The organism is Candidatus Enterococcus ikei, assembly GCF_017316105.1.
Lineage (GTDB): Bacteria > Bacillota > Bacilli > Lactobacillales > Enterococcaceae > Enterococcus_L > Enterococcus_L ikei.
In genome coordinates this window covers 1-57,671 of sequence record NZ_JAFLWD010000009.1, presented here as the reverse complement: position 1 = coordinate 57,671, position 57,671 = coordinate 1, and the positions used below count along the sequence as shown (strand labels likewise).

The 57,671-nt window shown below is 37.0% G+C and carries 49 protein-coding genes; 7 read left to right on the top strand and 42 right to left on the bottom strand.

Features of this window, described 5'->3' with window-relative positions; all coding sequences use genetic code 11:
• Positions 1-19: 19 nt before the first annotated feature.
• The 5 genes from JZO69_RS04325 to JZO69_RS04305 all read right to left on the bottom strand — a co-directional run bounded on the left by JZO69_RS04325 (position 20) and on the right by JZO69_RS04305 (position 5,318).
• Complete coding sequence (locus tag JZO69_RS04325; protein WP_207111670.1) at positions 20-1,057, bottom strand: L-threonylcarbamoyladenylate synthase; 1,038 nt, start codon at positions 1,055-1,057, stop codon at positions 20-22.
• A gap of 19 nt (positions 1,058-1,076) precedes the next feature.
• The gene (gene prmC / locus JZO69_RS04320) at positions 1,077-1,910 is read right to left on the bottom strand and encodes a peptide chain release factor N(5)-glutamine methyltransferase (protein ID WP_207111669.1); all 834 of its coding nucleotides are present in this window, start codon (positions 1,908-1,910) and stop codon (positions 1,077-1,079) included.
• Entirely contained in the window at positions 1,903-2,976 is a 1,074-nt protein-coding gene (gene prfA / locus JZO69_RS04315) for a peptide chain release factor 1 (RefSeq protein ID WP_010772903.1), read from the bottom strand. Before prfA ends, prmC begins: the two co-directional genes overlap by 8 nt.
• Positions 2,977-3,033: 57 nt before the next feature.
• Positions 3,034-3,627: a thymidine kinase gene (locus JZO69_RS04310; protein WP_207111668.1), complete on the bottom strand. Its 594-nt coding sequence runs from the start codon at positions 3,625-3,627 to the stop codon at positions 3,034-3,036.
• Positions 3,628-3,800: 173 nt separating this feature from the next.
• Positions 3,801-5,318: a flavocytochrome c gene (locus JZO69_RS04305; protein WP_207111667.1), complete on the bottom strand. Its 1,518-nt coding sequence runs from the start codon at positions 5,316-5,318 to the stop codon at positions 3,801-3,803.
• A gap of 283 nt (positions 5,319-5,601) precedes the next feature.
• On the opposite strand from JZO69_RS04305, the gene JZO69_RS04300 reads away from it, so the two are divergent.
• Positions 5,602-7,002: a TrkH family potassium uptake protein gene (locus JZO69_RS04300; RefSeq protein WP_207111666.1), complete on the top strand. Its 1,401-nt coding sequence runs from the start codon at positions 5,602-5,604 to the stop codon at positions 7,000-7,002.
• A gap of 108 nt (positions 7,003-7,110) precedes the next feature.
• Here JZO69_RS04300 and JZO69_RS04295 read toward each other — a convergent pair whose 3' ends face one another.
• From JZO69_RS04295 to ssnA, 26 genes are all read right to left on the bottom strand, one after another.
• The gene (locus JZO69_RS04295; protein WP_207111665.1) at positions 7,111-8,385 is read right to left on the bottom strand and encodes an NCS2 family permease; all 1,275 of its coding nucleotides are present in this window, start codon (positions 8,383-8,385) and stop codon (positions 7,111-7,113) included.
• Positions 8,386-8,679: 294 nt separating this feature from the next.
• A complete protein-coding gene (nifJ, locus tag JZO69_RS04290) occupies positions 8,680-12,219 on the bottom strand; it encodes a pyruvate:ferredoxin (flavodoxin) oxidoreductase (RefSeq protein WP_207111664.1) in 3,540 nt (1,179 codons plus the stop codon).
• Between the two features lie 23 nt (positions 12,220-12,242).
• Positions 12,243-13,670 (bottom strand): NADPH-dependent glutamate synthase, encoded by a 1,428-nt coding sequence (gltA, locus tag JZO69_RS04285; protein ID WP_207111663.1) that lies wholly within the window; start codon positions 13,668-13,670, stop codon positions 12,243-12,245.
• The gene (locus JZO69_RS04280; RefSeq protein WP_207111662.1) at positions 13,663-14,502 is read right to left on the bottom strand and encodes a sulfide/dihydroorotate dehydrogenase-like FAD/NAD-binding protein; all 840 of its coding nucleotides are present in this window, start codon (positions 14,500-14,502) and stop codon (positions 13,663-13,665) included. The genes gltA and JZO69_RS04280 overlap by 8 nt, the downstream gene beginning before the upstream one ends.
• A 64-nt stretch (positions 14,503-14,566) precedes the next feature.
• Positions 14,567-15,010 (bottom strand): flavodoxin, encoded by a 444-nt coding sequence (locus JZO69_RS04275; RefSeq protein WP_207111661.1) that lies wholly within the window; start codon positions 15,008-15,010, stop codon positions 14,567-14,569.
• 308 nt (positions 15,011-15,318) lie between these two features.
• On the bottom strand, positions 15,319-16,149 hold the full coding sequence (gene yqeB, locus JZO69_RS04270; protein ID WP_207111660.1) for a selenium-dependent molybdenum cofactor biosynthesis protein YqeB: 831 nt from the start codon (positions 16,147-16,149) through the stop codon (positions 15,319-15,321).
• Positions 16,137-16,865 (bottom strand): selenium cofactor biosynthesis protein YqeC, encoded by a 729-nt coding sequence (gene yqeC, locus JZO69_RS04265; RefSeq protein ID WP_207111659.1) that lies wholly within the window; start codon positions 16,863-16,865, stop codon positions 16,137-16,139. The genes yqeB and yqeC overlap by 13 nt, the downstream gene beginning before the upstream one ends.
• On the bottom strand, positions 16,853-17,110 hold the full coding sequence (locus JZO69_RS04260; RefSeq protein WP_207111658.1) for a putative Se/S carrier protein: 258 nt from the start codon (positions 17,108-17,110) through the stop codon (positions 16,853-16,855). Before JZO69_RS04260 ends, yqeC begins: the two co-directional genes overlap by 13 nt.
• 13 nt (positions 17,111-17,123) lie before the next feature.
• Positions 17,124-17,714 (bottom strand): sulfurtransferase-like selenium metabolism protein YedF, encoded by a 591-nt coding sequence (gene yedF, locus JZO69_RS04255; RefSeq protein ID WP_207111657.1) that lies wholly within the window; start codon positions 17,712-17,714, stop codon positions 17,124-17,126.
• Between the two features lie 16 nt (positions 17,715-17,730).
• Entirely contained in the window at positions 17,731-18,753 is a 1,023-nt protein-coding gene (gene selD, locus JZO69_RS04250; protein ID WP_207111656.1) for a selenide, water dikinase SelD, read from the bottom strand.
• Between the two features lie 12 nt (positions 18,754-18,765).
• Positions 18,766-19,923, bottom strand: coding sequence for a selenocysteine lyase SclA (gene sclA / locus JZO69_RS04245; protein WP_207111655.1), 1,158 nt, complete (start codon positions 19,921-19,923; stop codon positions 18,766-18,768).
• Positions 19,871-20,515 (bottom strand): NTP transferase domain-containing protein, encoded by a 645-nt coding sequence (locus JZO69_RS04240; protein WP_207111654.1) that lies wholly within the window; start codon positions 20,513-20,515, stop codon positions 19,871-19,873. The genes sclA and JZO69_RS04240 overlap by 53 nt, the downstream gene beginning before the upstream one ends.
• A gap of 120 nt (positions 20,516-20,635) precedes the next feature.
• On the bottom strand, positions 20,636-23,212 hold the full coding sequence (gene xdh / locus JZO69_RS04235) for a selenium-dependent xanthine dehydrogenase (protein WP_207111653.1): 2,577 nt from the start codon (positions 23,210-23,212) through the stop codon (positions 20,636-20,638).
• A gap of 85 nt (positions 23,213-23,297) precedes the next feature.
• Positions 23,298-24,062 carry an acyl-CoA dehydratase activase gene (locus JZO69_RS04230; RefSeq protein WP_207111652.1) on the bottom strand — a complete coding sequence of 255 codons (765 nt, stop codon included), beginning with the start codon at positions 24,060-24,062 and terminating at the stop codon, positions 23,298-23,300.
• Positions 24,059-25,228, bottom strand: coding sequence for a double-cubane-cluster-containing anaerobic reductase (locus JZO69_RS04225; protein ID WP_207111651.1), 1,170 nt, complete (start codon positions 25,226-25,228; stop codon positions 24,059-24,061). Before JZO69_RS04225 ends, JZO69_RS04230 begins: the two co-directional genes overlap by 4 nt.
• A 63-nt stretch (positions 25,229-25,291) precedes the next feature.
• Positions 25,292-26,323, bottom strand: a complete 1,032-nt coding sequence (locus tag JZO69_RS04220) for an XdhC family protein (RefSeq protein WP_207111650.1) — start codon at positions 26,321-26,323, stop codon at positions 25,292-25,294.
• Positions 26,320-26,706, bottom strand: a complete 387-nt coding sequence (locus tag JZO69_RS04215) for a winged helix-turn-helix domain-containing protein (RefSeq protein ID WP_207111649.1) — start codon at positions 26,704-26,706, stop codon at positions 26,320-26,322. The genes JZO69_RS04220 and JZO69_RS04215 overlap by 4 nt, the downstream gene beginning before the upstream one ends.
• A 120-nt stretch (positions 26,707-26,826) precedes the next feature.
• Positions 26,827-28,146 carry a nucleobase:cation symporter-2 family protein gene (locus JZO69_RS04210; RefSeq protein ID WP_207111648.1) on the bottom strand — a complete coding sequence of 440 codons (1,320 nt, stop codon included), beginning with the start codon at positions 28,144-28,146 and terminating at the stop codon, positions 26,827-26,829.
• A 99-nt stretch (positions 28,147-28,245) separates the two neighbouring features.
• Positions 28,246-28,626 (bottom strand): RidA family protein, encoded by a 381-nt coding sequence (locus JZO69_RS04205; RefSeq protein WP_207111647.1) that lies wholly within the window; start codon positions 28,624-28,626, stop codon positions 28,246-28,248.
• A 30-nt stretch (positions 28,627-28,656) separates the two neighbouring features.
• Entirely contained in the window at positions 28,657-29,595 is a 939-nt protein-coding gene (gene arcC, locus JZO69_RS04200; protein ID WP_207111646.1) for a carbamate kinase, read from the bottom strand.
• A gap of 322 nt (positions 29,596-29,917) precedes the next feature.
• The gene (gene ygeW / locus JZO69_RS04195; protein WP_207111645.1) at positions 29,918-31,111 is read right to left on the bottom strand and encodes a knotted carbamoyltransferase YgeW; all 1,194 of its coding nucleotides are present in this window, start codon (positions 31,109-31,111) and stop codon (positions 29,918-29,920) included.
• 108 nt (positions 31,112-31,219) lie between these two features.
• Positions 31,220-32,536, bottom strand: a complete 1,317-nt coding sequence (locus tag JZO69_RS04190; RefSeq protein WP_207111644.1) for a YgeY family selenium metabolism-linked hydrolase — start codon at positions 32,534-32,536, stop codon at positions 31,220-31,222.
• A gap of 5 nt (positions 32,537-32,541) precedes the next feature.
• Entirely contained in the window at positions 32,542-33,735 is a 1,194-nt protein-coding gene (gene dpaL / locus JZO69_RS04185) for a diaminopropionate ammonia-lyase (protein ID WP_207111643.1), read from the bottom strand.
• 57 nt (positions 33,736-33,792) lie between these two features.
• The gene (gene hydA, locus JZO69_RS04180) at positions 33,793-35,172 is read right to left on the bottom strand and encodes a dihydropyrimidinase (protein WP_207111642.1); all 1,380 of its coding nucleotides are present in this window, start codon (positions 35,170-35,172) and stop codon (positions 33,793-33,795) included.
• A 49-nt stretch (positions 35,173-35,221) separates the two neighbouring features.
• The gene (gene ygfK / locus JZO69_RS04175; protein WP_207111641.1) at positions 35,222-38,227 is read right to left on the bottom strand and encodes a putative selenate reductase subunit YgfK; all 3,006 of its coding nucleotides are present in this window, start codon (positions 38,225-38,227) and stop codon (positions 35,222-35,224) included.
• A gap of 42 nt (positions 38,228-38,269) precedes the next feature.
• Positions 38,270-39,604, bottom strand: a complete 1,335-nt coding sequence (gene ssnA / locus JZO69_RS04170; RefSeq protein WP_207111640.1) for a putative aminohydrolase SsnA — start codon at positions 39,602-39,604, stop codon at positions 38,270-38,272.
• Between the two features lie 395 nt (positions 39,605-39,999).
• On the opposite strand from ssnA, the gene JZO69_RS04165 reads away from it, so the two are divergent.
• The 3 genes from JZO69_RS04165 to JZO69_RS04155 all read left to right on the top strand — a co-directional run bounded on the left by JZO69_RS04165 (position 40,000) and on the right by JZO69_RS04155 (position 42,893).
• Entirely contained in the window at positions 40,000-40,638 is a 639-nt protein-coding gene (locus JZO69_RS04165; protein WP_207111639.1) for a helix-turn-helix transcriptional regulator, read from the top strand.
• A 193-nt stretch (positions 40,639-40,831) separates the two neighbouring features.
• Positions 40,832-42,169, top strand: coding sequence for a Mur ligase family protein (locus JZO69_RS04160; protein ID WP_207111638.1), 1,338 nt, complete (start codon positions 40,832-40,834; stop codon positions 42,167-42,169).
• Between the two features lie 28 nt (positions 42,170-42,197).
• Positions 42,198-42,893, top strand: a complete 696-nt coding sequence (locus JZO69_RS04155; RefSeq protein WP_207111637.1) for an adenosylcobyric acid synthase — start codon at positions 42,198-42,200, stop codon at positions 42,891-42,893.
• Positions 42,894-42,946: 53 nt separating this feature from the next.
• Here the strand turns inward: JZO69_RS04155 and manA are convergent, their stop codons facing one another.
• The 5 genes from manA to JZO69_RS04130 form a co-directional block, all read right to left on the bottom strand.
• Positions 42,947-43,921 carry a mannose-6-phosphate isomerase, class I gene (gene manA / locus JZO69_RS04150; RefSeq protein ID WP_207111636.1) on the bottom strand — a complete coding sequence of 325 codons (975 nt, stop codon included), beginning with the start codon at positions 43,919-43,921 and terminating at the stop codon, positions 42,947-42,949.
• Positions 43,922-43,963: 42 nt separating this feature from the next.
• Complete coding sequence (locus JZO69_RS04145) at positions 43,964-45,001, bottom strand: serine hydrolase (RefSeq protein ID WP_207111852.1); 1,038 nt, start codon at positions 44,999-45,001, stop codon at positions 43,964-43,966.
• Between the two features lie 59 nt (positions 45,002-45,060).
• Positions 45,061-45,900: a VOC family protein gene (locus tag JZO69_RS04140; RefSeq protein ID WP_207111635.1), complete on the bottom strand. Its 840-nt coding sequence runs from the start codon at positions 45,898-45,900 to the stop codon at positions 45,061-45,063.
• A gap of 325 nt (positions 45,901-46,225) precedes the next feature.
• Positions 46,226-46,873: a TetR/AcrR family transcriptional regulator gene (locus JZO69_RS04135; protein WP_207111634.1), complete on the bottom strand. Its 648-nt coding sequence runs from the start codon at positions 46,871-46,873 to the stop codon at positions 46,226-46,228.
• 106 nt (positions 46,874-46,979) lie between these two features.
• The gene (locus JZO69_RS04130) at positions 46,980-47,570 is read right to left on the bottom strand and encodes a guanylate kinase (protein ID WP_207111633.1); all 591 of its coding nucleotides are present in this window, start codon (positions 47,568-47,570) and stop codon (positions 46,980-46,982) included.
• Between the two features lie 650 nt (positions 47,571-48,220).
• Here JZO69_RS04130 and JZO69_RS04125 point away from each other — a divergent pair.
• Entirely contained in the window at positions 48,221-49,129 is a 909-nt protein-coding gene (locus tag JZO69_RS04125; RefSeq protein ID WP_207111632.1) for a helix-turn-helix domain-containing protein, read from the top strand.
• A gap of 73 nt (positions 49,130-49,202) precedes the next feature.
• Here JZO69_RS04125 and JZO69_RS04120 read toward each other — a convergent pair whose 3' ends face one another.
• The 3 genes from JZO69_RS04120 to licT form a co-directional block, all read right to left on the bottom strand.
• Positions 49,203-50,651 (bottom strand): glycoside hydrolase family 1 protein, encoded by a 1,449-nt coding sequence (locus tag JZO69_RS04120; protein WP_207111631.1) that lies wholly within the window; start codon positions 50,649-50,651, stop codon positions 49,203-49,205.
• Positions 50,652-50,694: 43 nt separating this feature from the next.
• On the bottom strand, positions 50,695-52,572 hold the full coding sequence (locus tag JZO69_RS04115) for a beta-glucoside-specific PTS transporter subunit IIABC (RefSeq protein WP_207111630.1): 1,878 nt from the start codon (positions 52,570-52,572) through the stop codon (positions 50,695-50,697).
• A gap of 185 nt (positions 52,573-52,757) precedes the next feature.
• Positions 52,758-53,600 (bottom strand): BglG family transcription antiterminator LicT, encoded by an 843-nt coding sequence (gene licT, locus JZO69_RS04110; protein ID WP_207111629.1) that lies wholly within the window; start codon positions 53,598-53,600, stop codon positions 52,758-52,760.
• 282 nt (positions 53,601-53,882) lie between these two features.
• Here licT and JZO69_RS04105 point away from each other — a divergent pair, with 282 nt between their 5' ends.
• Positions 53,883-54,176 (top strand): rhodanese-like domain-containing protein, encoded by a 294-nt coding sequence (locus JZO69_RS04105; RefSeq protein WP_207111628.1) that lies wholly within the window; start codon positions 53,883-53,885, stop codon positions 54,174-54,176.
• 211 nt (positions 54,177-54,387) lie between these two features.
• Positions 54,388-55,008 (top strand): FMN-dependent NADH-azoreductase, encoded by a 621-nt coding sequence (locus JZO69_RS04100; protein WP_207111627.1) that lies wholly within the window; start codon positions 54,388-54,390, stop codon positions 55,006-55,008.
• 114 nt (positions 55,009-55,122) lie between these two features.
• Here the strand turns inward: JZO69_RS04100 and JZO69_RS04095 are convergent, their stop codons facing one another.
• The 3 genes from JZO69_RS04095 to JZO69_RS04085 form a co-directional block, all read right to left on the bottom strand.
• Positions 55,123-56,289 carry an AI-2E family transporter gene (locus JZO69_RS04095; protein WP_207111626.1) on the bottom strand — a complete coding sequence of 389 codons (1,167 nt, stop codon included), beginning with the start codon at positions 56,287-56,289 and terminating at the stop codon, positions 55,123-55,125.
• A gap of 4 nt (positions 56,290-56,293) precedes the next feature.
• Positions 56,294-56,656: a PTS glucitol/sorbitol transporter subunit IIA gene (locus JZO69_RS04090; protein WP_207111625.1), complete on the bottom strand. Its 363-nt coding sequence runs from the start codon at positions 56,654-56,656 to the stop codon at positions 56,294-56,296.
• Between the two features lie 168 nt (positions 56,657-56,824).
• Complete coding sequence (locus JZO69_RS04085; protein ID WP_207111624.1) at positions 56,825-57,478, bottom strand: 3D domain-containing protein; 654 nt, start codon at positions 57,476-57,478, stop codon at positions 56,825-56,827.
• Positions 57,479-57,671: the final 193 nt, after the last annotated feature.

Genomic DNA, 57,671 nt, shown 5'->3' with positions numbered 1-57,671 from the left:
TATCATACTTAAAAGCTCTCTACTCGAAAATCGAATCAATTTTTAAAATATTTTGGTTTGCAGCTTTCTTCAGTCGATTCATGTAAGCGATACCTAATCCAGTTTCCGGAAACGCTTGGGCAAAAATTATGTCGATATTTTTTTCATCTAACGATCGAAGACCAGCAAATAATAGCTTAGTTGCCTGTTCAACTGAATCTTCTCCAAAAGAAAAGCCTTCATCTATTTCATCAGAAAATGCTGATATGAGTTGATTATCCGCAAATAAACCAATTCGTTGGTTATTGTTTTTAGCCCATGTTATCGCTTTTTTAAATACATCCTGATTGCCATCAACAATCCACACAGGAGTATCTGGGGAATAATGTTTATACTTCATTCCTGGTGCTTTAGGGGCTTCTTTTTCACTGATTAAATGCTGATCTACACGCACCTTACCGACAACTTCTTCCAAGCTTTCTTTGGTTATTGCTCCTGGTCTTAAAATAACTGGAACTCCATCTGCTGCGGTTAAGTCCAATACCGTTGATTCCACGCCAATCTGAGTTGCTCCGTCATCTAAGATACCTGCAATTTTCCCGTGTAAATCATGAAATACGTGTTGAGCTGTTGTTGGACTCGGCTTGCCAGAAGTATTGGCGCTTGGGCCTACCAAGGGCACACCAGCTTTATTTATCAGCGCTAATGTTTTATCATTTTTGGGCATCCGAAAAGCAACGGTTTTTAGACCGCCAGTGACAGTAGATGAAAATGTATTTGGTTTTACAGTGAAGATCAATGTTAAAGGGCCGGGCCAAAAGGAATCCACTAACGCTTTGGTGTTTGAGGGAAAATCAGTTACATATTGTTTAACCATCTCAAAATCGCTGACATGAACAATCAGCGGATTATCGCTGGGACGTCCTTTGACTGCGTAAACTTGTTTCACGGCAGGCTCATCTAATGCATTTGCACCAAGTCCATAAACTGTTTCAGTTGGAAAAGCGATCAATTCTCCTTTACAAATCAACGCTGAGGCTTGGTCGATCTCGTCACCTGTAAATTGTTTTGTTTCCAATTTTTATCCCTCCTCTTTTTTATGAAACGATGACCATTCGATCATTTCCCGATAAGTCTTGAGCAACGTGTACTTGTTTTTGCGGGAATGTTTGCTGGAAAATCTTCTTTACAGATTCTCCTTGCTGAAAACCAATTTCTAAATAAATTTTACCATCTGGATTCAGTATATCTTTTGCTTCTTCGGCTAGTTGCTGATAAATCGCTAAGCCATCATTTTCTGCAAAAAGTGCCGTTTTAGGTTCAAACGTTCGAACACTTTCATCCATTAAATCCCATTCAGTATTACTGATGTAAGGAGGATTTGAAATCAAGATATCGATTCTTTGATCACTCATTGGTTTTAGTCCATCTCCATGAATAAATTGAATCGGTGCTTCTATGAGCTGAGCATTTTTTTCTGCAACCTTCAATGCTTCTTCTGAAATATCGATTGCTGTTATTTGCCAATCAGGTCGAGCGAATTTCAAACTGATTGCGATTGCCCCTGTTCCAGTTCCCACATCAACAACATTCAGTTGTCCGTTAGGATTTTCTTCTAAGCAGCGGTCAACTAATTCTTCCGTTTCTGGTCTAGGAATCAATGTATGCTCATTGACCAGAAAACGATGGTCATAAAAATCGCTATAGCCTAATAAATATTGCGGTGGATAATTTTCTGCAAGCCGTTTTAGGTCATTATTAAGTTGTTGCTCATCTTCTAGTGAAATTTCTTCTTTTAGATGAAGCAGCCAATCCGTTTTCGTCCAGCCTTTTCTTTCTAGGAAAACGAAAAGAATACTATAGCCTTCTTTCCCTTGTTTTTCTAAAAAAGAAGAAGCCCGTTCAAGGACTTCAAAATAACGGTTACCCATTTTGCATCTCTTCTAATTTTGATGTTTGATCGTATAAGACTAATGCATCGACGATTTCATCTAATTTCCCAGCTAGAATTTGGTCTAGTTTTTGGATCGTTAAACCAATACGGTGATCCGTTACACGATTTTGTGGGAAGTTGTAGGTGCGGATTCGTTCAGAACGATCGCCTGTACCTACAGCTGATTTACGATTTGCATCGTATTCGCTTTGTGCTTCTTGTTGCATTTGATCGTACACTCTGGCACGTAAAATTTTCATAGCTTTTTCACGGTTTTTGATTTGTGAACGTTCATCTTGCATCGCAACAGCAATTCCAGTTGGGATGTGAGTCAAACGAACAGCAGAAGCGGTTTTATTGACGTGCTGACCACCAGCGCCACTTGCATGATAGATATCTGTACGGATATCTTTATCCGCAAGATCTAGCTCTACTTCTTCAGCCTCTGGTAAAACAACCACAGTAGCTGTTGATGTATGGATCCGGCCTTGTGACTCAGTTGATGGAACACGTTGAACGCGGTGTGCACCACTTTCATATTTTAGTTTAGAGAAGACATTGTCTCCTGAAATCATCATGATTACTTCTTTGTAGCCGCCGATTCCAGTGATGCTAGCTTCCATCACGTCTGTTTTCCAGCCTTGGGATTCTGCATATTTTTGGTACATCCCAAATAAATCACCAGCAAATAAAGCAGCTTCATCGCCGCCTGCTGCTCCACGAATTTCCATGATGATATTTTTGTCATCATTTGGATCTGTTGGCAATAGTAAAATTTTGATTCGTTCTTCTAACACTTCTTTTTCTTTCTTTAATTCTGAAAGTTCTTCTTTGGCCATTTCAGCCATTTCGGCATCTAGTTTTTCACCTAGTAATTCTTCAGTGTCACTGATTCCATCGACTACTTGCTTGTAGCGACGATAAACGTCGACTGTTTCACGAGTATTCGCTTCTTCTTTGGATAATTGCATAAAACGTTTTGTATCACTAATAACTTCTGGATCGCTTAATAACTCGCCCAATTCTTCATAGCGATCTTCGATTGATTGTAACTGATCGTACATAGTTAGTTGCTCCTCTTTTTATTTAATAGGTATCGTTTATTTTTCATTTTTTCTTAGCTAATTATTTTTTTCCTGTTCACCGTCAATTGGTGGATGGAAATAGTGATTGCGACAGACTGGATAATAGGCTTCATTGCCGCCTATTTGGACTTGTGTTCCTTCATAAACGGGTTGACCATTAATATAATGTAGATTCATCGTAGCTTTTTTGTGGCAGAACCAGCAAATCGTTTTTAGTTCTTCTAGTTTATCTGCATAAAGCATCAAATATTTTGAGCCTTCAAATAGTTCGTTACGGAAATCATTCTTCAAGCCAAATGCCATGACTGGAATATTCAATTCATCCACAACCTTGGCAAATTCGATCACATGTTTTTTTTCTAGAAATTGTGATTCATCTACTAGAATACAATAAGGCTGATAGTCTAAATTTTGGATCAGTTCATAAACATTTGTCTCTTTAAAGATCGGTGTAGCTTCTCTTCTAAGGCCGATACGGCTGGAAACGACACCAATACCATCTCTAGTATCAAGTCCGCTTGTCATAATCACAACAGGTTTGTCTTGTTCTTCATAATTGTGCGCTACTTTTAATATTTCAATCGTTTTACCACTGTTCATTGCGCCATACTTAAAAAATAATTGTGCCATTTGTCCGTCGTCACCTCTCGTTTAGTTCCTCTCGTATTTTACTATATTTTCAACAAAAAAGCAGTATTTTTGAAAAATTGCTTTCTTAGTTTTTGATTATAGGTCTATTTATGTATAAAAAGAAACCAATAGACAAACGCAGACGTTCAATCTATTGGCACTTTTAAACTCATTTATTTTTGTGCTGACGCAAAATTCGCTGCTTCAGTTCCAGATTGGCGACCAAAGATAATGATATCTGCTACAGCGTTTCCGCCGATACGGTTTGCACCATGTAATCCGCCAGTAACTTCACCAGCTGCGTACAAGCCTTTAATTGGAGTTCCATCTTCTTTTAGTACTTCTGTCTTAGTATTAATTTTCACGCCACCCATTGTGTGGTGAATACCTGGTGCGATTTTGATTGCGTAGTAAGGACCAGTTGATAAATCGTTGTCCATTCCTGTTTTGCGGCCAAATTGAGAATCAGATTTAGCTGCAACATCTTTGTTCCATTGATCTAAGGTTTCTTTTAGTTTTGCTTCTGGCATATCGATTTTTTTAGCAAGCTCTTCGATTGTTTTTCCTTCAACAACAAAGCCTTGTTCATTATAAAAATCAATGGCTTTGGCACGATCACGAACACCTTGGTCAAATACCAAGTATGCTGATTTTTCAGGTAGTGCTGTAATTGCAGCAGAAACTTTATCACGAGTATCCATTTCATTGACAAAACGTGTTCCTTCTTGTGAAGCTAAGATAGCACCTTCGCCACGAACCACTTCACCGATCAAGAATGATTTGTCTTGTTGAACGGTTGGATGAATTTGAATTTCTTTCATATCCACAGTTGCGCCGCCTAATTTTTCGATCATCTTGATACCGTCACCAGTTGTACCTTCTTGGTTTGTTGTTACGTAATCTTTTAATTTTGGATCGTATTCTTCAAGCATTTCTTTATTTGCACCGAATCCGCCAGTTGTAACGATAACTGCATTGGTTTCGATTTCTTTTGTTTCTTTGTCGTTTAATTTTACTTTAACGCCATCTACTTGACCATCTTTTTCCAGTAATTCTGTCACGTCTGCATTTACAAACAGAGGAATTTTTTCTTCTTTGACATTACGGACAAGTCCATCAACTAAGTAGCCGCCAATTGCAGAACCGTCTGCTGGACGATGGGTACGTTTTTCACTCATTCCTCCAGTGATCGTTAGATTGCTAAGAACAATGCCTTTACTGTCTAACCAATCGATTGCATCTGCTGAATGATCAACGAAAAAGCGTAGTAATTCTTTATCATTTGTGCCTTTTCCGCCTTTTAATGTTTCTTCAAAAAATTTGTCATTGCTGTCTGTGATGCCGTCTTCTTTTTGGAATTTAGTTTGTGATGCGTTCATTCCAGAAGAAGATTTAATTGTATTTCCACCAGCAACTGGCATTTTTTCTAAAATCACTGGGTTCATGCCTGCTTCTTTTGCTTGTAAAGCTGCTGTCATACCTGCACCGCCAGCTCCAACAATAACTATGTCATATTTGTCTTTTAATTCACTTAAATCTGTATAGCCATTGGCTGACGCACCTGAAGTAACTTCAGTGCTTTCTTTTGATTCTTTGCTTTTCTTGGTTGTTTTTTCTTGATCGCTCGTACAACCTGCTGCGACTCCTACAAATAAACTTAATGATAGTAAACTCATGATTACTTTTTTCATCTTTTTCCCACCTCTTGTACATTTTGACCAAAACAAACTTTTTTATTTTTCAGTTCAAATCAACTAAAAATGTGAAATTAATCACATAGCAAGTTAAACCCTAACAATCTGTTTACAAGCTTAGATGTTATTCTCCTTTCAATAAAATAGCATGTTCCGTTTGATTTGTGCTATATTCTCGCTTTTTTTAATCAATTTCTTATTTCCTTTAAGCGTTTATTCTTTGTTTGCCCATCTTTTATTTTCTGCTATACTTGATTTAATGATATTCGGGAGGTCCGTTATGAATCAAATGCGGCTTTTATGGTTGGCTCAACGCAAAGGAAGGCGTTTTATTTCCAATAATTTTTCTTCTATACAAATTATTGTTTCATACTATATTATTATGACTGTGATTTCTTATCTACTCTTTTGTCTACCATTTTTCAGAGAACCAGATTCTCATGTGGGTTTTATCGACATGTTGTTTATGGCAATCAGTACGGTAAGTGTGACTGGTTTATCAACGTTTGATATTAATTCTGTCTTTAATGATCGTGGCGTCATTTTGATGGAAGTTCTTTTTCAAATCGGTGGTTTAGGGATCATGATGATTTCGACAGCTTTTATTATTCTGTCAAAACGCAGAATTTCTTTAAAGCAGCGGCAATTGATCATGACAGATATGAATCAGCCTAAATTGAGTGGTATTGTTCGTTTGATTCGAATCACATTTACGATTATTTTATGGTTTCAAGTGATTTTCGGAACTTTTTTTTCTATCTATTTTTATTTTTCTGGTTATTATAAAAGCTGGTCGCAAGCAATTTTCTTTGGTTTTTATCAATCCATTTCAGCTGTGACTAACTCAGGATTCGATGTTACTGGTGATTCAATCATGCCTTTTGCTAATGACTATGTTTTTTTGATCGTGATCATGTTTTTGATTTTTGTCGGTGGGATCGGGTTCCCTGTTTTGATGGAATTTCGTGAATGGTTGTTTTTTAAGAAGAAAAAACGTGGTCTGCCGTTTCGTTTTTCACTGTTCAGCAAGATTGCAGTATTGGCATTTGTGATTTTGTTTGTTGGCGGAACGATTTTGATTTATTTATTTGAGAAAGATCATTTATTTGTGAGAATGGGTGAAGTTCAGCGCTGGATCACGTCAATGTTTTATTCGATGACAACTCGGAATGCTGGTTTACAGATCAATGATTTAGGTGACTTTCAAGTGACTACCTTGATCGTATTTTCGCTATTGATGTTTATCGGCTGTAGCCCTAGTTCAGTCGGTGGCGGAATTCGGACAACAACGGTTGCGATCATTGGTTTATACTTGTATGCTTTTTTGAAAAGTGAAGACAAGATCAATGTCTTTGGTCGACGAATCGATGATGATGATGTAAAAAAATCAATTGTTGTCTTTATGCTTTCACTGATCATGTGTTTCTTTGCGGTTTTATTTTTAACAGCTACAGAAGATCATCCGCTGATTGCAATTATCGTTGAAGTTGCTTCCGCCTTTGGAACGACTGGTTTATCTTTAGGCATTACCTCTGATTTAACAACGGTAGGTAAATTAATGATCGCTCTTTTAATGTTTATTGGACGTATCGGTATGTTGTATACCTTGATGTTATTTGTACCGAAAGAAACACGTGATATTGGATATGAGTATCCTTCTGAAAAAATTATTATTGGTTAAAAAAAGTACGGTTGGGACAGAAAGAATTGCTTCTGCTCCAACCGTTTATCTGGATTCCATATGAGTAGGATATGACTCGAAGAGTTATGTCCTACTCATTTTTTTATGTTAAATCAGCACATTAACGATCAAATAAATCAAGAATAAACCTGAAATAAACCACATTGGAAACGACAGTTCTGATTTTTTCCCTGCAACCCATTTTGTTAATGGATATGCCACAAAACCAAAAGCCATACCATCAGAAATATTCATTGTAAATGGAATCAAGACAATCATCAGCATCGCAGGAAAATAGTCACTGAAATCTTCAAAATGTAGTGTTTTGATCTGTTGAATCATCAAAAACCCCGTTATAATAATCGCCGGTGCCAACGCCGAATCCGGAATGTAGGAAAGAAACGGTAAGGCTAATAACGCTAAAAAGAAACAGATACCGCTAGTGATCGATGTTATGCCTGTTTTTCCGCCTTCTTCAATACCTGTTGCACTTTCAGCTGCTGCCACAGTCGGGCTTGTCCCAAAAATACTAGATAGTAACGTAATAAAACCTGTTACACGATAGGCGCGTAAATATTTTTTTTCGTCGGCTTCTGGCATCAATCCTTTAAGCAAACCCATCGATTCAAAAATCAAAATCATCGATAACGCAAATACACCTAGTAAAAAGCTCTTAGAAAAAAAAGTGCTGAAATCTAATTGCAAAAAAATATTAGAATAATTGCCTAGCCCGCTCAAGGAAAAATGTTCCGTTGGCGTTACCATACCAAAAAGATTAGCAATCAGAGTTACGGCTACGATACCAATGAAAAAGCTCCCTTGAATCCCTTTCACAAACAAAATTACAGTCAAAATCAATGAGAATAGAGTTAGCATAGTTAAACTATTATTTAAAGGGGCAAGCTGCAAAAAAGTATGTTCTCCTCTTAAAATCAAATGCCCTTTTTCCAAACCGATCAACACAAGAAAAAAACCAATTCCCACAGTGATCCCAGTTTTTAACGTTTCTGGCACGACTTCTGCAAATAATTTACTTAGCTTCGTAAAAGCAACCAGTAAATAAACTATACCTGCGCAAAAACTAACAGCTAATGCTTGCTGCCAAGTCAAACCTAATGAGAGCACTAATGTGTAGGTGAAAAATGAATTAACACCCATCCCAGTTGTTAGTACAATTGGCGCATCTGCAACTAATCCCATCAAAATCGATCCGATAATGGAAATAAAAATCGTACCAAAAATCGTTAATTCTTTTGGCATCCCCGCCTCAGCTAAGATCACTGTATTTACCATAATGATATATGAAATGGCGAAAAATGAAGTTGTCCCTGCTAGTATTTCTCGTTTTAACTCTTCTTTTTTAAGTTTTTTCCAATGAAACATGAGCGTCCTCCTCTGACTAAAAATAGGTAAAATTGATCGTAACACTTTTTGCCACAGGTAATTTTTTTATACTTCCTTGCATAGCTAAATAACCTCTAGTACAATGAACCCGACCAAGTTTTGTAGAAAATAAATACATATACCTAATAAAATTATTTTTTACCTAAATTGTAACACTGTAAGAATAACATATTGGAAGCGCTTTTTGTGATTTCTGAACATTTTTTTATTTTTTACATATAAAAAGCAATTGAAATCAACTAACGACTAGTTTGATTCCAATTACTTATTTTCTTATTTCTTGCTTTGGCTCACTAATTTAACATAATTATCTGATCGATCTTCTGCATCATCTTTGGTTTTCGTTAAAAGATGTTCAACGACTTCTTGGTTGTCCTTGATGGTATGAAGGGCAGAGAAACGAGTTTGTTTTTCAAGGAAATCGCGCATTTTTGAGAAATCAGCTTTTTTGTAATCGATCACCATTGGATCTTTGCCTTTTTCTATCAATTGCGGATTATAACGATATAGTTGCCAGTAACCTGACTCAACCGCTTCTTTTGCTAAAGAAAGTGTTTCGATCATACCGCCTTTGACCCCATGATTGATACAAGGTGTGTAACCAATGATCAGAGAGGGACCAGGGTAACGCTCGGCTTCATCGATTGCTTTGATTGTCTGCATCGAATTGGCACCTAAAGCGATTTGAGCGACATATACATTTCCGTATGTCATCGCCATCATCCCTAAATCTTTTTTAGATGTTTGTTTACCGCCAGCAGAAAATTTGGCGATAGCAGCGGCTGGAGTGGCTTTGGATGTTTGACCACCAGTATTCGCATACACTTCGTTATCCATAACAAAGATATTTACATCGGCTCCACTTGCTAAAACGTGGTCGATTCCGCTAAAACCAATGTCATACGCCCAACCATCACCGCCGACGATCCACTGACTCGTTTTCACAAGTAAATCACTTTGTTTGTAGATTTGTTCTAAAAGTGGATCGGATTGATACTCTCCACTCAAAGCAGCTGCTAGCTTGGTTGCCCGTTGTTGGGTGCCATCACCTTCAAGATAATGGGCCAGCCAATCTTGCATCAACGCTTGAAGTTCTTCTGATCCTAAATGTTTATCTACAGCAGCTTGTACTTGATCTGCTAGGTATTGTCGTTTGGTCTTATTCGCTACGTACATTCCATAGCCATATTCAGCATTATCTTCAAATAACGAATTACTCCATGCTGGACCTTGGCCACATTCATTTGTCGTGTATGGTGTTACAGGAGATGAGCCGCCCCAAATAGATGAACACCCCGTCGCATTAGCCATCATCATTCGATCGCCAAATAATTGAGTAAGTAGCTTGATGTACGGTGTTTCTCCACAGCCTTCACACGCACCCGAAAATTCCATTAATGGCTGATTGAATTGAGATCCTTTCACCGATAATTTTCTGACTGGATTTTCTTTTTGCTGTAAAGTCATTGCAAATGCCCAATTGATTGCTTGTTCTTTTTGTTCTTCATAAGGTTTCATCAAAATAGCTTTTTCTTTGACCGGGCAAGCTTGGACACAAAGACCACAGCCGGTACAATCCTCTAAAGATACTTGAATCCGGTACATCAAGCCATCTGCGCCACGCATTTCTCTTGCAAGAAATCCTGCTGGAGCTTCTTCCATCTCCGCTTCGTCTGCCAAAAATGGTCGAATTGCCGCATGAGGACAGACAAAGGCACATTCATTACACATCGTACATTTATCCATTTGCCACTCGGGAACCTCTAAGGCGATTCCACGCTTTTCATAGGCTGCAGTGCCCATCGGCATTTCTCCAGTCTTCATGCCATTTTCGATCAAATCCCCTACCGTTAACTCATTTCCTTCTTGACGATTGATTGGCTGTAAAATGTTGGTAATGTATTTTGGTAAGGTGGAATCTTTTTCCTCAGGTTTAATAACAAGTGCTGCCCATTCAGATGGAACTTCGATTTTTTGTAACGAGTCAAATGTCCTATCGATCGCTTGGAAGTTTTTTTCTACGATCTCCATTGATTTTTTCCCGTATGTTTTTTGGACCTCAGCTTTTAATAACGGCATATATTCATCGCGCGTCATAATATCCGTCACTTCAAAAAAGGCGGTGGACATCACTGTATTGATTCTACGACCTAAACCAATTTCTCGCGCCAATTCTACGGCATTGATGATGTAAAATTGAATAGCGTGTTCTGCAATATATTTTTTTAGTTTAGCTGGAAGTAAACGATAGACCTTTTCTTTATCCCAAATGGTATTCAATAAGAAGGTTCCGCCATCTTTCAAGCCTTTTAGTAAATCATAATTATGGATATAAGAAGCATTGTGACAGGCAATAAAATCAGCTTGTTCTACTAAATAAGTGGATGTAATCGGTTCTTCACCAAAGCGTAAGTGAGAAACAGTTAAGCCCCCTGATTTTTTAGAATCATAGCTAAAATATGCTTGGGCGTATAAATCCGTATTATCTCCAATAATTTTGATTGCTTGTTTATTTGCACCAACTGTTCCATCTGAGCCAAATCCCCAGAATTTTGCTTGGAACGTTGAGTTTGGAGTTAAATCTAAGATTTCTCCTTGTGGTAATGAACGGTATGTCACATCATCTACGATACCAATGGTAAAGCGTTGTTTTAATTCATCAAAAGGCAATAGTAAATGATCATAAACTGCTTTGATTTGATTAGGCGTCACATCTTTTGAACCTAAGCCATAACGTCCGCCGATCACAATGGGACGATTGGAATGTTGGTATAATGCACTTTGAACATCTAAAAGCAATGGTTCCCCATCTGCACCTGCTTCTTTCGTTCTATCTAAGACAGCAACTTTTTCCACTGTTTTTGGTAATTTTTCTAATAAATTCTCTGTTGGGAATGGACGATATAAATGAATATTGATCAGTCCGACCTTTCGCCCTTGTTGATTTAAATAATCCACCGTTTGTTGAATAACTGGTGAAGCTGAACCCATTGAAATAATGACTTCTGTTGCATCTTCTGCTCCATAGTAATCCGTTAAATCATAATTAGTGCCACGTACTTCATTGATTTGGTTCATGTATTTTTGAACAATTCTTGGCATTGCTTCGTAATTTGCGTTAACTGTTTCTCTTTGTTGAAAATGGATATCTGGATTTTGAGCTGTTCCTGAGACAGTTGGGTGATTTGGATTCATTCCTCTATTTCTAAATCGATCCACCGCATCTTGGTCAAGCATTCCTTTTAGATCATCATAATCAAGCACTTCGATTTTTTGTAATTCATGACTCGTTCTGAATCCGTCAAAAAAATTAACGAATGGTAAACTGCCTTCGAGGCTCGCTAAATGAGCTACTGCAGAAAGATCCATGACCTCTTGGACACTAGATTCTGCTAGCATACAAAAACCTGTTTGACGAGTCGCCATCACATCTCCATGGTCACCAAAAATACTCAAAGCACTGGTTGTGATTGCTCTAGCTGCTACGTGAAAAACAGCCGGTAAAAGTTCTCCTGCTATTTTGTACATATTTGGAATCATCAATAATAAACCTTGTGAGGCAGTATACGTTGTTGTTAAGGCACCTGTTTTTAAAGAGCCATGAACAACACCTGCAGCTCCTGCTTCTGACTGCATTTCAATCACTTGGACTTTTTGTCCATAGATATTTTTCAGCCCATTTTCAGCCCATTCGTCTACCAATTCCGCCATTGTGGAACTTGGCGTGATTGGATAAATCGCCGCTACCTCTGTAAAGGCGTAGGAAATATACGCTGCTGCGGTATTTCCGTCCATTGTCTTTGTCGTTTTCATTTCTTCTCACCTTTTATCTTTCCTCAGACTTTTGTTGTTACGGGCGTTTTCTTTTTCTCTCGCACATAATTGTCTATCTCTACAGCAGCAACTTTTCCAGCACCCATGGCCAAAATCACTGTTGCTGCACCTGTAACGATATCTCCGCCGGCAAAGATGCCGGGAATCGATGTTGCTCCCGTTTTTGGATCCGCCTCAATGTAACCCCATTTTGTTAATTTAAGTTCTGGGAAAGTGGATAACAACACTTTATTGGACCCTTGACCGATTGCTTCGATCACTGTGTCAGCTTCGATAATAAATTCACTATTTTTAATTGGAACAGGACGGCGCCTTCCTGATTCATCTGGTTCGCCTAGCTCCATTTCGATGCATTTCACACCATTTAAATCGCCATTGCCATTGTTTATATATTCAATTGGATTGGTTAGCCAATAATACTCAATCTCTTCTTCGACAGAATGATGATATTCTTCGATGCGTGCCGGCAGTTCTTCAAGCGATCTGCGATAGACGATACTAACTTTTTCTGCACCTAAACGTTTCGCTGATCGTGCTGCATCCATAGCAACATTTCCGCCGCCGATCACAACAACATTTTTGGATCGTTTGATTGGTGTATCATAGTTTGGAAAGTCATAACTATGCATCAAATTGATTCGTGTCAAATATTCACTAGAAGAATAGACTCCATTCAAAGCTGTTCCAGGAATCCCCATAAAGTTAGGCGCTCCAGCTCCAACAGAAATGTAACAAGCATCAAATTCGTTGATGATTTCTTCCATAGTGATTGTCTTGCCAACAACAACATTGGTTTCGATCGTCACACCTAAAGCTTCAATACTTTCGATTTCTTTTTTTACAATTCTTTTAGGCAATCTAAATTCTGGAATGCCATAAGTCAAGACACCACCAGATTCATGTAAAGCTTCGTAAATGATAACTTCATAATTCAATTTGGCTAAATCACCTGCAACTGTCAATCCAGACGGACCGGAGCCAATCACAGCGATTTTACCGATTTTTGGCTGATCACTTTGAATAAGTTTAGTAAAATCTTGATTTTCTAAAGCCCAATCAGCCACTAAACGTTCCAGTTTACCAATCGCTACTGGTTCAAAATTTTTAGCCATTCCTAATTTACAGACTTTCTCACATTGCTTTTCTTGAGGACAAACTCTACCGCAGATTGCCGGAAGATTCGTATATTTGCCTAAAACAGCTGCTGCTGCTTCCATATTACCTTCTTTAATCGCTACTATAAATCCTGGAATATCGATCATCACTGGGCAGCTAGCAATACATGGTGCGTTTTTACATTGTAGACAACGAATTGCTTCAGCTTGCCCTTCTTCAATCGTATAGCCTAAACAGACTTCGTCAAAATTCGATTTTCGAATTGCTGGTTTTTGTTCAGCAATTGGTGTTTTAGTTCTGCTTCTTCTAGCCATGAGAGATCACCTGCACTTTTTGATAATCCGCCAAGGATGTTTCTTCTTCGGTCGCATATTGTTTCATTCGACTGATAAATTCATCCCAATTGACTTCTGTTCCTTTAAATTCCGGACCATCAACACAGGCAAATTTGATGTTGCCATCAATAGTTACACGACAACCACCGCACATACCAGTTCCATCGATCATGATTGGATTCAAAGAAACATAGATTGGTAAATCATGTTTGGTTGCAGTCATTGTACAAAATTTCATCATCATGCTTGGTCCAATCGCCCAACTACAGTTGATCGATTCTTTTGCAATCACTTGTTCCATAGCTTGCGTTACAAGTCCTTTCATTCCAAGCGTGCCATCATCTGTTGTGATAATCAATTCATCAGAATATTGACGACATTCTTCTTGAAGAATAACTAGTTCCGAAGTTTTGGCACCGAGAATTGTAACCACTCGATTTCCAGCTTTTTTCAAGCTTTTTAAGATTGGGAAAATCGCTGCAATTCCTACGCCACCTCCTACGATCATCACTGTACCGTAATTTTTTATTTCTGTTGGCATGCCTAGCGGTCCAGTTAAATCTAAAATGGAATCGCCAGTACTAAGTTTGCCAAGTTCAGCTGTTGTCTTGCCGATTACTTGAAAAACCAAACGAATAATTCCTTTAGAAGGTTCAGTATCTGCGATCGTCAATGGAATTCGTTCGCCAAGTTCATTGATCCGCAAAATAACAAATTGACCTGGTTGAGCTTTAGCAGCAATTCGAGGGGCTTCGATCCAAAAATCGTATTCATTTTTTGAAAGTTGCTCACTTCGGGTTATCTTATACATATGAACCACCGTTAATGAATGAATGCATTCACATTTCCTTCTTTCATACGACTTTAGCTTCTCTTTACAAACCTGCTGTTAATTCTTTTACAAATTTTTTCAGTGCCTCGATATCTTCTTCTTCTGCATTATTTTCGATTTCAACCGTTTCGGCTACTTTTTTTGCTCCTGTTTTCTCCAATGTTGCCACAAAATCATGAGCAGATTTACAGAATAAATCCCCATATTCACGATCACCAGACCCAACAACACCGAATATTTTCCCTGCTAAATCTTTTTCTTCTAATTCATCATAAAAGTCTTCAAACTCAAACGGTAATTCACCGTCACCATAAGTATATGTTGCGATCACACATGCATCAGCATCATCAAAAAAATCAACATCTACTTCAGAACATTCTTCTCTTTCTACATCAAATCCTGCTTCTTGAACAGTATTTTCCAAAATTTCTGAAATCTCCTCTGTATTGCCAGTCATACTTGCATAAACGATTTTTACTAATGCCATATTTACTCATCCTCTCATCTTTTTTACAAAATATTTTCAAGAATAAAAAGTTCATTTGTAACCCTTTTCATTCTTTTCATACTTATTAGCAAAAACTCTTTAACCTGAGAATCTTTGAAAGACGTTCTCTATTCAAATTACCTTTTTCACATATTAGAAAATTAAAAAAACGCTTTCTTTTTTTAAGAAACAGAGTATTCATAAAACTTCACTTACACTATACCATACATTTATCCTTAGTAACAATATTTTTTAGGTAAAAAAAATAATTTTTAGCTTCTTTTTTTAATAGTTAACTTCTATATTTTTTAAAATAACTTTTTCTGCCTGCCTAACATGAAAACAGCTTCCAAAACTGCACCACCCAAAGCTCTAGCTTTATCTGATATCGTAAAGCAGTCGACTTGGTCGACCGGCCGTGGATCTACATCGCCACATTTTAAGCCTTCAGAACAATTGACTTGATCTGAAATCAAGCCTCTTAGAACACCATCCAATGGAGAGTGAACGGCCATTTGATCAACATAACAAAGTACTTCCCCTTTTTTGACGACATCACCAATCTTTTTAGCATGTTTGACATTGCCTGATGCTGGTGAGTGAATGACTCGTTCTGCACTTTTTCCGCCAATTTCTCCAGGAATTCCAGTATTAGGTATAGCTCCACCCTCAAAATATAAGCGCCCTAAGTAATGTCCTCTCATCGTTTCAATCACGACATCAACATCTGTTGGTGCTGAAAATCCTGGTCCTAAAGCGATTGTGATAGGAGCCATTGATTTTTTTGTACCTAAATTTCTTTTAGCTAAAATTGCATCGACTAAAACTTGTGGGTTGAGCATCGCTAGCGAATTCGCATTGGGATCGATCAGCACCGGAACTTGATTCTTTCGCCAACTCTCATAGCATTCTTGAACGGAGGTAACTAAAACTGCTTCTAGATCTTCTACCTGCTGTTTATTTTGAAAGACAGCATTACATAATGCTACAGTTCGACGAATCGCAAGTGGTTGGGCTGTTTCTAAAACGACTACTTTAAAACCTGCGTGAACTAATTTTTGGATAACGCCCGTGGCTAAGTCTCCACCACCGCGAACAGCAATGATCGTGTCAGATATTCCTGATTTCACCTTTCCCATAAGATCGTCCCTTCTCCCGACTGAACATTACAGGCTATCACTTTACTCAATCGTTTTAATAACATATTTGGAAGTAAAGAAAACACTTTTTTTGCCTGAAATAGTTGTTCGGATGTTTCTACTTGATTGATACATAAAATGCGCTGCCCTTGGCTTTTTGCAAATAATCCTGTAGGACTGGAAATAATTTCTGCTAACGTTTCTTCTTTGATTTTTTCGCCAGCTTCAATGCCAGTTGCTCGTGTAAAAAGTGGCAATCGATGAACCGTTGTTTGGTCAAGAGACTTGCCTAAAACTGAAATTGGAAGTAAACCGACCGTTACAGTTGTTTCTGGTAAAATAACAGGTTCGAAAGTCTCCCAGCCTTTTAACGGCAACTGCTTGGAACCGTCTGCTTCAAGAAACACCTTGTCAAATTTATGAAAAGATTCCTGAAAATCAATGGGTGGTGCGCTTAATTTATATTTATTGGCTGTATACGATCCGGCTAATGTAATACCTTGCCCATCTTGACCCATGTTTGAAAAATCTTCACTATAAAAATAATCATACGGCCGATCAATGGGATATCCGATTTTCGTGGTTGTACTAACCAAAACTTTTTCTTTTCGATAGCCATTAGCTAGATACCACATTAAGCTTGTTTTTCCCCCACTGCCAATCAATGAAATGACATGATGTTTTTGAAATTCAAAACAGTCGATCAAAGGAGACATGGCGTATACGTCCTTTCATTATTTCTGCTCTCGATTTTAAAAATAGCTTCAATCGGTACATTTTCAGCTTTCAAACATTCACACCCAACGGCTAAATCTTGCGCCGCTAACCGTAGACAAATCCCACAAAAATCACCTAGACTAGTTGGTAAAGCCATCACCGAAACAGAAATGTTTGTATTCATTAATGTTTTTTCACCATGAATGGCGTAATGAGTATTTTGAAAAGTTAATAGATAATCCATTTTTTTCACCTCATTAAAAATTAATAACTTTTTTTGCTTGTGCCATTACTTCTGTGATTCCATACATATTCGTTATTTCTCCAATAGCTAACGTTTCTTTGAGCTGGTAAAAGTCCAAACAAGCACCGCACGTACTTATTTGCGTCCCCTTTTCCAACAAAACCTTTAGATCGTTCAACACACTAGATTGTTGATTCGTTAAAAACGCCCCGCTATTGAAAAATAGTAAATGTTCTGGTGGCGTATCTAATTCCGTCAAAGAATAAATGTAGCTCTTTAGTAATACTTCCCCTAAATCTGGATCGCCATCGCCCATGGTTTTTCTGCCAAAAGCAATCACTACTTCACTCGCAGTATCTTCTGGTCTGTTTTGTTCTTGTCCATTAGGTACTGTTATTTCAATCAAGATTTCATCTAAATCCAACGTCTCATGAGTAGTTTTTAGGCCTAATCCCGTAGTCATCTTCTCAATATTTTTAACAGCAACTTCATTATCAACTAAAATTTCTACAGTTCCTCCAATGCTTTGTATCTCTCGAATCGCTTTTTTGGCTTCGATCACAGGAATTGGACAAGGTTTTCCTAGCGCATTGATCTTTTTCATCTTGGTTCCTTCTTTCTCATAAAATAATGATGGACTGATTGGATTCTTTTTCGCAAACTTCCCCAATGATCGTCGCTATTGGATCATCTTTTTGGATGGATTCAAGGCATTCTATAGCTTGTTCTGCTGGAATACTTAGCAATAAACCACCCGAAGTTTGCGGATCGAACAACAGCTCTTGGAAAGCTGGTTTAACATAAGTTAAATCAACTTTTTCTTCCATAAATTGACGATTTCTCTGTCCTGCAGCAGTCGCTAAAAATTCTTCCGCATACATATATGCCTCAGGTAAAAGTGGTAATTGCTCTGTATCAATTACAAAGGTGACTGTTTCTCCAGCCATTTCTGATGCATGTACCAGCAGACCAAATCCAGTAACATCTGTACAAGCATTGACAGAAAACGCACGCATCTTTTCTGCAGCATATTTATTTAACCGCTCCATAGAAGCAATTGCGGCTTGTTCTGCTTTTCGGGTAGCCACTCCGCCTCTAACTGCAGACTGAATTAACCCAACGCCAAGAGCTTTGGTAAGAATCAAAACATCGCCCACTTGAGGCGTGTTATTATGAATTATTTTTTGAGGATCGACTTGACCTGTCACAGCTAATCCATACTTAGGTTCATGATCATAAATCGAATGTCCGCCAGCTAATGAGGCTTGTGCTTCTTTTAGTTTTTCAGCCCCTCCATAAAGAATTTCTGAAAGAACCTGCTTGTCTAGCTTTTCTGGAAGACACACAAGATTTAAAGCAAAAAGCACCTCGCCACCCATCGCATACACATCACTCATTGCATTGGCTGCAGCAATTCTACCAAATGTGCGCGGATCTTCCACCATGGGAGAGAAAAAATCTACCGTAGAAATCAAAGCCAGATTTTCAGATATTTGGTAAATGGCGGCATCATCTGCTGAATCAAAATCTACTATAAGTTTGTCATCTGAAAATTTAGGCAATTTGCTTAAAAAACCAGCTAATTCATCGGGGCCAATTTTAGCTCCACACCCGCCAGATGTACATTGAGATAAAAAATCCATCTTTTTTCTCCTTTACCGATTTTCTAATAAAATGTCTTTTAATGCCGCTAATGTATAATCGATTTCCTCAGTCGTTGTTTGCCAACCAAAACTAAAGCGAACAGCCCCACTTTGTACGGTGCCAGCCGTTTGATGTGCTAAAGGTGAGCAATGTAACCCCGATCTGGTAATGATTTGATAGCGGTCAAATAACAACTGAGCAAGTTCTCCTGGATCAATATTTGGGGCTGTGACCGAAACCACAGGTACAGAATTGATTGCATTCTTCCCACCTAAAATACGAATTGGTAATCCTTGTAACCCAGTTAAAAATCGTTCTGTTAATGTTCTTTCATGCATTGCAATCGTCTTTAACCCAATATTTTGAATCTCTTGAAGTGAACTTTTTAAGCTTAAAATTCCTAATGTATTCAGTGTCCCTGGTTCAAATTTATCAGGTAAAAAATCAGGTTGCCTAAAAGATAACGAAGCGCTGCCTGTTCCGCCACTCACCCAAGGATCGAGTAAGTTTTCTACATTTTTACCTAAAGCAAATCCACCGATACCAGAAATTCCCATCAAACTTTTATGTCCTGTGAACGCTAAAACATCAATAAACATAGCTTCCATATCTATCGGCAAAAAACCTGCTGTTTGCGCACTGTCCAAAACGGTTAGGATGCCATGGGACTTCGCTATTTTAAAACACTCTTTCACGGGCAAAATCGTTCCTAAAACGTTCGATGCATGAGTCATCACCATAACTTTGGTTTCTGGTCGGATCATCGATTCCATTTGTCTAGGATCAAGCTGTCCATCAGCTTCACAAAATAAATGAGCCACAGAAACATTATGCTCAGTTTCCAGCAAATACAACGTTCGGGCAACAGCATTATGCTCTACCGCTGTCGTCAAAACATGATCCCCGGATTTTAATAAACCATTTAAAATCATGTTTAGCGACATCGTTGCGTTTGCCGTAAAAATAATATGTGCTGGATCAGGTGCGTTGAAAAACTTGGCTAAAGATTGACGAGTTTCAAAAATCAATTCAAGTTCATTTATATTTTGTGAACTACGATTTGTATTTAAATTGTTATTGGCTACTAAGTATTGGCACAATTCATTGACTGTCGCCTTAAATTTGTGGTTTGACGTGGCTGCATGATTTAAATAAACTGGCTGTTTCATTTTTATTTCCCTTCCCAGCGTTTTGATCGATCAATCGTTGATATTCTTCTGGTGTATCGATATCTATCAAGTATTCAGGCGTTTTTACTTGGATTTTTCGCCAAGCTTCTGGATGATTCTTACGAACACAACGTCCACCGGCACTTCCAGTGACCTTAAGTAATTCCGAGCGAAACTTTTCACCAAAGAAAATTGGGCTGCACGGAGCATCTAGTTGATCCACAGGAAAAACGATCGTCTCTTTTGAATACGCAGAAAAAAGTGATTCAAGTAATTCTTGATTTAATAACGGCTGATCGATTGGAAAATAGAGATAGCCCTGTCCTGAAGCAACTTTTGTTCCTAAACGAACACTTGAACTTTGCCCTTTTTTTGCTTCTGTATTTTGAATAACTTTTAGATCTTTAGGCAGAGTTAATCCCTGCAAATTTTCAGGTGAAATGACTAAGATCCGTTCAAAAAAAGCGACTTCTTTCGTAAGTTTTAGTGTGCGTTCTAAAAAGCTTTCTCCTTGATAATCAAGAAATAGCTTATTTGTCCCCATTCTTGAAGAACATCCTGATGCCATGATGATTGCACTTATTTTCAGCATTCGTCTGCTCCTTTGATTTATTCAATCATTATGATAAAAACGCACCCAATTTTATTTTAATCGGATGCGTTTTTTGCGCCTTTGTGCGTCGTTTTTTAAGCGCATCACAGAATCGTTTAGTTATTTTTTCTTTTTTTGGTAGAACGTGTCTTCCATTGGTAATGTAGGTCTTAATTTTCCGTCTAAAGCATAGTAAGCACCTGCTAAAGCTGGTGCAGTTGGAATCGTTGCCAATTCTCCCACACCTTTGATCCCATAAGCTAAACCATCATGAATGTTTTTGGCTTGAACTAAAATTGTCTCGATTGGTGGTACTTGGACCGCATTTAGTAGACCTAACGTAGCATATTTTGCCTTAACATACCCATCTTCCATAACAAATTTTTCTGTTAAAGCATATCCCATACCCATCACGATTCCACCTTCAATTTGTCCTTCTGCGGCTTTTGGATTAACGACTTGACCCATATCATAAGCGGCAACAAATTTTTCGACTTTGCCTTTTTCATCTAATATTGCCACTTCAGCTGCATATCCATAACCTGCGTGACTAACGGGACTTTTCTTATCATTGATCAATGGATCTGTCTTAGCTGAATATTCTCCGTAAAATTCTTGTCCTTCTAAATCAGATAAAGCACGTCCCATATCTAGCTCATAGCGCAATTGCATCGCAGCTCTTCTCGTTGCTTCACCTGTAAACAAGGATTGTCTAGAAGCTGTTGTTGTACCAGAATCTGGTGTTCGACGCGTATCTGGTGCTTCTGCAATGATCATTTCTGGTGGTAGATCCAATGTTTCACAGGCAACTTGTGTTGTTACAGTTGCCATGCCTTGACCGATACAAGCCGCACTGGTTCTTACGTGGACTTTACCGTCTTCTACTGAAACAATACAACGACCAACATCAGATAAGCCAACACCGATCCCGCTATTTTTAAAGAAACAGGAAATTCCAGCAATCTCAGCATTTTCATAGGCTTCTTTAACAGCTAATAACGTTTCTTTCAACGCTGCATTTTTTGAAACCAACTGACCATTTGGTAAAGAATCACCTGGTTCAACTGCATTCTTATAACGGATATCCCATTGAGAGATCCCAACTTTTTCTGCTAATAAATTGAGATTACTTTCAATCGCAAACGCAGTTTGGCAAACGCCGAACCCTCTAAAAGCTCCCGCTGGCGGATTATTCGTATATACAGCAAATCCTTCCACATCAATATCTTGATATTTGTAAGGACCGGCCGCATGTGTACATGCCCGTTGAAGAACTGGACCACCTAAAGAAGCGTATGCCCCAGTATCAGCATAAATCACAGCTTTCATCGCAGTTAAATTCCCTTCAGCATCACAACCTGTAGTAAAGTCCATTTCCATACCGTGCCGTTTAGGATGAATCATCAAGCTTTCTTGACGGCTAAGTAATACTTTCACTGGCTTTTGCAAACACCAAGCTGCAAGTGAGGCATGGTGCTGAACACTCATATCTTCTTTTCCACCAAAACCACCACCCACAAGTTTGGCTTGAACATGAATCTTTTCTTTTTCGACACCTAACATCCGTGCAACTTCCCGCTGTTCATCATAGATACTTTGACCTGCGCTATAAAGTAAAATACCCGATTCACCTTCTGGCATTGCAATTGCACACTCTGGTTCCATGAATGCGTGTTCGTTGATTGGAACGGAATAATGTTGGGTCACCACATATTTAGATGCGGCCAACTGCTCGTCAGCATTTCCGCGAGTAAGATGCTCATGAGATAAAACATTGCCTTTTTCATGGATCAACTCTGCATTTTCTGCTAAGGCCTCTTCACATGTGATTATTGGTGTCAGTTCTTCATAATCAACTTCCACTAGCTCTTTGATTTCCTCTAAAGTTTCTTTATTTTTTGAAACAACTAATGCAATTGCGTCACCCACATAACGAGTGATTTCGCCTTCTGGTATCATGACATCCCAATCAGAAATGAACTCTAAATGCCCAATTTTATTATTTCCTGGCACATCTTTAGCGGTCAGCACTGCCACACATTCTGGATGTTCTCTGGCTTTGCTTGTATTGATCTTTAAGACTTTAGCTCGTGGATATTCACTTCGGACAGCTGATGCATGAAGCATACCTTCAACCGTGATATCATCCACATATAGCCCTGTGCCTAACGTTTTTTCAACTGCATCTACTCGTTTGAAATCTTCACCTAGTTTTCCATTTGAATGCTCGTTTGGAATGCTCAACTCTTCACGAATCATTTTGGCAGCTAGTTGAATGGCTTCAACAATTTTTACATAGCCTGTACAACGGCAGATATTTCCACGAATGGCTTTTCGGATTTCTTCATCACTAGGTTCTGCTTTTTTGTTAAGCAATCCATGAGCTGAAATCACAATCCCAGGAATACAATAGCCACATTGAACAGCGCCTGTTTTAGCAAAAGCGTAAGCATATACATCTTTTTGTGACTGACTTAGTCCTTCGATCGTGAGAACTTCTTTGCCTTCTAGCTTTTCTAGACTAAATAAGCACGCTTTGGAAACCCTTCCATTAATCAACACCGTACAAGCACCGCAAGAGCCTTGATTACACCCATCCTTGGTTCCAGTCAACCTTAAATCCTCACGAAGAAAGTCCATCAACTTCTTATTTGTACCACAAGTTTCAGTCTTCCCATTTACTACTAATGAATACATTTTTCTTTACACCTCAATTTCTGTTATAAGTATAGCTTTTAATCACTATGATTATACCATAAAATTTCAGTCTAAAAATTATTTTTTAGCAAAAAAACTTTTTTTGTTGAATGCCAAGCAACGCAGCTCCGATTGCACCTGCATATGGTGAAAGTTCTTGGTCATAGTATACTTCTTTTTGGGTATATTCAGCAACTAGTTCTATGATTTTCTTACTGCGGGATAAACCGCCTGAAAAGAAGACTGGTCCATGATCAGATTTGATTTGTCTATGTTGATTACTGATTCGTGTAGCAATCGAATGTAACACGCCTAAGGCTATATCTTCTCTTTTTTCTCCTTTTCCAATCAAGCTAATAACTTCTGATTCTGCAAATACAGTGCACATGCTATTGATTTTTAAGGGTTTTGCTAAAGCAACAAAGGAATCAATCTGATCAATCTCTTCACCCAAAGTCTGCATCAAGACTTCTACAAAACGACCCGTTCCAGCTGCACATTTGTCATTCATATTAAAATCCAACACATGTCCGACAGTGTCCATGCAAATAGCTTTACTATCTTGTCCACCAATATCGATTACATTTTGAATCCCTGGTCTTAAATAAGAAGCTCCCCTAGCATGACATGTGATTTCAGTATATGCTTTATCGGCTTTTAATAACTTGCGACCATAGCCTGTTGTAATTACTTTGGACTGTTCATTGCCGCCTAATGCTGTCAGAACCTGATCAGCTGCTCTTTTGGGATCACCTGCTGTTAGTACCAAAAATTGTTTTACCAGTTGATTTTGTTCAAAGAGAACTCCTTTTGTCGTAGTCGATCCACTATCCAGACCAATAACGTTCATGATGATCGATCCTCCAACATTTCTATAAACGCTGTCACTCGGGTATTGATTTGTTCGTTATCTGCCGTAGAATAATCAGTCTCTAAATACAAATAGGGCACATTTTTTTCTGATTGACAAAATCGTCTGACTTTTAACGCTTCGATCGAATATGGATGGCACGATTGTAACACCATGTCTAAGACTCCATCTACTTGATACTCGTCAATCATTTGGCTTAACAAATCAAAACGACTAGTGTTATTGGACATACAAGCACAACCGATATCAATGTATTTTTCTGCTAACGCTTCATAAACATCTTCTTTTTCCTCATCGACTAATCGTTCAACAGCTTTAGCAACCGTACAATTTTCAAAGCCAACAATCGTGCCGCCATTTTCTTCGATGGCACGAATAACTTTTTCGGTTACGCCGCCCATCGGTGAGCCGGTGATCAAAATTCTAGGTTTACCCTTTGGCTGATGTTTTTCAGGGTATTGTGCTAAAATTTTTTCTGTTGTTTCATCTAATTTTTGGATCAGACTTTCCTTATCAAAGGTATAATTTGCACCGTACATGACTTTGAAAATTTTGGAGCCTTCGATTGCAGGTGGATTTAGTTTGCCCAATCCATAAAAGTTTTTTCTAGCAGTTCGTTCTCTGTTTTTTTGGCGAATCGCTTCACGTATTCTCTCTTCTGTAATCGTTACATCTAGGAATGTTTCTACTTTTTCTTTAAAACGGATGATTTCATCTTTCCATAAGGTAAATGCTGCTGCCGAGTTGCGGGCATTCGGTAAATTCATTAGATATAGCGGCTTAAATTCTTCCATATATTCATACATTTTTTTCTTGCCATCACACGTTGTTTCTCCTACCACTAAATCAGAAAAATAGAAGAATGGGCATTTATCAGTTTTCCCAAACCCATAACTGGATTTAATCAATGGGCAAAGGTTTCTGGGTAGATCCTCTTCTGCTGCCAAAATTGTTTCATCAGAGGTTGAGCACAAACTAATTTGGATCGCATCAGCTGCTAAGATAATTTCTTCTGGCATAAATGTACAATAAACTCCAACAACTGGCACTCCTTGTTCTTTTAGTTCTTTGACTTGGATAAATCCCTGACGTCTCGCATCATCAAACTCGGCAAAAATTTCAGGTAACTCTGTCTTGATTTTCATAAAATACCTCCCATTAATAGGCAAATTCTATTGTGCATTGGTTAGGGTAATTTTAACTCACTTCTATTTAGTCTGATTTTCTTTTGATGATTCTGCCCTTTTTTTAATTAACTCTCCAGCAACACTGATTGCAAGTTCTGAAGGCGTTTCTGCTTTTATTTTTAAACCGATCGGCATATTTATTCGCTCAATCTCCTTCATCGAAAATCCACTTTCTTTTAAGCGGCTGATTTGAACAGCGATTTTTTGTTTACTACCCATAACGCCAATATAATGAGCGTTTGTTTCCAGCAATTGTTTTGCCAAGACAAAATCAAATTGATGTCCTCGCGTCATAACAATTGCATAATCTGACTCGGTTATTTGGATCGACTTCATGATATTGGCTAGATCAATCATCAACCGCTGATCTGCATCTGGAAAAATTGCTTCGGTTAAAAATTGTTCGCGATCATCTAGAACAACACAGTAAAATTCTAATCTTTTCAAAACTGGTACCAACGCTTGTGCCACATGTCCGCCACCAAAGATAAAAACTTTCCCAGATTGGAGTAATGATTCAACTGAATAAATTCGCCCCTCAATTTCTACTATCGATTGCCCACTTTTAAACATTCCCTCCTGCAACTTATTAGTTATGTTTCCAATTAGTCCTTTTTCCAAACTATACAAGCCAAAACCGTTTTTTCCTTCAGCACTTAGTTCTGTAACCAACCAGCATTGTTGATTGCATTCAAAATGTCTTAAGATTTCTTCACAAATATCGTGAATTCTTGGATCTTTCCAAGTAAGGTATTGAAAAAAGAGATCCACATTTCCGCCGCAAATCATTCCAAGATCAGCAATGTCATTTGGCGCTAAAATAAATTTTTCTGCTTTCGACTCTTTTTTTTCCAAGACTTGTTTAGTAATTTTTTCCGCACGAAACTCAATAGCACCGCCACCGATTGTTCCTGCTAGACGGCCAGATTTCCCAACTAACATTCGAGCTCCCGCACTTCTTGGTGTAGAACCAGAACTTGCTGTAACGGTAACTAAAACTGTCTCTTCTTTTTGTTTGATCGCTTCATTCAATCGTAGAAAAAGCTCTCTCATTCTCTTTCCTCCAACTCTACTGATTCTGGATGTAATTCATCACTGAAAATTTCTGCAAAATATTGGTTCGTGATTTGATACGTCTTTTTTTGAAAAAGTAAAAATTTTTCTGTTAAATGTTTGCCTTGGCTTGTCACCGTGGAACCGCCACCGTTACTGCCACCAACACTTTTATTGATTAGTGGATATCCAAGCTCTTCTTCGGCTTTTTTGATCATCCGCCAAGCTTTGTTATACGACATTCTCATTTGCTTAGCAGCAGTATTCAGTGAGCCTGTTTGTGAAATTCGTTGAAGTAGCTCGACAACTCCTGGACCAAAAAAAATTCGATTCGTCCGTAACTTCAAATTAAGCGTATAATTAAATGCTTCTTGGGCCTTCATTTCATAACCTCCTTTCGTTATACTCAAAAAAGATAACGATTGCTAAAAAAATTAATGCAAAAGATAAATTAGTTTATTCATTTACCTTTTGCATCTCTTTTAAAGAGAAAATCATTTCTTCTATTCGATTGCCAAATGCTTTTCTTCTTTAAGCAAAACATTCAAAATAACTGCAACGATCGTAGTCAAAATAACTTCTGAATTACCAAAAATAGTGGTTACCCAAGGTGGAAAACCGCTTAAACATCCAACAGACAACGTAACACCAATGCCAAATGCCAAGGAAATTCCCACAACACCAGTATTTCTAGGCGTCAATTCCTGAGAAGAAATCATCCGTACACCAGTCATTGAAATTGACGCAAAAACAGAAACGGTTGCTCCACCAATCACCGCATAAGGAATCGTGGTCAAAATCGACGCAACTTTAGGAACAAAGCCGGCTACTAACAAAATAACCGAAGCAAACACCATGACGTACTTATTGATTACTCTAGTCACTGTGACTAAACCGACATTTTGACCAAACGTTGCGACAGGAACTGAACCAAAGAAACTGCCGATAAAGTTGGAAAGACCGCTCCCCATAATACCACCGGAAAGTTCTTTATCTGTAGGTTCTCGATCCATCGCCCCAACAGTTGTAGCAGTAAACTGCCCGATGGCTTGGACTGCATCAACAATAAACATTACAACTAACGTCAAAATCGGCACGATTTGAAAATCCAAACCAAAGTAAAGCGGTGTGATCACTTGAAAAACAGCTGCTTCTTTAACTGGAGTAAAATTGACCATACCTAAAACTAAAGAGAGAATATAACCAATAATCATCCCATTTAAGATAGATGACAATTTAAGAAATCCTTTTGAAAAATAGTTAAAGTAAAATACTACGCCAAACGTCAATAATGCGACCAACCAATTTTGCGCTGATCCAAAATCTGGACTTCCAGCTCCACCAGCCATATATTTAATCGCAACTGGAAAAAGAGACAAGCCAATACTCAAAATAACCGTGCCCGTCACTAAAGGCGGGAACAATATTCGAATTTTCTTTATTGATAATCCAACTAAAATGACTAAAATACTGCCAACTAACTGTGCGCCAAAAATCGCTGCAATCCCAAAATCGCCGCCAATTGCCATTAAAATCGGCACATAAGCAAAACTTGCCCCCATCATAACTGGCAACCTTGATCCAACTTTGCCGAAAATCGGAAACAGCTGAATGAATGTTGCTACGGCTGAGAAAATCAGTGACGTTTGAATCATGATCGTCGTATCGGCAGAGCTTAGATTGCAAACTTTGGCAATCATGATACCTGGCGTGACAATTCCCACTACTGCTGCTACTACGTGCTGTAAGCCCATTGGAACGGCTTCTTTGATTGATAACTTGGCATCGTAATCAAACAATGCTTTTTCTTCTTTTTCACTCATAGGCAAGTTTCCTTCTTCACTTTTTATTTTAAAAAGGACTGCACTTATCCGAGTAATGAAATCCGCAACCCTTTTCTTGGCTCAGAAATTTCTCAAAAATTAATTATTGACTGCAATAGCTTCTACTTCAAAAAGTCCATCCTTAGGTAATTTGCATACTTCTACACAAGAACGGGCAGGAAGAGTGTTTGAGAAGTATTTCCCATAAATATCATTGATTTTACCGAAATCTGACATGTTTTTTAAGAAGACTGTTGTTTTGACAACATTGTCATATGTCATACCTGTTTCTTTTAAGATTGCACCTAAATTGATCAACGCCTGTTCTGCTTGTTGTTCCACTGTTTCTTTCATCTCTCCACTAACTGGATCTAACCCCAATTGACCTGAAATATACTGTGTTTGTCCAGCCAAAACCGAATGTGAATAAGGTCCGACCGCTGCTGGTGCGTTTGTTGAATTGACCATTTTGTTTGTCATCGACTCACTCCTTCTCTTATTTATTTTGATTTATTGCTCAATGATCGTTCCCGTTTTTCCAACGATTCCGTCTTTGGCTTTTTCTAATAAGGTGATCAACGTCTTACGTCCCGGTTTTGATTCTGCAAATTGAATCGCAGCTTCTACTTTTGGCAACATTGAACCTGGCGCAAACTGACCATCTGCTGCATATTTTTTTATTTCACTAGTTGAGACTTGGCTTAATTCTTTTTGTGTTGGTTTACCAAAATCGATACAAACCTTTTCAACAGCGGTCAAAATGATCAATAAATCTGCATCGACCATCTCAGCTAATAATTCACTACAAAAATCTTTATCAATTACGGCTGCGATTCCGCTTAAATGATTGCCTTCTTTGACAACTGGAATTCCGCCACCACCACAGGCAATTACTGTTTGACCTGAATCAATCAGAGAAGTGATCGTTTTAATCTCAATGATTTCTTTTGGTTTTGGTGATGCCACAACTTGACGGTAGCCCCGGCCTGAATCTTCAACAACGGTTACTTGTTTTTCTTGTACAAGTTCGTCTGCTTCTTCTTTGGACATAAAACGCCCAATTGGTTTTGCAGGATGTTCAAAAGCTAGATCTTTTGGATCAACAGCAACTTGTGTAATTACTGTTCCAACGGCTTGTTTGAGATTACGACTCAATAATTCTTCCCGTAAAGCATTTTGTAAATCATAGCCAATATAACTTTGACTCATCGCCACACAAACGGACAATGGAATCGTTGGATATTTAGTTGGATTACTTAACGACAGCTCTTCCATCGCCAATTGAATCATCCCTACTTGAGGACCATTTCCATGAGACAAAATAACTTCGTATCCTGCTTCAATCAAATCCGCAATGGCTTTTGACGTTTCTTTGACTGCTGTCATTTGCTCTGTTAAATTATCGCCTAAGGCATTGCCCCCAAGAGCGACTACAACTCGTTTTACCATTCAACTATTCACCTCAATTTTAACTTTATTTTTATTTTAACAATTGATTATTTTAAAAGTAAGATGCTTTCTCTTCCAATAAATCACGTTGATGTTCGTTAAGTTAAAGCTAAACATTGCATGAAGTCGTCAGAATCTGTGGACAGCAGATTCATTTTAAGACAGTCTTATTCTTAACGGATAGTATTCATAAATGGACTTGGAAAGGTCTTATTTGTCATTTTATTTTGTTTGATTTTTAAAAAGAGAAGCACTTATTTTTCCTACTGCTATCATCATCAATCGAGAAAGCATCTCACTTCATGCCTAATTCAGCACACCGTTATTTTACTTCTCTTGGTGTTGCTTTTCTTTCAAGTTCTTTTAATGTTGCTTGCGGGCTTTTCACTTTGCTTAAGAAAATCATTGCCGCAATGATATAAGGTTTATAACTAGCTTCTTTGTAAAGTTCAACACGATAACGGTCAAAGACAGAGGCTGAAACTTCACCTTCCTCACAGCTAACACCAGTAATATCAGCAGGTAAGCAATGCATGTACAAGGCTTTTCCATCTTTCGTTGTTTTCATTAACTCTTCTGTACATTCCCAGTCTTTATGGTTGGTATTTTGTGCAAGTAATTCTTTTTCTAATTTATCGATACCAGCTTGATCACCTTCACCATATAATTGTGTGCGTTTTTCCATTGCTGCAAATGGGGCCCAGCTCTTAGGATACACAACATCCGCATCTTTAAAGGCTTCAGCCATGCTATTGGTTTTGGTAAATGAACCGCCAGCTTCTGCTGCATTTTTCTTGGCAACTTCTTCAACTTCCGGCATAATTTCATACCCTTCTGGATGGGCTAACACAACATCCATACCAAGTCGTGTCATTAATCCAACGATTCCTTGCGGTACTGATAAAGGTTTACCATATGACGGTGAATATGCCCAAGTCATTGCTACTTTTTTTCCTTTTAAGTTTTCAACTCCACCAAATTCATGGATTAAATGTAATGCATCTGCCATCGCTTGAGTTGGGTGATCGATATCACATTGTAAATTAACTAACGTTGGACGTTGTTCTAACACGCCATCTTTATGTCCTTCTTGAACGGATTCAGAGACTTCACGCATGTACGTGTTACCTTTGCCAATATACATATCATCACGAATCCCAATAATATCTGCCATGAATGAAATCATGTTCGCTGTTTCACGAACGGTTTCACCATGAGAAATTTGACTTTTTCCTTCATCCAAATCTTGCACTTCTAGCCCTAAAAGATTACACGCAGAAGCAAAACTAAAACGCGTTCTCGTTGAGTTGTCGCGGAATAAAGAGATTCCTAGACCGCTGTCAAAAATCTTTGTTGAAATGTTATTTTCTCTTAAATAACGTAATGTATCTGCTACGGTGAAGACTGCTTCTAATTCATCACGTGTTTTTTCCCATGTTAAGAAAAAGTCGTTTTCATACATTTTATCAAATTCTAATTTGTCCAATTTTGCAATATAGTCATTAAAAGTTTCCATGTCATTTCTCCTCTAAGTTAATTGTTATGATACGATACGCACTATTCTAATGCCCTTTACTCATTAGAATAGTGGTTCGTTTGTACACTAGGCTTTATAGTCGGCTATTTAATTGTTTTCACAATATACAGTTGGCAATGCGGCATACACTGCAGCACAACGTACTAAATCGTCTTTCCATGTTTTTTCATTTGGTGCATGTGCTTGTGCTTCAGCTCCTGGACCAAAACCAATACAAGGAATCCCATTACGGCCCATGATCGATACACCATTTGTTGAGAATGTCCATTTATCTAATAGTGGACGAGCTTTACGCATATCGATCGTTTCTTTTGAACCTTTACGTTCTTCGCCATATAGATTTCTATGGGTTTCCATCAACGCTTTTGTTACACCATGTTCTTCTGGAATCACCCAAGTTGGGAAGTAACATTCGATTGGATACGTTAACCCTGTATAAGATGGGCGATCATAGTCATACATTGAGACAACAACATCATCTCCATACTTTTTAACAGCAGGCAATTGACGAATTTCTTCTAAACAACTTTCCCATGTTTCACCAGCAGTCATTCGACGGTCTAATGAAACCGTGCAACCATCTGCTACCGCACAACGGCTTGGTGATGAATGAAAGATTTGTGACGCTGTCACTGTTCCTTTTCCTAAGAAACGTGCTTCTTTCCATTCAGGGTTATATTTTTCATCAAGCATACGGACTAAACCTCTAATAACCGTACTTTCAGTATCACCATTATTGTTTAATGCTCGAACATCTTGTAAAATGTCAGCCATTTTATAAATCGCGTTGTCTCCGCGCTCAGGAGCTGATCCATGACAAGATACGCCTTTCACTTCAACTTTGATTTCCATCCGACCACGTTGACCACGATAAATCCCGCCATCCGTTGGTTCAGTTGAGACTACAAATTCTGGACGAATCTTATCTTCTTGAATAATATATTGCCAGCATAATCCATCACAATCTTCTTCTTGAACGGTAACAGTTACTAGTGCTGTATATTTTTCATTTAGCAGTCCTAAATCTTTCATGATTTTCGCACCGTAAACAGCAGAAACGATGCCACCTTCTTGGTCGGAAGTCCCGCGTCCGCCAATTTCAGTATCGGTTTCATAGCCCTCATATGGATCAAATTCCCAGTTGCTCATTTCACCAATGCCAACTGTATCCATATGACCATCAAAGGCAATCAATTTTTTACCTGTCCCCATATATCCTAGTAAATTTCCTTGAGGATCGACTTCGATTTTATCAAAGCCTAATTTAGTCATTTCGGCTTTCGCACGATCCATTTTTGCGCCTTCTTCAGCACTTTCTCCTGGAATTTTGACTAAATCACGTAAAAATTTGATCATGTCCTCTCTGTAACCTTCTGCTGCTTTGTTAATTTCATTGAAATCCATTTATATTACCTCCATAAGATTTTTTTATAGTTATCTGGATCTGTGTCGCCTTCTGTTGAGAACATTAGAACAGTCGAATTTTCATCAAGTTCCAGTGCATCACGTAACTCTTTATAGTCAGGATCTTGCATTGCTGTTGCCACTAAGCCCATTGCTACCGCTCCTGATTCTCCTGAAATTACTTGCGGATCCCCTTTCAATGGTGCGCCAAGCATTCTCATCCCTTTTTCTGAAACCCAGTCTGGTGCTGAAACAAAGACTGATGTATGGTTTTCTAAAATATCAAATGAAATCGTATTTGGTTCACCACAAGCCAGACCTGCCATGATCGTCTGCAAATCACCTTCAACAAAGCGAATTTTGCCATCTTTTTCGATTGCTGATTTATATAGACAATCTGCTGCTTGCGCTTCAACAACGATCATTTTTGGTGGATTATCAGGATAAAGATTAGCAAAATAGCCAACAACAGCTCCCGCTAAGCTCCCAACACCCGCTTGAACAAAAACATGTGTAGGACGTTCTTTATCAGCTTCTTTTAGTTGTTGTGAAGCCTCTAATGCCATCGTGCCATAGCCTTGCATGATCCAAGTTGGAATTTTTTCATAACCATCCCAAGCCGTATCTTGTACCATGACACCGTTTTCAGTTTCTTCAGCCATTTTGTTCGCCATACGCACACATTCGTCGTAATTGACTTCCTCGATGGTCACTTTTGCGCCTTCTTTTTCGATATTTTCTTTGCGCGTTTGTGTTGAACCTTTCGGCATCAAGACCACTGCTTTTTGTCCTAATTTATTCGCTGCCCAAGCCACACCACGACCGTGATTGCCATCTGTGGCCGTAAAGAATGTCGCTTGACCAAATTCATTTCGAAGTTTATCAGAAGTTAAAACATCATAGGTCAAGTCAGCAACATCTTTCCCTAGTTTTTCGGCGATATAATTTGCCATAGCAAACGAACCACCAAGCACTTTAAATGCGTTTAAACCAAAACGATATGATTCATCTTTGACAAAGAAATCCTTTAATCCTAAATGTTCAGCCATATTTTTTAATTCAGCTAATGGCGTCTGATTGTATTGAGGGAAACTACGATGAAAAGCTAAGGCTTTTTCGATTGCTTCCTTTGACATCAGTGTTAAATACTGATCATCTGTTTTGGGCATTTCATTTGCCGTCCATTTTATTTTTTCCAAAAAATTTTCCCCTCCATCTATTTATTTAAATCAACACAGGTTGATTGATTCCTTTTATTAATTAGTAACTATTTCCCGAAAAATAAATTTACCTTGATTTTCTACGATAACCTGTCCCTGTTCAGCAACTTTTTGACCTCTTAAATACACTGATTTCGCGCTGCCTTTGGTCTGCATGCCATCATAGGGTGTATAATCGACATTTTGCAATTGCGTTGTCGCTGAAATAACACCTACCGTCTGTGGATCCCAAACAACGATATCTGCATCACTGCCAACTTGAATTACACCTTTTTGCGGATATAAAGCAAATTGTTTGGCAATATCTTCTGAAAGCAGTCCTACCATACGTTCTAAACTGATTTTTCCAGTTGTCACGCCATAGGTATAAATCAACTCTGGACGAGTTTCCACGCCAGGCATACCATTTGGAATTTTGCTAAAATCATCTTTTCCAATCGTTTTTTGTCCATCAAAATCAAAGCTACAATGATCAGTTGAAATCGTATTGACTTGGCCATTGATCACACCTTCCCATAAAGCATTTTGATCACTAATACTACGTAATGGCGGTGAGCAGACATATTTTGCGCCTTCAAAATCAGGTTCATCATATAAATGATCATCTAAAACTAAATACTGCGGACAGGTTTCTACATAGACTTTTTGATTGTGCGCTCTTGCTCGTTTTACAGCTTCTAAAGATCGTTTCGTACTTAAGTGAACGATATTAACTGGTAAATCTGCTAAATCGGCAATCATTAAGTAGCGTTCAACAGCTTCTGCTTCAACTGAATCTGGTCTAGTCAAAGGATGATAATGAGGCGACAGTTTCCCTTCCGCTACAAATTTTGCGATCATCTCATTGACCATATCCCCATTTTCGCAATGAATGCCTAACATCCCTTGATACTTCTGGATTTCTCTCATCGCTTCAAAAATTTCACCATCAGTTGTTCTTAAATTGTCATAAGCCATATACATCTTAAATGACGTGATCCCAGCTTCAAGCATCTCTCTTATTTCTTTTTTTATGCTGGGATTCCACTCAATGATCGACATATGATACGTATAGTCACACGAGCTATTACCACTAGCCAGATGATTCCATGTAGCTAGACATTCCTTTAGTGAACTGCCTTTACTTGGTGTCGCCATATCGATCACAGCAGTTGTACCTTTAGCGACAGCTGCTTTGCTTCCTGTGTAAAAATTATCTGCAGTGCCCATTGATCCTTTACCATTATTTAGCTCTAAATGAGTATGGGCATCGATAAATCCTGGCAGAAGAAAACATCCTGAAACATCTTCTTCTACAGAATCTTTTGCTTTTAAATTAGTACCTACTTCAACAATTTTTTCGCCATTGATTCTTACATCTACTTGACGGCGACCATGGACGGACACAACGACTCCGCCTTTTAAAAGAATAGACATTTTTTAACCTCCATCATTCAGAAGTTGTTTTTGCGCAACTCATGTCTTGTTACATTTGCATACAGTATTCATATTCGTCAATCATCGTATCCATTAAATCAATAATATCTGCTGGAATATCTACTCCTTGTTCATCTAAACAAATCGTTGATGTATTCCCCCATAAACGAACTAAACATGTTTTTTCTCTCGGATTGATTACATAAAAACCTGAATTCGTACTATTTTCAAAATCAACTTCTGTATTAAATAATGTGAATTTGTCTTTGTAAGGTGCACTTGCATACGGACAGAAGGTCTCACAGTTCCCACATTCATTACACATCCGATCAATATGGACGATCTGCGGTTGCCCTTTGACATTTACAACGATATTCGCTCGATTTGGACAAACATCCATACACGATTCACAAATCGTTGAACATTCTAAACAGTTTCCAGCTTGTCCACAAAGTGCTTCGTTGGTTTCTAAGATGCCTCGTTTATTACGAACAGATGCTCTATCATCGTTAAGATTGGTTTGTTCATAATGATTGTTGTGGATTTGACAAATATTCTCAGTTGCTTTTGTTGCGTCTGCAATAGCTTCAACAATCGTTGCTGGTCCTAGATTTGCATCACCGATTACGTAGACATCTTTTAAGTTTGTCTCTAAGCTTTCATGATTTGATACGACTTTTCCATATTGATCCGTTGTAATGCCGATTGATTGGTAAAAATCAGTATCCACTTTTTCACCAACTGCGGCAATCACTGTATCAGCGGGAACTGCTGTAAATTCACCAGTTGCTACAGGTTTACGACGACCAGAGCCATCACGTTCACCTAAGCGCATTTTTTCACAAGTTAGGCTACCATTCTCTAATTTAATCGGTGACAATAATTCTAAAAATTCTACACCATCTTCTAAAGCAAAATACAGTTCTTCCTCATCTGCTGGCATATTTCGCTTATCTCTCCGATACACTACTGATACTTTTTTAACCCCCGGTAACGTAGTTGCTGCTCTCGCACAATCCATTGCTGTATTACCGCCACCAACAACTATGATTTGCTCTCCATAAGGATTAACTTCTGGATTTTCACGATTTGCTTTTAGGAATTCTAATGAGTTTAATGTATCTCCTGTTTCTAATCTTAGTTTGCCATGTTTCCAAGCACCGATTGCATAGATAACGTTGGTATATCCTTGTTCACGCAAAGATTCAATACTTGGCGCCGCTTGTCCAGTCTTAAATTCAGCGCCCATAAATTTAGCCATCTCAACATCGTTTTGAACCGATTTCATTGAAATTCTAAATTCTGGTACAATTTGGCTGCAGACCCCCCCAATCGTTTCGGCTTTTTCAAATACAGTGACAGGCATTCCTTCACGAGCAAGTAAGAATCCAGCCGAAATTCCTGCTGGGCCACCACCGACAACTGCTGTTTTAGGTGCATTTTCTTTCCGAATCGGTTTTTCCATTGTAGCCATCAATTCGTCATAGGCATGTTCAGCAGCTTCAAGTTTAGCTTCGCGAATTTTGATCGATCCTTCATAAAACTGGCGTGTACATTTTGTCATACATGGATGGGCACAAATTGTACCAGTAATAAACGGCAACGGATTTTTATCCACAATCACTTTTAACGCCTCTAAATAATTGCCTTCGCTCACATAACGAAGATATGCAGGAATGTCTTGGTTGATTGGACAGCCACCATCACTACGACAAGGCGCTGTATAACAATTCGTCAAGGGTACCGTAGTCCGTAATTTGGGACTTTCAGGTAATTTGATTGATTTTTTATAGCGGGCTTGACTCTTCGCTTTTTCAACAATCGTCGTAAGCTTTTCTAAGTTAACTTGAACTTGGTTCGGGTAAACTGAGTCTCCAAGTAAATTGGCTACTTGATTCATGCGCTGATACCCACCTGGTTTCAATAATGTTGTTGCCATTGTGATTGGCCAAATCCCAGCATCAAAAATTTCTTTAATATTGAAAATATCCGCTCCGCCTGAATAAGAAATTTGCAGTTTCCCATCAAAAGCATCTGATAATTTTTTCGCTAAGGAAATGCTTAAAGGAAAGAGCGAACGTCCTGACATATACATTTCATCACCAGGCAATTCTTCTTCAGCGATCCCCACTGGAAATGTATTAGTGATTTTTACACCAAAGCTCAGGCCTTTGCTATCGGCTAGTGCTTGCAAACGTGTCAGCATTGGAACTGCATCTTCAAACTGTAAATCTTCTAAGAAATGATGATCATCAAAAACCATATAATCAAAACCTAAGTCATCCATTGTTTGACGGGTATACTCATAACCTAGCATTGTTGGGTTGCATTTGATAAATGAATTCAAGCCTTTAGTTTCCAATAAATAAGTAGTAATTCGTTCGATTTCATCTGATGGACAACCATGCAATGTTGAAAGGGTAATTGAGCGGCAAACTTTTGGACTGATCGTTTCTATATATTCTTGATCGATTCGTTTAAATTGAGGTAGGTATTTATATGCTGCTTTTTTACATTCTTGCCAAATCGGTGTTTCTTCGGCATTTTGCATATCCGTAATGTATTTATCTACTTTTGGTGATTGAATCCCTGCTAAATCATAGCCCACACTCATATTGAAGATAAACCCATCAGGATCACCTAAGTTCAGTTCTTTACTTAGCAATTTCAAGATAAACCATGCCTTTACATATTCATCATAGGCTTGAGGCACTCGTAACTCAGTCGACCATTCTACGTTGTAACATTCATCGGCTGCCGTAATACAAGGTTTACTCACCGGCAAATCTTCGCCATCGATGATCTGAACGGTTTTGACTTCAAAAAAACGAGACCCAGTTAGATAAGAAGCAATAATATTTTGAGATAATTGAGTATGGGGACCAGCTGCGGGGCCACATGGTGTTTCCATTTTTTCGCCAAATAAAGGAATCGTTTTTGTTCCGTCTGCTTGATAAAATTTTCTGACACCAAAAATAGTTGATTCATTTTTATATTCGTTTAAAATCCAGTTCAGTAACCCGTCGATCGAGATCGGATGCATGATGTCACTCATGTTTGTCACTCCTTTTTTATTTTTTCTAGTCTATTAATGTGACTAACCATTGATTCTTGTCCAAAGTGATTGCGCTTGAGCTTGAGCATCCTTCCAAATTTTTTCCTCATCTATTCCTTGTACTTCTCTATTTTTCATGCGGATTTCACCACTGATGATTGTATCAGTAACTGTACCGCCATTCATTCCGAAAAGTATATGGGAATTATAATTATCTTTGTTCATTGGTGTTGGTCCTTTATAATCTAAAACGATCACATCTGCTGCAGCGCCTGCTTCCAGCACACCTAATCTTGTTTTGAAATAACGATTAGCCATTTGTGCATTGTTAGTAAATAGCATCTTTGGAATTTCTGCCCAAGCAGCGTTAGGGTTTGCTAGGTGATGCTTATGAATGATGTTTCCTACTTTATATGATTCAGTAATATCATTGGTATAGCCATCTGTTCCAAGTCCCATCAAAATGCCATATTCATTCAACATGCGCATTGCTGGTGGACAGCCTACTGCATTACCCATATTCGATTCTGGATTTGTCACAACCATTGTATTTGTGTCACGTAAAAGTTCCATTTCATGTGGACCGATATGGATGCAATGCCCTGCCATTGTTTGTTTACCCAGAATACCTAAGTCGTACAAACGATTAACGATTGGTTTACCATATTTATCCAATGAATCATATACATCCGCAATATCTTCAGCAATATGAATGTGATAACCAATGCCTTCAGGCGTATTTGCTGCACAGTATTCCATAGATTTATCTGATAAAGTAAACGCCGCATGCATCCCCATCATAGCTTTTTGCATATCATCTTTTCTGGCATTGCTCGTTTTTATAAAATCAGTATTTTCTCTCACCGCTGCCTTCATCTTTTCTTCACCATCTCGATCAGAAACCTCATAACACAAACAAGTTCGAACGCCTAATTCATCTGCCGCATTAGATAATTGTGTTAAGCTGCCTTCGATTGCTCCATAACTGGCATGATGATCAAAGACAGTAGTCACACCATTTTTGATACTGTCCAAGTAAGCAATTTTTGCACTGTGATATGAATCTTGTAAATTCAGTGTTCGATCGATCCGCCACCATTGTCCTTCTAAAATGTCCATAAAATTTTTAGGATGATATCCATTGATACTCAAGCCTCTGGCAAATGTACTATAAATATGGTTATGCATATTGATGAACCCTGGCATGATTACTCCACCTTTAGCATCAATAAAATCAGCCTTTGGAAACTCTTTACGCAAATCAGCAGTATTTCCAACACGTGTAATCAATTGTCCTTCCATTGCAACACAGCCATCGTCATAAAATGTGCCTTCATTATCTCTGGCAATCAATCGTCCATTTCCTACTAATAACATCATTGACCCTCCTATTTATTTCGTTTTTATTTTCCAACCAACACGGAAATCGCTTTCAAAAGATAGTTCAATCATTCACTAAGGCGGATATTAGATTACTTAAAATACTTTCATCTACCTATGAATAAAGCGTTCTCAATATTAGTTACAGTAGTAATTTCTCTTAACTCGAGTAAATTATACCACCTAACCTAAAAAAAAACAATGCTACCTAAAAAATATTTTTTAGTGCAGTGTGCCCATTGTCTTGTATTATGATTTATCGCATGATATCATTACACACACAGCTAGTTGATGAAGCTAGCTTCTTTCTTTCGGTATGACTTATACCTGTTTTTGAAAGAGCTATCAATTTAACTGTTTGATCAACCTCTTTTTAGAAAGGAGTGAATCCTATGCTCTCAGATGAAAAATTAAACTTTCTTACTCAAGTAGCCAAAGCTTTAGCAGGTCAATTCGGTGATAATTGTGAGATAGTCATCCATAAAATCAATGAAAATAATGTCAACAATACAATCGTTTCTATTGAAAACGGTCATGTTTCTTCTCGTCAACTTGGAGATGGACCTTCTCAAGTCGTTTTAGAAGCATTGAAAAAAGATCCTGCTGATTTGACCGATCATATTAATTATTTAACACGAACACATGATGGTCGTATTTTAAAATCAAGTACTATTTACTTCAAAGACAAGTCAGGTAGTCTAGATGGTATTTTTGCAATCAATTATGATATCACTGCACTGATCGCTGCTGAATCAACATTAAAATCGCTTATTACGATCGATGAAGATGACGATGTCAAAGAACCTGATTATATTCCTCAAGATATCAATGAGCTCTTAGATGATTTGATTGAAGAATCCGTTAAATTAGTAGGCAAACCAGTACCTTTAATGACCAAAGACGATAAGATCAAATGTATCCAGTTTTTAAATAGTAAAGGTGCCTTTCTTGTAACTAAATCTGGCGATAAAGTCGCTAATTTCTTTAACATTTCCAAGTATACGTTATACAGCTATATTGATGCAAAATAAGCTTTTATGATGATTGAAGTAGACCCTTGCGTAAAAAATGCAAGGGTCTATTTTTTTTAGTTTAAACATAAAATCTTTATAATATAGTAAGAAAGAGTAAAAGCAATTAATTTTTTTTTTTAATTGTGGTATTATAGATTGAGTTTATTGTTGATTATAGCAACAATAATTGATGGAAATTGGAGGGCACTTTATGGGAATCAGAAGTCAAGTAGCAATCATGGCTGGTAAAACTTCTCAATGGGTATTACAAACTTTTTTCAAAGGTGGCAGTAGCTACCCAGGAAAATTAGCATTAAAAATCGATCCAAAGATTTTGGATACGTTAGCAAAAGATTATGAAATCGTAGTGGTTACTGGTACCAACGGTAAAACATTGACAACAGCTTTAACAGTTAATATTTTAAGGCAAGAATTTGATCATGTTTTGACAAATCCAACTGGTGCTAATATGGAACAAGGAATCGTTTCGACCTTCTTATCTGCTAAAAACAATGGAGCAAAGAAAAAATTTGCGGTTTTAGAAATTGATGAAGCTAGTTTAAGCCGTGTCACAAAATATATTGAGCCAAAATTATTTTTATTTACGAATATTTTCCGTGACCAAATGGATCGATATGGTGAGATTTATACCACATATAAGTTAATTGTTGATGGTGCTGCAGCAGCGCCTAATGCACCGATTCTTTGTAATGGTGATTCACCGATCTTTAACTCAGTTGAAACAATCAATCCTAGGAAATACTATGGCTTTAACCATAAACCTGATGAAGAACAGATGGCTCACTACAATACAGACGGCTTACTTTGTCCGAAGTGTCATCATATTTTACATTATAAAATGATTACTTACGCTAATCTTGGAAAATACTATTGTCCTAATTGTGGTTTCCATCGTCCTGAGCTAGATGTTCAATTAACGGAAATGGTTGCAATGGACAATGTTTCTGCTGAATTTGTGATTGACGGAGCTAAATATGGGATTGCTGTTGGCGGGATGTATAATGTGTATAATGCGTTAGCTGCAACCGCAGTTGCTGAACATTACGGGGTTGCACCTGAGAAAATCCGTGCAGGACTAAGCTATGATGAAAAAGTTTTTGGACGTCAAGAAACGATCAATATCGATGGTAAATTATGTACCTTAATCCTAGTTAAAAATCCTGTTGGTTTAAATCAAGTCATCGATATGATGGGCCATGCCCCTTATTCATTCTCTCTTGTATCATTATTAAACGCAAACTATGCTGATGGAATTGACGTTAGTTGGATCTGGGATGGGGATCATGAAGCATTCGCTCAAATGGATATCCCAGAAGTAATTGCTGGTGGTGACCGCCATACAGATATGGCATTACGGATGAAAGTTGCTGGAATTTCTGAAGATAAATTAAAAGAAATCCCTAATTTAGATGATGTGATCACAGCAATCAAAGCATTACCAACAGAACACGTTTATATTTTAGCCACGTATACAGCAGTTTTACAATTACGTAAATCACTAACTGCACAAGGTTATATCAATAGCTGAACGGGCTTATATTGAGGAGGAATCAACAGTGCCTAAAGAATTAGTTGTTTGTCATTTATACGGAAATTTACTGAACACTTATGGCGATAATGGCAATTTACTGATGTTAAAATATCTTTCTGAAAAAATGAATGTGACTTTCCGTTCTGAAATCATCAGTATTTATGAGCCATTTGATCCAAATAAATATGATTTAGTTTTTGTTGGCGGCGGTCAAGATTTTGAACAGCTGATCATTTCAGAAGATATCCAAACAAAAAAAGAAAGCTTAACTGAATATATTGAAAATGATGGTGTCATGCTGGCAATTTGTGGTGGTTATCAATTGTTAGGTCACTATTATATGGGTGCAAAAGGTGAAAAAATTCATGGAATTGGTGCTTTAGATCACTACACGCTCAGTCAAGATAATAACCGCTACATTGGCGATATTGTTATTCATAATGAAGAATTTAATGAAACGTACTATGGTTTTGAAAATCATAATGGTCGTACCTTCTTGGGCAAAGGAGAACGTCCTTTAGGCAATGTGGTTCAAGGTAAAGGAAATAACAGTGAGGATGGTTCTGAAGGTGTGATTTATAAAAATGTCTTTGGTTCTTATTTCCATGGACCAATTCTTGCTAGAAATGAGAATCTTGGTATTCGATTGATCAAAACTGCTTTAGAAAAAAAATACAACGAACCATTAGATATACCCAAAGAAATGTTAGTTGTTGGATAAAATAAAAAAATGAGTGCTGGAAAATTTTTCCTACACTCATTTTTTATTTTATTCTAAGCTTTTGCTCCAGGTTCAGAAGCAATAATCGTCAAGTCACCTTCAACTCGCCATTTAGTAATATCATTTGGTAAAATAAAGCTGGTACCTTTAGTCAATTCATAACTCTCAGAATTCACTGTCTCACTATCTTCAATAATTAGATTACCAATACCATCTATAACCGTAGCTAAAGTATACGGAGCATTTTTTTTCAATTTCAATACGCCTTTGACCTGCCATTCATACACATTGAAAAATGGTGTTTTCAAATACGTAACAACGCTTGATTGTCCTTGGTTTTGCTGTTGAATCGATAATTCAGCATTCTTGGCTGGAACTGTCGTTACATCCACTGATTGCTGGATATGCAATTCTCTAGTTTGACCTTGATCATCTTTTCTATCATAATCATACACTCGATAAGTTGTATCACTGCTTTGTTGTGTTTCTAAAATCATGATCCCTTTACCGATCGCATGGATCGTTCCACTCGGCACATAGAAAAAGTCGCCTTTTTTTACTGGAACTCTCTTCAACAAATCATCCCAGCGCTCTTCCTTGATCATCTCGTGAAGTTCTTCCCGACTTTGAGCATTATGACCATAAATGATCGTAGCTCCTGGTTCAGCATCGATAATATACCAGCACTCAGTTTTACCAAGCTCGCCTTCATGAGCTAAACCGTAAGTATCATCTGGATGAACTTGGACAGATAAATCATCTTCGGCATCTAAAATTTTGGTTAACAAAGGAAAAACATCCCCTTCGGCATTACCGAATAGCTCACGATGGTTCGCCCAAAGCTCGTCTAACTTTTGACCAGAAAATTCACCATTTTCTACAACACTTATCCCATGAGGATGCGCGCTGATCGCCCAGTCTTCCCCAATCTTATTGCTTGGTAGATCAAAACCGAATACAGTGTGTAAACGATCGCCACCCCAAATTTTTTCTTGGAATACTGGTTTTAAAAATAAAGGTTGCTGCATAGTTTAGAGACTCCCTTCCATTTATACTCGTCAATTATACCACTAAAAAGAAAGCGATTCATCTTTGTTTGTTATTTTTTCTTTTAAATATATTTCAATAAGCTCGTCTCTTTTTTTGATGTATTCTGCTCTATTATCATTTGGATGAACCCGATTGGATAAAAATACAAACCCTTCTTTTTCCAAAGGATCGATCAATAAAAAAGTACCTGTATAACCTGTATGAAACAACAAGGGGCTATCGGTGAAATCATGTTTCAAATCCCATCCTAAAGAACGCCGCCCTTTTCCGTTTGGTGTTTGATCTCTTAATAATAAATCGATCGTATTCTTCTCTAATACTTGATTTTTATTGTATGATCCCTCATTCAAATACATAGATACAAATTTTTTCATATCCGTTAAATTGGTGAACAAGCCAGCATTTCCCGCATGTTCAGCTAAGACAAACGCCTTTGGATCATGAGTTTGACCACGGATCAATCCTCGCACAGGATGAATTTCAGTTGGAACAGTTTTTAAAGGATCTTCAGGTAAAAAAAGACTGTCTGACATTCCTAAAGGTTGTAAAACTCTCTCCTCAAAGATCTCAATAGCCTCTTTTCCAACTAATTCTTCCAACATAAATCCAAGTAAAATCGTCCCTGTATCTGTATAAGCAACTTGCTTTCCTAACAGGTCACCAGATTTCACCTGAGAGTAGGCCGAGCGCAACTCATCTTTTGACAATGAATCTCGATTTTTAATGTAACTTTGAATATCCACTGTATGCGTCAGAAGGTGCCGAATCGTTATTTTTTCATCTTCAAATATTGGATAATATGCTTTGAACGGCTGGTCAATGTCTATGATTTTCTTTTCCATCAACTGTAAAACAACGGTCGTCGTACAAATCACTTTAGTCAAAGAGGCCACATCAAATAGCAGCGAACAATTCATGGGTTCGACTGCGGGTAATATTTGAGCATTCCCCCAAATATGATCTTCAACTTTGTCCTTTGTTATAAAAGAAAAACTAACACCTGGAAAAACTCCCTCATCCATCAATTCTTTGATTTTTTCTGTCGTCTCTTTATATATCATTATTTTTCCTCATTCAAACCTTATGTCAAGATTTTTTAAATCATCGAAATTATTTCTTAATTTCTGACAAACCACCATTCGATTTTACTAGGATCATAGATGGTTAAAATAGTTAATTTTTTATCTACAAAAAATTCTTGTTTTTGCTCTTCTAAATGCTGCTTCAGCTTTTCCATCTCTTTTTTATGTCCTATTGTCAAAACAAAAAAGTCCAAGCCTAAAGCTTCTTCTTCGGTTGCTTTTTTACTACTTTCTTTAACCCAATCATCTAAATGAATCGAAAAATTTCCTTCATTCATCAATAATTGATCCGTCGTTTTCCCCTTAGAAGTCATCCCCAATATCCTTTGATAAAACCTATAATGCTCCGCTTTATCTCTCACACTCAGTTTAATTCGATCAAAACGTACATCTGCCGAAAGACTTGAATACAAAACCTTGCTTTGACGTACAAGTGCGTCGATATCTAATCGTTCAATTGCTTTCATACTTTGATCCTCTGCACCTTCTTGATAACAAACTTCAAGTTCATTGCCTTCTGGATCTTTGAGAAATACACTTTTTCGCTTTCCCTGCTTTATTGCTCTGTCAATTGGATAATTATGTGATGTAATTCTTCTTAAAATACTGCCAAATTCTTCCTTTGTTGGAATTAATAAAGAAAAACAAACAGCCTTCTCAAAAAAACTCATTTGACCTTCTTGTGAGTCGGTCTCTTCTAATATGAGCAAGCGGCTATCCTTTTTCTGAGAGCCAAATAATGATAAATTATTTTCTTCTAACTTTAAAATAAACCCTAACACATTCTTATAGAAGCTAACCATGCTATCTACATTTTTTACTCGAAGCGCAATCGTTTTCACATATACATCTTCTGATAGTTGAAACTTTTCCATCCGTCTTCCCCCTCCGAATGTCTCCCTCTATTTATTCTAAACATCTCTAATGATTTCGGCAAGTAAATGCTCTTTTCAAAAAATGAGGGCATATAAGAAATCTTTGAGAATCTCGAATTTTTTCACCTATACCAATTGACTGAATAAGCTTTAATATTGATTCATCTCTGTCCCAATTCAAACACACATATCAACTAACATTAAATATACTGCAGATATAATCAGACAAAACGAGATGATCATTTTATCCAATGTTTTTTTTATGTTACGCTTTTAGACGGTTAAGGAACTTAGTAACTATTAGATAACAATCATAGCTCATACTTTATTTACTGACTCCATTTTCTAACCAATTTAACTTTACTTTAAAATTATTGATAAGTTCCTGGATGTCGTATTCGGAATCTTTTTCTAATTGTCGATATCCCTCTGTGATCGAAGAAAAGATACTATTCATGATCATTTGCATAAGCATTTTAAATTCTAGTTCATTATTGATCTTTAATTGAGTAAGGTCTATACGCGCATAAATCTGATGACCATGTCTCTTTTTCTGGTGTTCTGCTCCTTTTTTATTACTTGTAATGAAGCGAGGAGACACACGACTGGTTGATTGATCATCCATATTCATAAAAAAATTCTTATAAAACAATGCATGCTCTCCAGTTAAAACCTCAAAAATAATTTTTGAAAAGTATATCTTTATTCCTTCAAACAAATTTCCCTCTGCTTTTTGAATACATTTTTCAATATCCTTTTTGCTATCTTGTCTTAGCAATTCAAAATAATAATAGTAAAGATCTTCTTTGTTTTCAAAATATTGATAAAAACTACCTCTTGGTATTTCAGCTAGCTTTACGACATTCGCAATCGAGGCCTCTTTTAATGATGTTCTAGAAAATTCATTTTTCGCAGCATTTAACAATCTACGCTGTTTTTCTTCAGATAAATGAAAAAAAGTAGTTTTTGGCATTTAATACCTTCCTTTCCAATACACGACAACTAAAACGTGACACACTGTCATCATATCATTGGAAAATTAAAATATGGAAAAATAATTGGATTTTTTTCTTGTCTTTTTACAACCATCTGTTTATTTTGAGCACTTCATCTACTGCTTGTTTCACATCTTTAACAACCTCTTCATACGATTGATTTGCATCTATAAGATAAGAATTTTGATAGGTTATCACTTTGTCTTTATTTTGATATTCTTGATCATACAACGCAGAACGTTCTTTAATAATCTCATCCTCATCTTCACGTGATTGCAGTCTTTTTAATACATTTTTTTTAGATACTTCTAAAAAAATAGGAATAACCATGTTTCCAAATCTTTTTTCTATATCTTGAAACCCTTTGATCGTTAAAACATCATATGCATAATGATCACTTGTTTTTTGAAGCAACTCGTCAATTCCGACTCCATATTGATTTCCATGATAAGTATCATGTTCTGCTAAAGCATTGGTTCTTACTAGCTCTTGAAACTGCTCGTTCGTCTTAAAATAATAATCAACACCATCTTGTTCTTCTTTACGCATCTGACGTGTCGTGTTCGAGATTACTTTGTATGCTGCAGGAAAAACAGCTTCTGCAACCTTAGTTTTCCCAGAACCGCTTGGGCCGATGATAACAAAGAATGGATAGTTTAATTTTTTTCTTTCCACTCTGCATTCCCCCTTACCAGCCACTATACAACAACTAGAATCCTGCTTCAACGATAAAGAAATAGACAACCACGATATTTAATTCATGTCTGCCATTAAGTGTTTTATTTAGTTTGGATAATTGAATAATTAAAAGGTATTTGTAAATAAATGCTTAGCGCAATTATATTATTATAAATGATTTTATTTATTAGTAAGCACATTCATTATCACCTTCTAAAAAACAAATTAAAAATATGGTAAAAAATAACTTCCCTTTTGTAATCCATATGATATAATCATATAAATGGTATTTTATTAGAAATACTGTTATGCATCTTCTAACAGCGTTAATTAAACTTCCCCAAGCTTTGATATGTTAGGAGATGCATGTGTTTTTATGTTCCGGCAGTGAAAGCATAAAGACTAAATAATACAACAGCAATACTTAAAGACATTTTTACTCCCCCAATCTATAAACTATTTATAAAAGTTGTTTAGATAACAAAACCTCTATAAGTAAACCATAACAAACTTAAAGAACAAAATAAACAACCACTTAATTTTATTGCATATAAAGCAAATAATAGACGCATTTTTTCAAATAATTCAGTTTTGTCTAACAATTCTCATTTTTAATCTCATACCTGCAATTTTTAGGAGTGAATCATATGAACATCGGTGAAACTTTACGTTTTTTTAGAAAAAAACTACATCTTACACAAAAAGAAATGTTGGATAATCATCTAGATCCTTCATCTTATTCTCGCATTGAACACGGAAAACAAATTATACGAATTGATACATTGGCAGAAGTTTTAAATAAATTATCACTTTCACCAGAAGAATTTTTTTCTCGTGTATCTTTAGATAAGGAGCAAAAAAAATTTAGAGCATTATTTTACTACTGTGCGGAACATTTAAATAATAAATCAACAAAACAAAAACTAATTGATTATTATCAAGAGTTGGCTAAATTTCAATACAATTTAAAAGAACGTTCAAATTACATTGTTATCAAGGTTTATTTTTCTCAATTTTGGGAAGAAATCCCCCCACTAACCGACAGAGAAATTAAAGAGATAACAGACTATTTATTGAAAAAAGATTATTATCAACAATATGATTATCTGATTCTATCTAACACAGTTAGATTCTTTAACGAAAAACAACAAGACTTAATCCTTATGCGAGCTATTCCAATTGCGGATGAAGATCTGAGGGATGCAACAACTAAAAATTTTGCTTATAATACGATTACGAATTTAATTACTTCTAGAATACATGCAAAGGATTACGCTGGTGCAAAGAAATATTTAGCTATTGCTAAAAAGCAAGATAAGGACGGAAAAAATTATAACTACCGTATGAATCTTCAATATTTAAATAATCTACTCGAATATCTATTAACTGGTGAACATCAATACATGGAGTATATTTATGATTTTATTAAATTATTAGAAAATATTGGTGACGTTCATCAAGCTGAAATATTAAAAAAAGAGGTAACATACTTGACCCACAGTAACTTCACCGTTACCAATAAAAATGATTTTCCCACTGGTTTATTTAAATATTAACATTCTTTTCTGAACTAGAAAATAGAGCTGTAAATCAGATGTTTCTCTCTGATTTACAGCTCTGTTTTTTTCTTTATTTTAAATCTTGTCCATTTGTTTCTATCACTTGTTTGTACCAATTAAATGATTTTTTCTCATAGCGATTCATCGTACCTTCACCATTATCATCTAGATCAACATAGATAAAACCATAACGTTTGCTCATTTCACCTGTTGAAGCACTTACTAAATCGATACAGCCCCATGGTGTATAGCCCATTAAATCAACACCATCTTTTATTGCATCAGACATTGCTTCAATATGACGACGTAGATAATCAATACGGTAATCATCTTCTACATAAAAGTTTTCATCTACTTTATCGATTGCACCTAAGCCATTTTCAACAATGAATAACGGTTTTTGATAACGATCGTACAATTCGTTCAAAGCGATTCTCAACCCTTCAGGATCGATCTGCCAGCCCCATTCACTTGCTTCTAAGAATGGGTTACGCACACCACCTAATAGATTTCCAGTAACTGTATCCTCTTCTTCAGCTGTTTCATTGACTGCTGACGACATATAGTAACTAAAACCAATATAATCAACAGAATATTTTTTCATTAATTCTAAATCATCTGCACCGATTTCTAAATCTGAGACACCATATTTATCAAACATCCGTTGTTGGTAAGCAGGATATTCACCACGAACTTGAGCATCTGTACAGTAGAAGTTAAATTCTTGATTTTGAGCTAATGTTGCCATTTGATTGACTGGATTTGCATCGATGCTGTACGTTGTTGCATAAATGATCATACAACCAATTTGCATATCCGGATTGATTTCATGACCGATTTTTACTGCTTTGGCGCTAGCTACAAATTGATTATGCCATGCTTGGAAGATATTTTGATAATCACCAGCACCTGTTGCTTTGACCATTCCTTGGCTTAGAGCTGGGAAATGGAATGCTGAATTGATTTCATTAAACGTCATCCAATATTTTACTTTTTTACCATAACGAGTCAACACAACTGTTGCATAGTTTTCAAAGAAATCGATCATTTTACGATTTTTCCAGCCACCATATTCTTTGGCTAAATGCAAAGGCATTTCATAATGAGAAATTGTGATCACAGGTTCGATCCCATGTTTTAAACACTCGTCAATCATTTGATCGTAGAATTTCAAACCTGATTCATTTGGTGTAGCTTCATCACCTTTAGGAAAAATTCTAGACCAAGCAATCGAGAATCGATAACATTTAAAGCCCATTTTTGCAAATAAAGCTATGTCCTCTTTAAAACGATGATAATGATCGATTCCGCGATGATTCGGATAAATAAATTTATCTTCATCAATTTCCCAATTAAATGTCTCACTACCTAAAATCTGAAAACGTTGTTTGCCGCCTGGCATTGCATCTGCAACTGACAATCCTTTGCCATCAGAGCGATAAGCCCCTTCTAATTGATTGGCAGCAGTTGCGCCGCCCCATAAAAATCCATCTGGAAATACAGTTATTTTGTTTGACATACGATTTTCCTCCTAAATTTAAAAACGTAATAAATCAATTTCTTTAACGAACAATTGCCAAGAAATCTTCTCCATGTAAAACGTCTGTTTGTTCCATATCTAGTACATCTAAATAATCGCCACTATTTGTTACAACAACAGGTGTCACCACAGGGTGTCCTGCTGCTTTGATTTTTTCAATATCAAATTTAACTAATAGATCGCCTTGTTTCACTTTATCGCCTTGCTTCACTTCTATTTCAAATCCGTCACCATCCATCTCAACAGTGTCCATACCAATATGCATTAAAACTTCTGCACCATCTTCTGTTGTGATCCCAACTGCATGACCTGTTGGAAATAGTGTTGTGACTTCTCCATTAGCAGGTGCGTATAGTTCACCTAACGTTGGTTCAACTGCGATTCCTTTACCTAAAGCTCCTGATGAGAATACTTGATCTTCGATTTTGTCTAAAGGAACGATTGTACCTGTGATTGGGCTTGTTAAAACAATTTTATCATTTTTTGTGTCTAAATTAGAATTTGTATCTTTTACAGGTGTTTCACTGCCTGCATCTGGTTTATCGTCAAATTTTAAAATAAATGTTAATACAAAGGCAATGACAAAAGCAATCACGGTTCCGATTACTGCAGCAATCAAGCCAGATGTATCTTTTGTATCTTGAGGGATAAATCCTGGTAAACTCAATAAACTAATCAAACCAAATACATAGTTTTGAACATGACTGAAACCAATAAATGCTCCACCGACTGCTCCACCGATACATGCAGCAATAAATGGTTTTTTAAGTGGTAAAGTAACACCATAAACAGTTGGTTCTGTAATACCAAATACGGATGTCATTGTAGATGAAAGAGCTAAACCTTTTAATTTCACATTTTTTGTCATAAAGAATACAGCTAATGCAGCGCCACCTTGAGCTAATACAGCTGGTAATAACATTGGCGCCATTGTATCAACACCACCACCTGCTTGAGAAAGATTAAGCATCATGATCGGCACAAAGCCCCAGTGCATTCCAAACATAACGAATACTTGCCATAAACCACCCATCACTGCACCTGCAATAATTGGACTAAAACCATAAATTCCATTGTAACCTTTACCTAGTAAATCACCTAAAACTGTACCGATTGGGCCAATTGCAATAAACGTAACTGGTGCCATTACTAAGAAAACTGCTAAAGGAACACAGATAATTTGTAAGAAAGAAGGAATTACTTTCTTAAAGAAACGCTCAACATAACTTTGAACATAGACTGCTAAAATAATCGGGATAACAGATGAAGTATAAGCACTTGCTCCAATAATTACTGGAATACCTGCAAAAGTCAACGGTTGTCCAGCTAAAGCCGTAATGCTAGGATGAACAAGCGCCATTGCTAAACAGACTGCTAAAAACTGATTTGTTTTGAATTTTTTCGCAGCAGTAAATGCCAGTAGAATCGGTAGAAATGTGAAAATCCCATCAGCAATTGCAAAAAGAACAACATAAACACCTGATTTATCAGTCAGCCAATTCAGTGTAACAGCTAATGTTAAGAATCCTTTTAAAACCCCAGCTCCGGCCATTGCGCCTAGGAACGGTGTAAAAATAGAAGAAATAATATCGATCAATTGATTAAAGATATTACCTTTAGGTCCTGCGTCTTTTTCCGAATCATCGTCACCTAAACCACTATGTGCCATCAATTCTTTATAGACATCACTAACATGACTGCCAATTACGACTTGATATTGCCCACCACTTCTAACAACCTGAATCACGTCAGGATCTTGATTTAATTTTTCAGTATCTGCTTTTTCCTCATCTTTTAATTTGAAACGTAAACGTGTTGCACAATGAACTACACTATTCACGTTTTCTTCTCCGCCAACTAGCGTTAAAACGCGTTCAGCTATTTCTTGATTTTTACTCATTTTATATGCCCCTTTTCCATTATTTTTTATATAAAAAAACCTAAACTGAAAAAACAATGATCAACTATACTTAAAAAACATAAATATAGATAAATCGCTTGTTTTTTCAATCTAGGTTTTGCCTGCTAAACAGTAACAATCCGCTTCGATTGAAAGTTAAATTTTGTAATCAATAAAGTTACATACTATATTTTTTTCTCTCCAGCTACTCGCTGAATATGAATGGTCAAATAAATTTGTTCCGCTTTATCGATTGGTTTTTGATATTTTTTGACTAGATAGTCATTAATTCTCTGTACCGATTGAAACGCCTTAGGATATTTACTTTGAATCAACTCGTAAAGAAAGTCATCTTCCTCATCGTGGGCTTCATTTTGCAAATAACGCTGAGCAAAATATTGTAAGTGCGTCACGATTCTTTGATAATTCAATGAATCTTCATCGAATGGCTTCCCGAAATAACGACTGACGATCGTTAGGATATCTCGCACCATTTCAGTAGCTGACATTGTCACTTCCATGTTGCCATTTGCCTGTTCACTATTTACGATATGAAAGGCAATAAAACCAGCTTCACTTTCTGAAAACTCAATGTTCAGTTTCTCCTTGATCAGCGCTACACCTTTTCTAGCTATCGCAAATTCTTTAGGATAAAACTTTTTTGTTTCAAACATCAATGGGTTGGGCATTTCAAGACCTTCATTGGCTCTCATAATCGCATAATGGATATGGTCCGTCAATGTTAAGTAGATATTCGATGAAAGCTCGATGCCTAAATCTTCTTCCGCAATATCTACGATCTTTTTAACTAGCTCGACTTCTTCTACAGGTATATCTGCAAATAACTGCTGAAATTGTCCTGAAGTGATGGAATCTTTAAGAACAAACTCTTTTTCAATAAAAGTTGGATCGATCTCATCACCAATTTTTTTCTGGAATGCCAGTCCTCGGCCCATACAGACGATTTCTTCACCTGATTCATTTTTTGTCATGACGACATTATTATTTAAAATTTTTTCAATATTCATGATGAACCTCACTTTTACAAATACAAATGAAAAAAACCTAGAATCCACCCAAATAAGTTGCTATGGAAGATTCAGGTTTTGCCTGCCGAACAGTAACAATCCTTATTACATGGACAGCATAACATTAATTTAATTGATTTGCAACCCTTTTCAAATACAAATAAAAAATGATTATTTAGACAACTATTAAGAAATGTCAAAGTCGCATTGCAAACGTTCAGAAAAAGAGTTACAATCTATGCCATAGTTTTAAAAAATACATATTTTCAAAGGATGAGTTACATGTTTGAATCAATTTCAACACCAGATTTTGAAACACTTTATACTGAAACTGAGCTTAACGTCATTGATATTCGTGAAACTGAAAGTTTTTTACAAGGACACTTAGCACATTCTATGTCACTGCCTGCCACTGTTTTACCTAATATGTTAAAACAGCTGAATAAAGAAAAAACCTACCATATTATTAGTTACAGCGGACGCCGTTCTGAAGTTATCGCCTCTTTTATGGCTTCTAAAGGTTTTCATGCTGTCCATGTAATCGGTGGGATGCAACAACTAGCTAAAGCTTCATAATATTGTACAATATAAAAGCGTTTATACTGTTTTTATGTGACTGGGCTATCACTCATAGAGTGATAGCCCAGTCACTTTTTTCTTATTTGTAATCATGAAAAGTGCTTACTTTTCATATATTTTAAGTAAAAACTTGCTTTTCTTACTTTTTATTAGTAAAATAGTTTTTGTTTATAAATAATCATACTTAGGTATTCGAAGGAGACTTTACATGTCAAAATTACTAGTTGTTAAAGCACACCCACTTACTAAAGAAGAATCTCGTTCTGTCCGTGCATTAGAAACCTTTTTAGAAAGTTATCAAGCTCAAAATCCAGCTGATGAAATCGACGTTCTTGATGTCTACGCTGATTTCGTTCCTGAAATTGATGAGGAGTTACTTTCTGGATGGGGTGCATTACGCACTGGTACTGAATTTACTGCATTAAATGAAAGCCAACAAACAAAAGTTGCGCGTTTCAACGAATTAACGGATCAATTCCTAGGCGCTGACAAAGTAGTTATTGCCAATGCTTTATGGAATTTAAATGTTCCGACTCGTTTAAAAGCATGGGTTGATACAATCAACGTTGCTGGAAAAACTTTCAAATATACTGAAGAAGGTCCAAAACCTTTGACAAACGGTAAAAAAGCCTTGCATATTCAATCAAACGGTGGTTTTTACGAAGGACAAGATTTTGCTTCTCAATATGTAAAAGGAATTTTAAACTTTATCGGTGTTGCTGAAGTTGATCAATTATTTATTGAAGGTATCGACCATCACCCAGAAAAAGCCGAAGAATTATTAGGTGCAGCAATGGATCAAGCAACAACTCTTGGAAAAACATTTTAAACGAAGTGTACCGAAACAAAAATAGTTCGCTACGATAGCTAAGCTTAATCGCAACACTTTTGAACTTAAAGAAGCTAGGAAATAACTTTCGACGTTATTTCCCAGCTTCTTTTATTATTCTAGTTTTTTTAATTCCTCATCTTCGTGATACAAACTTGAGACATCTTTATACCATTCAAAAAGGTGTGTTGTAAGTACTTTAACTGCTGCGTATACTGGTATACCCAAAATGACTCCCACTACACCAAATAACTTTCCAGACGTCAGTAATACCACTAAAATCGTCACTGGATGGATATCTAACTGACTTCCTAATACAAGCGGCGAAATTACTCGTCCTTCGATCGTTTGTTCAATAACAAAAACGACTAAAACTTTGGCTAATAAAACTGGACCGCCTACGATTCCTAAAAAGACTGCTGGCACCATCGCCAAAAATGAGCCTAAATAAGGAATTAAATTAAGAAAGCCTGCTGTAATTCCTAAAGTGATCGCATAATCCAATCCAATAAATGAAAAACCTAGAATAAACATCACTGCTACTGCAAAAGCAACAGTCAATTGACCTCTAATATATGAAGAAACTTGCGAATTAACTTCTCCTAAAACTTTTAAGGTTGGCTTGCGCATTTTATTAGGTAAAAATTTCATCAAATACGGTGCTAACTGTTTACCATCTTTCAAAAGATAAAATAAAATAAATGGCATTGTAATAATTGCTACTACAACAGTTGCAACAGCACCTACAAAATTCCCCAAGCCTTGAACAGTAAATGTCGAAATATTACGAATGATATCCCCTAAAGAGCTAATCAATTTGTCTCCCGTATCTTCTAATTGGCTTCTAAATTGAGCAAAGAAAGGATCGCTTAAAAATTCTTGCATCTTCGTATCAATCGTATCGATATACTGAGGAAAATGATTTCCAAAACTGACTGTTTGTTCCTGAATTTTAGGAACAATGACAACCAATCCCCAAATGATCAACGCTACTACAATAATAAACAATCCGATGATGCTCCATATACGAGGAATTTGTTTCTTCTCTAGATAATCGACCACTGGATTCATCAAATAATATAAAATCCCTGCCATGATCAGCGGTAGACCAACAACTCCCATAAATTGCCAAAGCGGTTTAAATAAATAAGATACTTTTGTAAAAACTAGCAAGATCAACAAAATCAATAATACAACCAATAATGCTGTTACAACCTGATTATTTAAAAACCAACGCCAAAACCACGAAAAGCGTGTGTCTTTATCTTTTCCTTGTTCCATTCAATCACACTCCAAGCGATACATATTCTATTATTGTTCCAACTTTGATTGTTGGAAATATACTAGGAGTAACATATAGACCATTAACAATTGCATCTTCTTCAGGTACATCGTCAAAAACCAATGTCACATGGGCAATACTATTTAAGTTATTGTTCGCAAATGGTCCAACGTAAGATAATGTATATTCTTGTTCATCAATTTTTAAACGATCGCCTTTTTTCATTTCCAAAGATTGCGTTCCTTGAAATTTTTGAATGACGGAATATTCTTTCAAACCTTCTGTCGCGCTTTCCCCAAAAAGTATGATCATCGGTTCTTTTTCATCAAGTGCTTGAATGCCAACTTCTGTTACTACAGCTTCCATATCATTATCGCTCCTTCTCCAATTAATCAATCTTCATTATAGCATATAACTTTTTTTCATATTCAATAATTTAAGCTTATTCACGCATAAAAAAATATGGCTAGGAAATAACTCCATGAGTCATCTCCCAACCACAGCTTTTTCTTATTTTCTACAAATGCTAAAAGACTATGCTAAAATCGTTACTTCTACTTGCCTTCTTCCCCACTCAATACATTGAGAGACATCAGAAAAATGTAGATCAATAATATTTCCTTTGATTGCACCGCCTGTATCACTAGCTATAGCTTCACCGTAACCTTCTACATATAGCTTAGTACCTAATGGAATCACTGACGGATCGACCGCAATTGCCATGGGATCTACTCGAAGATCTTGACCCATAGCAGTTAGATTTCCACCACCGATAAATCCTTCATTACATGAGTATGCAGTAGCTTCCATCATCATCTTTTGTCCACTTGGTTTTGCATTTGCTGCTTTTTGTTTATCTAATTCCGCTTGTTTTTTCTCGGCTGCTTCTTTTTCCTTTGCAACTTTTTCAGCTTGTGCTTTTTTAGCTGCCTCAGCTTTCACTACTTTTTCTTTTTCTATTTTTTCTTTATTTAAAATATCACTTTTTACAAGTTGAATTGCTTCTCCTTGAGCTAATGAGTGGATCAATGAGCGAGAGAAGTTTTTGGCTGTATGTTCTGACACAACAGTGTAGCTCGTTAAGCTTTCTAGTTCGCTGCTTTTATTTTCTGCTGCGTATACAGGAATCACGGATCCAGTAACAAAACAGCTTATTATAAACAAAATTGGTAACCATCGTTTCTTCATTAAATAGTTTCCTCCCTAAAATTCATACGAGAGTTATCATATCATGGGTCAAAACGTTAATGGTTACTATTTAATTAAGGCTACGTTACAGTATGCAAGAAAGCGTTTTATCGATTGTCATATTATAAATATTTTCATCTTTTTTTAGTAAAAAAAATAAAAGTAGTTCAAAAATATCCCGTTATATTAAGGA

Bases quoted from the DNA above. Each gene is read 5' to 3' on its own strand.
- prmC (WP_207111669.1), bottom strand. From the start codon at position 1,910: ATGGGTAACCGTTATTTTGAAGTCCTTGAACGGGCTTCTTCTTTTTTA.
- prfA (WP_010772903.1), bottom strand. From the start codon at position 2,976: ATGTACGATCAGTTACAATCAATCGAAGATCGCTATGAAGAATTGGGC.
- JZO69_RS04310 (WP_207111668.1), bottom strand. From the start codon at position 3,627: ATGGCACAATTATTTTTTAAGTATGGCGCAATGAACAGTGGTAAAACG.
- JZO69_RS04305 (WP_207111667.1), bottom strand. From the start codon at position 5,318: ATGAAAAAAGTAATCATGAGTTTACTATCATTAAGTTTATTTGTAGGA.
- JZO69_RS04300 (WP_207111666.1), top strand. From the start codon at position 5,602: ATGAATCAAATGCGGCTTTTATGGTTGGCTCAACGCAAAGGAAGGCGT.
- JZO69_RS04295 (WP_207111665.1), bottom strand. From the start codon at position 8,385: ATGTTTCATTGGAAAAAACTTAAAAAAGAAGAGTTAAAACGAGAAATA.
- nifJ (WP_207111664.1), bottom strand. From the start codon at position 12,219: ATGAAAACGACAAAGACAATGGACGGAAATACCGCAGCAGCGTATATT.
- gltA (WP_207111663.1), bottom strand. From the start codon at position 13,670: ATGGCTAGAAGAAGCAGAACTAAAACACCAATTGCTGAACAAAAACCA.
- JZO69_RS04280 (WP_207111662.1), bottom strand. From the start codon at position 14,502: ATGTATAAGATAACCCGAAGTGAGCAACTTTCAAAAAATGAATACGAT.
- JZO69_RS04275 (WP_207111661.1), bottom strand. From the start codon at position 15,010: ATGGCATTAGTAAAAATCGTTTATGCAAGTATGACTGGCAATACAGAG.
- yqeB (WP_207111660.1), bottom strand. From the start codon at position 16,149: ATGGGAAAGGTGAAATCAGGAATATCTGACACGATCATTGCTGTTCGC.
- yqeC (WP_207111659.1), bottom strand. From the start codon at position 16,865: ATGTCTCCTTTGATCGACTGTTTTGAATTTCAAAAACATCATGTCATT.
- JZO69_RS04260 (WP_207111658.1), bottom strand. From the start codon at position 17,110: ATGGATTATCTATTAACTTTTCAAAATACTCATTACGCCATTCATGGT.
- yedF (WP_207111657.1), bottom strand. From the start codon at position 17,714: ATGAAAAAGATCAATGCGCTAGGAAAACCTTGTCCAATTCCTGTGATC.
- selD (WP_207111656.1), bottom strand. From the start codon at position 18,753: ATGGATTTTTTATCTCAATGTACATCTGGCGGGTGTGGAGCTAAAATT.
- sclA (WP_207111655.1), bottom strand. From the start codon at position 19,923: ATGAAACAGCCAGTTTATTTAAATCATGCAGCCACGTCAAACCACAAA.
- JZO69_RS04240 (WP_207111654.1), bottom strand. From the start codon at position 20,515: ATGCTGAAAATAAGTGCAATCATCATGGCATCAGGATGTTCTTCAAGA.
- xdh (WP_207111653.1), bottom strand. From the start codon at position 23,212: ATGTATTCATTAGTAGTAAATGGGAAGACTGAAACTTGTGGTACAAAT.
- JZO69_RS04230 (WP_207111652.1), bottom strand. From the start codon at position 24,062: ATGAACGTTATTGGTCTGGATAGTGGATCGACTACGACAAAAGGAGTT.
- JZO69_RS04225 (WP_207111651.1), bottom strand. From the start codon at position 25,228: ATGAAAATCAAGACAGAGTTACCTGAAATTTTTGCCGAGTTTGATGAT.
- JZO69_RS04220 (WP_207111650.1), bottom strand. From the start codon at position 26,323: ATGAGAGAGCTTTTTCTACGATTGAATGAAGCGATCAAACAAAAAGAA.
- JZO69_RS04215 (WP_207111649.1), bottom strand. From the start codon at position 26,706: ATGAAGGCCCAAGAAGCATTTAATTATACGCTTAATTTGAAGTTACGG.
- JZO69_RS04210 (WP_207111648.1), bottom strand. From the start codon at position 28,146: ATGAGTGAAAAAGAAGAAAAAGCATTGTTTGATTACGATGCCAAGTTA.
- JZO69_RS04205 (WP_207111647.1), bottom strand. From the start codon at position 28,626: ATGACAAACAAAATGGTCAATTCAACAAACGCACCAGCAGCGGTCGGA.
- arcC (WP_207111646.1), bottom strand. From the start codon at position 29,595: ATGGTAAAACGAGTTGTAGTCGCTCTTGGGGGCAATGCCTTAGGCGAT.
- ygeW (WP_207111645.1), bottom strand. From the start codon at position 31,111: ATGGAAACTTTTAATGACTATATTGCAAAATTGGACAAATTAGAATTT.
- JZO69_RS04190 (WP_207111644.1), bottom strand. From the start codon at position 32,536: ATGGATTTCAATGAAATTAACAAAGCAGCAGAAGGTTACAGAGAGGAC.
- hydA (WP_207111642.1), bottom strand. From the start codon at position 35,172: ATGTCTATTCTTTTAAAAGGCGGAGTCGTTGTGTCCGTCCATGGTCGC.
- ygfK (WP_207111641.1), bottom strand. From the start codon at position 38,227: ATGAGTGACATCATGCATCCGATCTCGATCGACGGGTTACTGAACTGG.
- ssnA (WP_207111640.1), bottom strand. From the start codon at position 39,604: ATGTTATTAGTAGGAAATGGACGATTGATTGCCAGAGATAATGAAGGC.
- JZO69_RS04165 (WP_207111639.1), top strand. From the start codon at position 40,000: ATGCTCTCAGATGAAAAATTAAACTTTCTTACTCAAGTAGCCAAAGCT.
- JZO69_RS04160 (WP_207111638.1), top strand. From the start codon at position 40,832: ATGGGAATCAGAAGTCAAGTAGCAATCATGGCTGGTAAAACTTCTCAA.
- manA (WP_207111636.1), bottom strand. From the start codon at position 43,921: ATGCAGCAACCTTTATTTTTAAAACCAGTATTCCAAGAAAAAATTTGG.
- JZO69_RS04140 (WP_207111635.1), bottom strand. From the start codon at position 45,900: ATGGAAAAGTTTCAACTATCAGAAGATGTATATGTGAAAACGATTGCG.
- JZO69_RS04135 (WP_207111634.1), bottom strand. From the start codon at position 46,873: ATGCCAAAAACTACTTTTTTTCATTTATCTGAAGAAAAACAGCGTAGA.
- JZO69_RS04125 (WP_207111632.1), top strand. From the start codon at position 48,221: ATGAACATCGGTGAAACTTTACGTTTTTTTAGAAAAAAACTACATCTT.
- JZO69_RS04120 (WP_207111631.1), bottom strand. From the start codon at position 50,651: ATGTCAAACAAAATAACTGTATTTCCAGATGGATTTTTATGGGGCGGC.
- JZO69_RS04115 (WP_207111630.1), bottom strand. From the start codon at position 52,572: ATGAGTAAAAATCAAGAAATAGCTGAACGCGTTTTAACGCTAGTTGGC.
- licT (WP_207111629.1), bottom strand. From the start codon at position 53,600: ATGAATATTGAAAAAATTTTAAATAATAATGTCGTCATGACAAAAAAT.
- JZO69_RS04105 (WP_207111628.1), top strand. From the start codon at position 53,883: ATGTTTGAATCAATTTCAACACCAGATTTTGAAACACTTTATACTGAA.
- JZO69_RS04100 (WP_207111627.1), top strand. From the start codon at position 54,388: ATGTCAAAATTACTAGTTGTTAAAGCACACCCACTTACTAAAGAAGAA.
- JZO69_RS04095 (WP_207111626.1), bottom strand. From the start codon at position 56,289: ATGGAACAAGGAAAAGATAAAGACACACGCTTTTCGTGGTTTTGGCGT.
- JZO69_RS04090 (WP_207111625.1), bottom strand. From the start codon at position 56,656: ATGGAAGCTGTAGTAACAGAAGTTGGCATTCAAGCACTTGATGAAAAA.
- JZO69_RS04085 (WP_207111624.1), bottom strand. From the start codon at position 57,478: ATGAAGAAACGATGGTTACCAATTTTGTTTATAATAAGCTGTTTTGTT.